Source organism: Pseudomonas sp. LBUM1648, from assembly GCF_059716145.1.
The window spans coordinates 5,136,721-5,193,327 of sequence record NZ_CP166808.1 but is presented as its reverse complement, the minus strand read 5'-3'; the positions used below and the strand labels follow the sequence as shown (position 1 = coordinate 5,193,327).

53 protein-coding genes (1 of these 53 only partly in view) are annotated in these 56,607 nt (G+C 59.5%); 25 read left to right on the top strand and 28 right to left on the bottom strand.

Features of this window, described 5'->3' with window-relative positions; all coding sequences use genetic code 11:
- The first annotated feature begins 72 nt into the window (after positions 1-72).
- Complete coding sequence (locus ACA043_RS23530) at positions 73-675, top strand: peroxiredoxin (RefSeq protein WP_187678173.1); 603 nt, start codon at positions 73-75, stop codon at positions 673-675.
- 73 nt (positions 676-748) lie between these two features.
- On the opposite strand, the gene rnt is transcribed toward ACA043_RS23530, so the two are convergent.
- Together rnt and pyrC are read right to left on the bottom strand one after the other, a co-directional pair.
- Positions 749-1,426, bottom strand: coding sequence for a ribonuclease T (gene rnt, locus ACA043_RS23525; protein ID WP_095190452.1), 678 nt, complete (start codon positions 1,424-1,426; stop codon positions 749-751).
- Entirely contained in the window at positions 1,423-2,469 is a 1,047-nt protein-coding gene (gene pyrC / locus ACA043_RS23520; protein ID WP_095190451.1) for a dihydroorotase, read from the bottom strand. The genes rnt and pyrC overlap by 4 nt, the downstream gene beginning before the upstream one ends.
- A 160-nt stretch (positions 2,470-2,629) precedes the next feature.
- Here pyrC and ACA043_RS23515 point away from each other — a divergent pair, with 160 nt between their 5' ends.
- Positions 2,630-3,538, top strand: a complete 909-nt coding sequence (locus ACA043_RS23515) for a flagellar protein MotY (RefSeq protein ID WP_497658013.1) — start codon at positions 2,630-2,632, stop codon at positions 3,536-3,538.
- A 129-nt stretch (positions 3,539-3,667) separates the two neighbouring features.
- Positions 3,668-4,885 (top strand): argininosuccinate synthase, encoded by a 1,218-nt coding sequence (locus ACA043_RS23510; protein ID WP_095190449.1) that lies wholly within the window; start codon positions 3,668-3,670, stop codon positions 4,883-4,885.
- 132 nt (positions 4,886-5,017) lie between these two features.
- Here ACA043_RS23510 and ACA043_RS23505 read toward each other — a convergent pair whose 3' ends face one another.
- Positions 5,018-5,734 (bottom strand): hypothetical protein, encoded by a 717-nt coding sequence (locus ACA043_RS23505; RefSeq protein ID WP_401272117.1) that lies wholly within the window; start codon positions 5,732-5,734, stop codon positions 5,018-5,020.
- Positions 5,735-6,251: 517 nt separating this feature from the next.
- On the opposite strand from ACA043_RS23505, the gene ACA043_RS23500 reads away from it, so the two are divergent.
- Entirely contained in the window at positions 6,252-6,878 is a 627-nt protein-coding gene (locus tag ACA043_RS23500; RefSeq protein WP_489878828.1) for a response regulator, read from the top strand.
- A gap of 89 nt (positions 6,879-6,967) precedes the next feature.
- On the opposite strand, the gene ACA043_RS23495 is transcribed toward ACA043_RS23500, so the two are convergent.
- The 8 genes from ACA043_RS23495 to metG form a co-directional block, all read right to left on the bottom strand.
- On the bottom strand, positions 6,968-7,147 hold the full coding sequence (locus ACA043_RS23495; protein ID WP_401272110.1) for a PA3496 family putative envelope integrity protein: 180 nt from the start codon (positions 7,145-7,147) through the stop codon (positions 6,968-6,970).
- Positions 7,148-7,253: 106 nt separating this feature from the next.
- On the bottom strand, positions 7,254-7,892 hold the full coding sequence (gene nth / locus ACA043_RS23490) for an endonuclease III (protein WP_187678169.1): 639 nt from the start codon (positions 7,890-7,892) through the stop codon (positions 7,254-7,256).
- Positions 7,889-8,458, bottom strand: coding sequence for an Rnf-Nqr domain containing protein (locus tag ACA043_RS23485; protein WP_497615253.1), 570 nt, complete (start codon positions 8,456-8,458; stop codon positions 7,889-7,891). The genes nth and ACA043_RS23485 overlap by 4 nt, the downstream gene beginning before the upstream one ends.
- The gene (locus ACA043_RS23480) at positions 8,455-9,060 is read right to left on the bottom strand and encodes an RnfABCDGE type electron transport complex subunit G (RefSeq protein WP_497658012.1); all 606 of its coding nucleotides are present in this window, start codon (positions 9,058-9,060) and stop codon (positions 8,455-8,457) included. Before ACA043_RS23480 ends, ACA043_RS23485 begins: the two co-directional genes overlap by 4 nt.
- Entirely contained in the window at positions 9,057-10,040 is a 984-nt protein-coding gene (locus ACA043_RS23475) for an RnfABCDGE type electron transport complex subunit D (RefSeq protein WP_497658011.1), read from the bottom strand. The genes ACA043_RS23480 and ACA043_RS23475 overlap by 4 nt, the downstream gene beginning before the upstream one ends.
- Positions 10,027-11,235 carry an electron transport complex subunit RsxB gene (rsxB, locus tag ACA043_RS23470; protein WP_497658010.1) on the bottom strand — a complete coding sequence of 403 codons (1,209 nt, stop codon included), beginning with the start codon at positions 11,233-11,235 and terminating at the stop codon, positions 10,027-10,029. Before rsxB ends, ACA043_RS23475 begins: the two co-directional genes overlap by 14 nt.
- The gene (locus ACA043_RS23465) at positions 11,232-11,801 is read right to left on the bottom strand and encodes an electron transport complex protein RnfA (protein WP_497658009.1); all 570 of its coding nucleotides are present in this window, start codon (positions 11,799-11,801) and stop codon (positions 11,232-11,234) included. The genes rsxB and ACA043_RS23465 overlap by 4 nt, the downstream gene beginning before the upstream one ends.
- Positions 11,802-11,932: 131 nt before the next feature.
- The gene (gene metG, locus ACA043_RS23460) at positions 11,933-13,984 is read right to left on the bottom strand and encodes a methionine--tRNA ligase (RefSeq protein WP_489878833.1); all 2,052 of its coding nucleotides are present in this window, start codon (positions 13,982-13,984) and stop codon (positions 11,933-11,935) included.
- 155 nt (positions 13,985-14,139) lie between these two features.
- On the opposite strand from metG, the gene apbC reads away from it, so the two are divergent.
- Complete coding sequence (gene apbC, locus ACA043_RS23455; protein WP_187678162.1) at positions 14,140-15,234, top strand: iron-sulfur cluster carrier protein ApbC; 1,095 nt, start codon at positions 14,140-14,142, stop codon at positions 15,232-15,234.
- A 68-nt stretch (positions 15,235-15,302) separates the two neighbouring features.
- Here the strand turns inward: apbC and ACA043_RS23450 are convergent, their stop codons facing one another.
- On the bottom strand, positions 15,303-16,061 hold the full coding sequence (locus ACA043_RS23450; RefSeq protein WP_401218582.1) for an SDR family oxidoreductase: 759 nt from the start codon (positions 16,059-16,061) through the stop codon (positions 15,303-15,305).
- Positions 16,062-16,224: 163 nt separating this feature from the next.
- Here ACA043_RS23450 and ACA043_RS23445 point away from each other — a divergent pair, with 163 nt between their 5' ends.
- The 4 genes from ACA043_RS23445 (at position 16,225) to groL (ending at position 19,747) form a co-directional block, all read left to right on the top strand.
- Positions 16,225-16,956 carry a HugZ family pyridoxamine 5'-phosphate oxidase gene (locus ACA043_RS23445; RefSeq protein ID WP_401271815.1) on the top strand — a complete coding sequence of 244 codons (732 nt, stop codon included), beginning with the start codon at positions 16,225-16,227 and terminating at the stop codon, positions 16,954-16,956.
- 65 nt (positions 16,957-17,021) lie between these two features.
- Positions 17,022-17,498, top strand: a complete 477-nt coding sequence (locus ACA043_RS23440) for an FxsA family protein (protein ID WP_187678159.1) — start codon at positions 17,022-17,024, stop codon at positions 17,496-17,498.
- A gap of 259 nt (positions 17,499-17,757) precedes the next feature.
- On the top strand, positions 17,758-18,051 hold the full coding sequence (locus tag ACA043_RS23435; RefSeq protein ID WP_003227685.1) for a co-chaperone GroES: 294 nt from the start codon (positions 17,758-17,760) through the stop codon (positions 18,049-18,051).
- Positions 18,052-18,100: 49 nt separating this feature from the next.
- Entirely contained in the window at positions 18,101-19,747 is a 1,647-nt protein-coding gene (gene groL / locus ACA043_RS23430) for a chaperonin GroEL (RefSeq protein ID WP_401271817.1), read from the top strand.
- A 101-nt stretch (positions 19,748-19,848) separates the two neighbouring features.
- Here groL and ACA043_RS23425 read toward each other — a convergent pair whose 3' ends face one another.
- A complete protein-coding gene (locus tag ACA043_RS23425) occupies positions 19,849-20,592 on the bottom strand; it encodes a phosphatase PAP2 family protein (RefSeq protein WP_497658008.1) in 744 nt (247 codons plus the stop codon).
- A 219-nt stretch (positions 20,593-20,811) separates the two neighbouring features.
- Here ACA043_RS23425 and colR point away from each other — a divergent pair, with 219 nt between their 5' ends.
- The 5 genes from colR (at position 20,812) to ACA043_RS23400 (ending at position 24,540) form a co-directional block, all read left to right on the top strand.
- Positions 20,812-21,495 (top strand): two-component system response regulator ColR, encoded by a 684-nt coding sequence (gene colR / locus ACA043_RS23420; protein ID WP_187678155.1) that lies wholly within the window; start codon positions 20,812-20,814, stop codon positions 21,493-21,495.
- Positions 21,485-22,759: a sensor histidine kinase gene (locus ACA043_RS23415; protein ID WP_489878837.1), complete on the top strand. Its 1,275-nt coding sequence runs from the start codon at positions 21,485-21,487 to the stop codon at positions 22,757-22,759. Before colR ends, ACA043_RS23415 begins: the two co-directional genes overlap by 11 nt.
- A gap of 161 nt (positions 22,760-22,920) precedes the next feature.
- Positions 22,921-23,589: a class I SAM-dependent methyltransferase gene (locus ACA043_RS23410; protein ID WP_187678153.1), complete on the top strand. Its 669-nt coding sequence runs from the start codon at positions 22,921-22,923 to the stop codon at positions 23,587-23,589.
- A 4-nt stretch (positions 23,590-23,593) separates the two neighbouring features.
- Positions 23,594-24,310 (top strand): lipopolysaccharide kinase InaA family protein, encoded by a 717-nt coding sequence (locus ACA043_RS23405; RefSeq protein WP_497658007.1) that lies wholly within the window; start codon positions 23,594-23,596, stop codon positions 24,308-24,310.
- Between the two features lie 2 nt (positions 24,311-24,312).
- On the top strand, positions 24,313-24,540 hold the full coding sequence (locus ACA043_RS23400) for a hypothetical protein (protein ID WP_497615243.1): 228 nt from the start codon (positions 24,313-24,315) through the stop codon (positions 24,538-24,540).
- An 85-nt stretch (positions 24,541-24,625) separates the two neighbouring features.
- Here ACA043_RS23400 and ACA043_RS23395 read toward each other — a convergent pair whose 3' ends face one another.
- From ACA043_RS23395 to ACA043_RS23350, 10 genes are all read right to left on the bottom strand, one after another.
- Complete coding sequence (locus tag ACA043_RS23395) at positions 24,626-27,661, bottom strand: multidrug efflux RND transporter permease subunit (protein WP_187678150.1); 3,036 nt, start codon at positions 27,659-27,661, stop codon at positions 24,626-24,628.
- 13 nt (positions 27,662-27,674) lie between these two features.
- Entirely contained in the window at positions 27,675-28,823 is a 1,149-nt protein-coding gene (locus tag ACA043_RS23390; protein ID WP_401271822.1) for an efflux RND transporter periplasmic adaptor subunit, read from the bottom strand.
- Between the two features lie 281 nt (positions 28,824-29,104).
- Positions 29,105-30,205, bottom strand: coding sequence for a DUF1513 domain-containing protein (locus ACA043_RS23385; RefSeq protein WP_401271823.1), 1,101 nt, complete (start codon positions 30,203-30,205; stop codon positions 29,105-29,107).
- Between the two features lie 14 nt (positions 30,206-30,219).
- Positions 30,220-31,284, bottom strand: a complete 1,065-nt coding sequence (locus ACA043_RS23380) for an imelysin family protein (protein ID WP_497658006.1) — start codon at positions 31,282-31,284, stop codon at positions 30,220-30,222.
- A 26-nt stretch (positions 31,285-31,310) separates the two neighbouring features.
- Entirely contained in the window at positions 31,311-32,738 is a 1,428-nt protein-coding gene (locus ACA043_RS23375; RefSeq protein ID WP_497658005.1) for a di-heme oxidoreductase family protein, read from the bottom strand.
- A 262-nt stretch (positions 32,739-33,000) separates the two neighbouring features.
- Positions 33,001-34,347: an imelysin family protein gene (locus ACA043_RS23370; RefSeq protein WP_187678146.1), complete on the bottom strand. Its 1,347-nt coding sequence runs from the start codon at positions 34,345-34,347 to the stop codon at positions 33,001-33,003.
- 137 nt (positions 34,348-34,484) lie between these two features.
- Positions 34,485-36,536: a putative bifunctional diguanylate cyclase/phosphodiesterase gene (locus ACA043_RS23365; RefSeq protein ID WP_497658004.1), complete on the bottom strand. Its 2,052-nt coding sequence runs from the start codon at positions 36,534-36,536 to the stop codon at positions 34,485-34,487.
- 342 nt (positions 36,537-36,878) lie between these two features.
- Positions 36,879-37,475, bottom strand: a complete 597-nt coding sequence (locus ACA043_RS23360; protein WP_187678144.1) for a superoxide dismutase — start codon at positions 37,473-37,475, stop codon at positions 36,879-36,881.
- 176 nt (positions 37,476-37,651) lie between these two features.
- Positions 37,652-38,254 (bottom strand): LysE/ArgO family amino acid transporter, encoded by a 603-nt coding sequence (locus ACA043_RS23355; protein ID WP_187678143.1) that lies wholly within the window; start codon positions 38,252-38,254, stop codon positions 37,652-37,654.
- Between the two features lie 5 nt (positions 38,255-38,259).
- On the bottom strand, positions 38,260-38,661 hold the full coding sequence (locus ACA043_RS23350; RefSeq protein ID WP_497615240.1) for an ACT domain-containing protein: 402 nt from the start codon (positions 38,659-38,661) through the stop codon (positions 38,260-38,262).
- A 96-nt stretch (positions 38,662-38,757) separates the two neighbouring features.
- Here ACA043_RS23350 and ACA043_RS23345 point away from each other — a divergent pair, with 96 nt between their 5' ends.
- The 4 genes from ACA043_RS23345 to ACA043_RS23330 all read left to right on the top strand — a co-directional run bounded on the left by ACA043_RS23345 (position 38,758) and on the right by ACA043_RS23330 (position 42,791).
- Entirely contained in the window at positions 38,758-39,651 is an 894-nt protein-coding gene (locus ACA043_RS23345; RefSeq protein WP_187678141.1) for a LysR family transcriptional regulator ArgP, read from the top strand.
- A 54-nt stretch (positions 39,652-39,705) separates the two neighbouring features.
- Positions 39,706-40,698, top strand: coding sequence for an NAD-dependent epimerase/dehydratase family protein (locus ACA043_RS23340; RefSeq protein WP_497658003.1), 993 nt, complete (start codon positions 39,706-39,708; stop codon positions 40,696-40,698).
- Between the two features lie 116 nt (positions 40,699-40,814).
- Positions 40,815-41,669 (top strand): ATPase, encoded by an 855-nt coding sequence (locus ACA043_RS23335; protein WP_497658002.1) that lies wholly within the window; start codon positions 40,815-40,817, stop codon positions 41,667-41,669.
- 273 nt (positions 41,670-41,942) lie between these two features.
- Positions 41,943-42,791, top strand: a complete 849-nt coding sequence (locus tag ACA043_RS23330) for a cache domain-containing protein (RefSeq protein ID WP_187678138.1) — start codon at positions 41,943-41,945, stop codon at positions 42,789-42,791.
- Between the two features lie 122 nt (positions 42,792-42,913).
- Here the strand turns inward: ACA043_RS23330 and ACA043_RS23325 are convergent, their stop codons facing one another.
- A complete protein-coding gene (locus ACA043_RS23325) occupies positions 42,914-44,431 on the bottom strand; it encodes an MDR family MFS transporter (protein WP_497658001.1) in 1,518 nt (505 codons plus the stop codon).
- Between the two features lie 74 nt (positions 44,432-44,505).
- Positions 44,506-45,699, bottom strand: coding sequence for a 4-hydroxybenzoate 3-monooxygenase (pobA, locus tag ACA043_RS23320; RefSeq protein WP_497615237.1), 1,194 nt, complete (start codon positions 45,697-45,699; stop codon positions 44,506-44,508).
- Positions 45,700-45,877: 178 nt separating this feature from the next.
- On the opposite strand from pobA, the gene ACA043_RS23315 reads away from it, so the two are divergent.
- A complete protein-coding gene (locus ACA043_RS23315; protein WP_401272051.1) occupies positions 45,878-46,762 on the top strand; it encodes a helix-turn-helix domain-containing protein in 885 nt (294 codons plus the stop codon).
- A 75-nt stretch (positions 46,763-46,837) separates the two neighbouring features.
- Here the strand turns inward: ACA043_RS23315 and ACA043_RS23310 are convergent, their stop codons facing one another.
- Positions 46,838-47,014, bottom strand: a complete 177-nt coding sequence (locus ACA043_RS23310) for a hypothetical protein (RefSeq protein ID WP_008085463.1) — start codon at positions 47,012-47,014, stop codon at positions 46,838-46,840.
- Positions 47,015-47,134: 120 nt separating this feature from the next.
- Entirely contained in the window at positions 47,135-48,040 is a 906-nt protein-coding gene (locus ACA043_RS23305; RefSeq protein WP_497658000.1) for a LysR family transcriptional regulator, read from the bottom strand.
- 114 nt (positions 48,041-48,154) lie between these two features.
- Here ACA043_RS23305 and ACA043_RS23300 point away from each other — a divergent pair, with 114 nt between their 5' ends.
- A complete protein-coding gene (locus ACA043_RS23300; RefSeq protein ID WP_401272052.1) occupies positions 48,155-49,033 on the top strand; it encodes an MBL fold metallo-hydrolase in 879 nt (292 codons plus the stop codon).
- Between the two features lie 45 nt (positions 49,034-49,078).
- Positions 49,079-49,693, top strand: a complete 615-nt coding sequence (locus tag ACA043_RS23295; protein WP_497657999.1) for an NAD(P)-dependent oxidoreductase — start codon at positions 49,079-49,081, stop codon at positions 49,691-49,693.
- 327 nt (positions 49,694-50,020) lie between these two features.
- On the opposite strand, the gene ACA043_RS23290 is transcribed toward ACA043_RS23295, so the two are convergent.
- Entirely contained in the window at positions 50,021-50,902 is an 882-nt protein-coding gene (locus tag ACA043_RS23290; protein WP_489878846.1) for a LysR substrate-binding domain-containing protein, read from the bottom strand.
- Positions 50,903-51,061: 159 nt separating this feature from the next.
- On the opposite strand from ACA043_RS23290, the gene ACA043_RS23285 reads away from it, so the two are divergent.
- The 4 genes from ACA043_RS23285 to ACA043_RS23270 all read left to right on the top strand — a co-directional run.
- The gene (locus ACA043_RS23285) at positions 51,062-52,699 is read left to right on the top strand and encodes a 5-guanidino-2-oxopentanoate decarboxylase (protein ID WP_497657998.1); all 1,638 of its coding nucleotides are present in this window, start codon (positions 51,062-51,064) and stop codon (positions 52,697-52,699) included.
- On the top strand, positions 52,699-54,147 hold the full coding sequence (locus ACA043_RS23280; RefSeq protein WP_497659673.1) for an aldehyde dehydrogenase family protein: 1,449 nt from the start codon (positions 52,699-52,701) through the stop codon (positions 54,145-54,147). Before ACA043_RS23285 ends, ACA043_RS23280 begins: the two co-directional genes overlap by 1 nt.
- 217 nt (positions 54,148-54,364) lie before the next feature.
- The gene (locus tag ACA043_RS23275) at positions 54,365-55,468 is read left to right on the top strand and encodes an ABC transporter substrate-binding protein (protein WP_187678129.1); all 1,104 of its coding nucleotides are present in this window, start codon (positions 54,365-54,367) and stop codon (positions 55,466-55,468) included.
- A gap of 241 nt (positions 55,469-55,709) precedes the next feature.
- Positions 55,710-56,607 carry the 5' portion of an ABC transporter permease gene (locus ACA043_RS23270; RefSeq protein WP_187678128.1) on the top strand. The gene runs 11 nt beyond the window's last position, so the window shows 898 of its 909 coding nt (coding positions 1-898); its start codon is at positions 55,710-55,712; the stop codon falls past the right edge of the window.

The following is a 56,607-nucleotide window of genomic DNA, read 5'->3' as shown; positions in this document are numbered from 1 at the left end:
ACAGGGCTGTCGCCTCAGGGTGGCAGGCTGGCCCGGACCCTGAACTTCAAGTTTTTACACCAGGAGATATCAATGAGCGTACTCGTAGGCAAACAAGCCCCTGACTTCACCGTCCCGGCCGTACTCGGCAATGGCGAGATCGTTGACAGCTTCACCCTGTCCTCGGCCATCAAAGGCAAATACGGCCTGGTGTTCTTCTACCCACTGGACTTCACCTTCGTCTGCCCGTCCGAGCTGATCGCTCTGGACAACCGCATGGCTGACTTCAAAGCACGCAACGTTGAAGTGATCGCTGTGTCGATCGACTCGCACTTCACCCACAACGCCTGGCGCAACACTCCAGTGAACAATGGCGGCATCGGTCAGGTGAAATACACCATGGCTGCCGACATGAAGCACGAAATCGCCAAGGCCTACGACGTTGAATCCGAAGGCGGCGTGGCTTTCCGTGGCGCGTTCCTGATCGACGACAAGGGCGTTGTCCGCTCGCAGATCATCAACGACCTGCCGCTGGGCCGTAACATGGAAGAGCTGATCCGTCTGGTCGACGCTCTGCAATTCCACGAAGAGCACGGCGAAGTCTGCCCTGCCAACTGGAAGAAAGGCGACAAAGGCATGAACGCTTCGCCAGAAGGCGTTGCTGCATACCTGACCGAGAACGCTGCTGCCCTGTAAGGCATCAACGTCGAGGTACAAAAAAACCGGCCCACGTGGCCGGTTTTTTCATGCGCGGTTGAAACGGCGACTATCAGTCGTCGAAGTCTTCCCAGCCGCCCATCTGTTTCCAGCGGTTGACGATGCCGCAGAACAGCTCAGCGGTTTTCTCGGTGTCGTAACGCGCCGAGTGCGCCTCGCGACCGTCGAAATCGATGTCCGCTGCCTGACAGGCTTTTGCGAGAACGGTTTGACCGTAAGCCAGACCGGCCAGTGTCGCGGTGTCGAAACTGGAGAACGGGTGGAACGGGTTGCGCTTCATGTCCAGTCGCGCGACGGCGGCGTTCAGGAAGCCCAGGTCGAAACTGCTGTTGTGGCCGACCAGAATCGCGCGTTTGCAGCCGTTGGCTTTCAGCGCCTTGCGGATGCCACGGAAGATGTCGGTCAGCGCCGTTTCTTCGCTGACCGCCATGCGCAGCGGGTGATCAAGTTTGATCCCGGTGAACTCCAGCGCCGCTGCTTCAATGTTGGCGCCTTCGAAAGGCTCAACGCGGAAGAAGTAGGTGTGATCCGGATATACAAAACCCTTTTCATCCATGGCGATGGTGGTCGCGGCAATCTCCAGCAATGCATCGGTGGCCGAGTTGAAGCCACCGGTTTCTACGTCGACGACAACCGGCAGGTACCCGCGAAAACGCGCTGCCATCGGATGACGGGAACCGCCGCCGCCACCTTGACCTTCCAGTTCGTCGTCGAAATGGTCTTCACTCACGCGTGTTCCTCCAGCAGGCGCCAGCGCAGTTTTTCACCGGCGCGCAGCGGGATAACGGTCAGCTCGCCAAATGGCAGGCTGGTTGGGGCGGTCCATTCTTCGCGAACCAGGGTGATGCGATCGGTGTTGGCCGGCAAACCGTAGAAACGCGGACCATTGAGGCTGGCGAACGCTTCGAGCTTGTCCAGTGCATTACGCTGTTCGAACGCTTCGGCATACAACTCGATGGCGGCGTACGCGGTGTAGCAGCCGGCGCAGCCGCAAGCGGCTTCCTTGGCGTGCTGGGCGTGGGGGGCCGAATCGGTGCCGAGGAAGAACTTCGCGCTACCGCTGGTGGCGGCGTCGAGCAGGGCTTCCTGGTGCGTGTTGCGCTTGAGAATCGGCAGGCAGTAGAAGTGCGGCCGAATCCCGCCAACCAGCATGTGATTGCGGTTGTAGAGCAGGTGATGCGCAGTGATGGTTGCGCCGACGTTGGCCGATGCCTCGTTGACGAACTGCACGGCGTCGCCGGTGGTGATGTGTTCGAACACCACTTTCAGCGTCGGGAAACGCTCGACCACGCGGCGCATGTGCTCATCGATGAAGATCTTTTCGCGGTCGAAGACATCGACATCGCCACGAGTGACTTCACCGTGAATCAGCAGCGGCATGCCGACTTCGGCCATGGCTTCCAGCGCCGGGAAAATCTTGTCGATGCTGGTCACCCCGGAATCGGAGTTGGTCGTGGCGCCAGCCGGATACAACTTGGCGGCGTGTACGAAACCGCTGGCCTTGGCTTCACGAATTTCTTCGGGTTGGGTGCGGTCGGTGAGGTACAGCACCATCAACGGCTCGAAACGACTGCCGGCCGGGCGGGCAGCGAGAATCCGCTGGCGATAGCCGTCGGCTTCAGCGGCGTTGCGCACCGGAGGTACCAGGTTGGGCATGATGATGGCGCGACCAAAAGTGCGCGCAACATCGGCAACGGTATTGGTCAACACGGCACCATCGCGAAGATGAATGTGCCAGTCGTCGGGACGCAGCAGGGTCAGGCGGTCGGACATGAGGGGATTCCAGGCGGGTCAAACTGAGGCGAATGCTACCGGAAAAGACTCTTGCAGGCACTCGCTATCAAGTTTTGCGGGAAGCTTCCGATATCCCGTAGGTATGCCGTAAACATAGTGTGAATCGGTCTTTGTGTTTCAGAAGCCAATGGAGCCTCCCGTGCGCCAGCGTTATTTAGCCTTGCTCAGTGTGTTTGCCAGCCTTCCCGCGATGGCGCTCACCTACCAGACTCGCCTGGAGAACATTGAGTGGACGGTCGCCGGCGACAAGTTCGAATGCCGCCTGACACAACCGATCACCGACTTCGGCTCGGGTGAATTCGTGCGCAAGGCCGGTGAGCAGGCGATATTCCGTCTGAACGCCTACAACGCCATGTTGGGCGGCGGGTCGGCGACGTTGCTCGCGGCCGCAGCACCATGGCAACCGGGCCGTGGTGACATCAATCTGGGCAGCGTCAAGCTCGGTAGCGGCAATGTCCTGTTTAACAGCTCGCAGTCTCAGGCTGGCGGTCTGATCAGTGGCCTGCTGGACGGTCGCAGTCCTGTCGTGCGCCGTGCTTCGGGTGATGGCCGAGTGTCGGAAGTGCGTTTATTGCCGGTCAAGTTCAGCAAGGCGTTTAACGACTACCAGACCTGTGTGGCGAAATTGCTGCCGCAGAATTTCGACCAGATCAAGCAGTCGCAGATCGGCTTCCCCGGGGAAGGCGTAGACCTCGACACCGCCGCCAAAGCCAAGCTGCAAGTTATGCTCGAATTCATGAAGGCCGATCCTACGGTCAATCACATCGAGCTCGACGGCCATTCCGACAACAGCGGAAATCGCCTGACCAACCGTGAGTTGTCGCGCCGCCGGGCGCTGGCGGTGGTCGACTTTTTCAAGGCCAATGGGATTCAGGAATCGCAGATCACCGTGCGTTTCCACGGCGAGCAATATCCTATTGTGCCGAACACCAATGCGGCCAATCGTGCGAAAAACCGTCGGGTCAATGTCAAACTGGCGCGAGTGGCGCCAACCACCGCTCCGGCGCCGCAAGCGAGCACTCCGGCCAACACCGCAGCGACTTCCTGACCCGCCAGTCATCGTCGCGCTCTCGACAGATTCTGTCGCTTTGTCGTCTTAAGCTGTCGCGCCTCTGTAAATTATCGCGTTTGGGCGGTAGACTCCTCGGCTTTCCGTAGAACCCCGTGGAGTGATGGCATGGCGGACGTAAACAAGGTCGTTCTGGCGTATTCCGGCGGCCTGGACACTTCGGTGATCCTCAAGTGGCTGCAGGATACTTATAACTGTGAAGTGGTGACCTTCACCGCTGACCTGGGTCAGGGCGAAGAGGTCGAGCCGGCCCGCGCCAAGGCTCAGGCCATGGGCGTCAAAGAAATCTACATCGACGACCTGCGCGAAGAATTCGTGCGTGACTTCGTGTTCCCGATGTTCCGCGCCAACACCGTTTACGAAGGCGAGTACCTGCTGGGTACCTCCATCGCACGTCCGCTGATCGCCAAGCGTCTGATCGAAATCGCCAACGAAACCGGCGCTGACGCCATTTCCCATGGCGCCACCGGCAAGGGCAACGACCAGGTACGTTTCGAGCTGGGTGCCTACGCGCTCAAACCAGGCGTGAAAGTGATTGCGCCATGGCGTGAGTGGGACCTGCTGTCCCGCGAGAAGCTGATGGACTACGCCGAGAAGCACGCGATCCCGATCGAGCGCCACGGCAAGAAGAAATCCCCGTACTCGATGGACGCCAACCTGCTGCACATCTCCTATGAAGGCGGCGTGCTGGAAGATACCTGGACCGAGCACGAAGAAGACATGTGGCGCTGGACCGTCTCCCCGGAGAACGCGCCTGACAAGCCGCAATACCTGGAACTGACCTACCGCAACGGCGACATCGTTGCACTGGACGGTGTCGAAATGACCCCGGCCACCGTGCTGGCGACGTTGAACAAGATTGGTGGCGAGCACGGCATTGGCCGTCTGGACATCGTCGAGAACCGTTATGTCGGCATGAAGTCCCGTGGCTGCTACGAAACCCCGGGCGGCACCATCATGCTGCGCGCTCACCGCGCCATCGAATCGATCACTCTGGACCGTGAAGTCGCTCACCTCAAAGACGAGCTGATGCCAAAGTACGCCAGCCTGATCTACACCGGCTACTGGTGGAGCCCTGAGCGTCTGATGCTGCAACAGATGATCGACGCTTCGCAGGTCAACGTGAATGGCGTTGTTCGTTTGAAGCTGTACAAGGGCAATGTGATCGTCACCGGCCGCAAGTCCGACGATTCGCTGTTCGACGCCAACATCGCGACCTTCGAAGAAGACGGCGGTGCCTACAACCAGGCCGACGCGGCGGGCTTCATCAAGCTCAACGCCCTGCGCATGCGTATTGCTGCCAACAAGGGCCGCAAGCTGTTCTGATTTTTACAGACTGACGCGCCAATGAAAGGGCGGCCTTGTCTTCGAGACAAGGCCGCCCTTTTTTTAAATTCTTTGTCTGGCTCTTATCGAACGTTTTTCCGCTGCATCTGCTTCTCGGCAATGCTTCTTTCTTCAGGCCCGCGCCAACAGCGTTACCCCTTGTGAGCACAGGTTGTAAACCACGCAGAGTGTGGTTCCTGAGCCTTTCTTCGCGTGCTTGATGTGCAGCAACACATTTTCCGTCAGCGAAACGTCCGACACGTGATTGGAAAGAAACACGATCACACGGGTGGCTTTTTTGTCGGTGCGTTGGATTTTTTCCACAATCGTGGCGAACTCTCTCGATGCATCAATATCCCGTGCATCGATGATGTGCAGGTTGCTTACGGAAGCGGACAACTGAATATTGTATTGAAGCGTCCGGTGTGACTTCGTAATGATGCCAGGAGGCGGGTCGAGCGTATTATGGATTTTTCCCGTGTTGGCGCATTGGGCCGCAGCGGTTTCGCTGGGCACGACACTACTTGATATGCCGAACGTGCAATGTGCGATTGTGTCCTGCGTCGGCATGTTTCGTTTGTTGTCGCGATCATTGTGGTCGTTGGCCTTTAGAAAACTCTTGTCTTTGCCAAAGTCAGAGGGTGAATAAAGTGAGCGGTGGTTGAAGTTCAGGGTAATAAAAAATAGAAGTAACAAATAAAACGGAAAACTGATCAGAAACCAGACGTATATTTCGCGATCTTCATTGTTGAGAAACGGCAGAGAGATAGCAGCTGATGTCTCGGAGATGGCTGCAAATATAGCGATAACTGTCATGGGGTTGGTGATTTTGTTTTTTATTTTAAACATGGGTGTTTTCTCGTTTTTGATTTTTCTCATTGTTAGTCGCTTTATATGTTCTTGATTGTCGTGAGTGGGTAGTTGGTGTTTCTATTTATAGCAAAACTGTTGTCTTAAGTATAAATAGCTTGTTTCAAGTCTTTATGGTTGGGTGGGGGGTATATTGGCGCTGTAAGAAATTGCGGCTATTTCCTGATGTTTCGGATGTGTAATCTCCGTATGACGTGATGCGGATATTCATTCACTTACCTATGTGAGGAATGCAACGAATAGCTGCTCGGACAGGGAGTCTCCAGAGAAGTCGGTTGCACGCGGTTACAACTTCAAAGCTGAAATATTGCATGGGATTGAAAGGTGGGTTTTGTCAGATGTTTAGAGGGAGACAGATTTTTTGTAGGAATTATCCTCAATGCCCGTAGGGTATGTCTCTCGATGCGAGTGCATCAGAGCCCCGGTATGCCATGGAGCAAGTGACTGGGATATTGTGCGTGCTCTAAAAATTCGAACAGCGAAACTGGACTTGCCCATGAATAAAGTGCTGATCGTGGATGACCACCCCGTCATTCGACTTGCGGTACGTATGCTGATGGAACGTCATGGCTACGAAGTCATTGCAGAAACAGATAACGGTGTGGATGCGTTACAACTTGCTCGCGAACAAATACCGGATATTGTCATTCTGGATATTGGAATACCGAAACTTGATGGGTTGGAAGTTATTGCGCGCCTTACCTCGGTTGCCATGCCTATTAAAGTGCTGGTGTTGACTTCCCAGGCGCCTGGCCATTTTTCAATGCGTTGCATGCAGTCGGGCGCGGCGGGTTATGTATGTAAACAGCAGGATCTGACCGAATTACTCAGCGCGATCAAGGCCGTGCTCTCCGGCTACAGTTATTTCCCCAATCAGGCGTTGCATACAGTGCGCACCAGTCTGGGTAATGCCAGTGAAGCCGACATGGTGGATCGCCTTTCCGGGCGCGAAATGATGGTGTTGCAACAGTTGGCCCGTGGCAAGACCAACAAGGAAATCGCCGATGGCATGTTTTTGAGTAATAAAACCGTGAGCACCTACAAGACCCGCTTGTTGCTCAAACTCAATGCGCGTTCACTGGTGGACTTGATCGAGTTGGCACAGCGTAATGGACTGGTCTGAATGTCTCGGTAGCTGACGGGGTCATGGGCCGATCTGATTCAGTTTGTCGCAGAAAGTGAAAAGCCTCCATTTCGGGAGGCTTTCAAGTGTCAGAGATCAAAGTCGTAATCGGCCAATCGCCTTTGTAGTCGGCGCTCTTCAAGCAGATTGTCGATAGTGCGGCGTTTGCTCAGATTGGTTTTGGCGACTTCGACTACCGGTTCCTCAGCGTCAGCGTCCGCGGTGTCAACGTCGTCTTCTACGTCCAGTTGCTCTTTGTCGCTACTCATAAGGTTAACTCCGGCTAAGACTGCCTTTGGCGCCCCTTATATCGGTAATGCAGCAACGGGTAAAAAAGATTTTTTCAATCGATCAGTTAATAAATCTAATAGCCGGTCAATCGTCCGATGTTTTGGCCTTGTACTCGCACAAGTCTTCGATCCTGCAACTGCCACAGCGTGGCTTGCGCGCCAGGCAAACGTAGCGTCCGTGAAGAATCAGCCAATGGTGGGAGTCGAGCAGGAATTCCTTCGGCACAAATTTCATCAGCTTGTTTTCCACTTCAACCACGTTTTTGCCCGGTGCAATGCCAGTGCGGTTGCTGACCCGGAAAATGTGCGTGTCGACCGCCATGGTCAGTTGACGGAACGCCGTATTCAGCACCACGTTTGCGGTCTTTCGGCCTACGCCGGGCAAGGCCTCCAGCTCTTCACGCGTTTGCGGCACTTCACTGTTGTGGCGTTCGACCAGCATGCGGCAGGTCTCGATGACGTTCTTGGCCTTGCTGTTGTAGAGGCCGATGGTCTTGATGTATTCGGAAAGGCCTTCGACACCCAGCGCATAGATCGCCGCCGGGGTGTTGGCGATCGGGAACAACTTCGCCGTCGCCTTGTTGACGCCGACATCAGTCGACTGCGCCGAGAGAATCACCGCAATCAGCAATTCGAAGGGCGAGGAGTAGGCCAATTCGGTTTTCGGCTCGGGATTGTCTTCATGCAGTCGGCGAAAAATCTCAAGACGTTTTGCGGCATTCATGGGCGATGCGTTTCCTTGGGAATTGAGTTCGAGCGAGTCCACGCCTGACGGGCCGCAAGCAGCAGCCCCAATACGATGAAGGCGCCGGGAACCAGAGTGACCATGTGCAGCCCCTCACTGAATAAAACAAGACCTTGCCAGTGTTCTGATAGTCCGCGACCGAGGCTGCCATGACCGAGCAGTTCACGCATTACAGCGAGTACCAGCATCAATGTGCTGAACAAACCGCAGAGTTTGAGCCGTTCGATCCGCGTCTGGCGGAAAAATCCATGCTGTTCCAGCACCACGCACTGCAAGGCAATCAGGCCAGCATAAAGGCCAAAGTTCTGATGCCAGGGCAGATAAAAGCGTTGCGTAAAAATTTCCACACAACTGGTCAACGTAGCGGCGAGCAACAGGCTTGCCAGCAACGCACTTGAACCGTTAAGGCGCGAACGCAGGGGTGCCATGCAGACGCCATAGACCAGCACGACGGTGGCAAACATCATCAGCGTGCCCAGCGCACCGGCCAACGTTTGTGTGGTACCAAGTAGCAGGACCAGCATCAGAGCATTCGACAGATTCATGTTCCACTTCCCAGCAACGCCGCGCGATGCTCATCGAAGTAACGCAGCGCATCATGGATTGCGTTGATCGCCGCGCGGGACGTGATGGTCGCACCGGCCATTTGATCAAATTGTCCCTGATCCTTTTTCAACGCCCAACCTGAATCCGTCGGCTCGTTGCTCGATTTGCCAACGAATGCCTGGAGCCAGGTATTAGGCCAGTCGCCGATCACGCCACCAAGCGCCGGGGTTTCGATTTGTTTGAGGGTTTTCACGCCCAACAATTTTCCGTTCGCATCAATGGCAATCAGCAGCTCGATGCTCCCGGCATAACCCTGCGATTGACTACGCAGCAGCACTGCGACCGTTCGCCCGGCATTGGTCGCGCGATAACCGCCGCTCAGCGTGCTGTGGCTCAAGGCAATGTCGGCCAATGCCAGCGGCTGCTGCAGCGGTTGATTGTCATAAGTTTCTGAAGCGAGCACATCGAGCAGTTTGCGGCTGTCGAGCAGACGTTGCTCGGCAGCTATTTGCGGCGCATTGCTGCGTTGCACCAGATACGTCGCACCGATGCCGACCCCGGCCAACAGCAGCAGTATGAGTACGCTGGTCGTGCGGTTCATGGGGTCACCTGGGCTTGTCGGTTTGCGGCAAAACGCTCCAGCGCCGGCACGCAGAGATTCATCAGCAACACCGCAAACGCGACACCGTCCGGGTAACCGCCCCAGGTGCGGATCAGGTAAGTCAGCAGCCCGACACCGACACCAAACAGCAGGCGAGCGAGTGCGCTTTTTGCCCCGGATACCGGTTCAGTGATGATGAAAAACGCGCCGAGCATGGTCGCCCCGCTCAGCAGATGAAACAGTGGCGAGCCGTGAGAATCGGAGCCAGAGCCATTCCAGAACAGCAAACTGACCACAAACAGACTGGCAAGCATGCCAACCGGTGCATGCCAGCCGAACACCCGCCGTTGCAGCAAAAACAGCCCGCCGGCGAGAAACGCCAGATTCACCCATTCCACGCCACGTCCGCCGAAGCGCCCGAAGGCTGGATTGGCGGCGAACAGTTCATCGATGGTCAGGCTTTTGTTGATGCGCAGGCTGTCCAGTGCTGTCGCCTGAACCCAGGCGTCAGGAGCCTGACTTGGATTGAACACCTGCTGCACGGTGTCGAGCAGCCCCATGCCTTGGGCCGGCCAGTGGGTCATCGGCTGCGGGAACATCACTATGGCCAGCGCAAAACCGAGCATGGCCGGGTTGAATGGGTTTTTGCCAACACCACCGTACAGGTGTTTTCCAAACAGCAAGCCCGAAGCAATCGCGATCACCGTCAGCCACCACGGGCAATAAGGCGGCAGGGCAGCGGCGAGGAGTGTGGCGCTGACCAGTGCGCTGCCGTCGCTCAGTGTCGGCTGCAAAGGCTGTCGGCGCAGGCGTGTGACGCCTGTCTCGACGATCAATGCGCCGCCGACGGCCAACAACAAGTTGATCAACACCCCCCAACCGTACATCCAGAACAGCGCCAGCAGCCCCGGCAGCATGGCCAACAGCACCAGCTTCATCGCCTGTTGCAGGCGATCGTCCGGCGTGTCAAGGGGCGACATGGTCTTGCACCTGGCGCTCGGCGTCTTGCAGGCGGGCGCGCGCCTTGTCGAGGGTTTCGCCCGGCGTGTCGGCGCGGCGTTCGAGCTTATTGAGGTCGGCGCGGGCGTAGGCCAATTCGGTTTTCAGCTGTCGAAGCTGGCTGTCGATCGGATGTTTTTCCACGCGTACGAGGTCAGGCACGGACTGATCACTGGCGGCTTCGGCAGCGTGCAGTGCCTGCTCGGCGTCACGCAGGGCCTGTTCCAGCGTGGCGATCTGCTGCGCGGGCGCCTCGGCGGTCTGGGCCTTTTTCAGCTCGGCGCGGCGCATGGCCAACTGGATCTTCGCCCGTTTCAGTTCAGCGTCCTTCGCCGGGACTGGCGTGACCGGATCGCCGGGTGCGTTGCTTTCAAGTTTCGCCAGAGCCTCTTCGGCCGCTTCGAATTGCTGCTGCAAGACGATCAATTGCGACTGCTGCTCAAAAGTCGGCGGATGGCCGAAGGCTTTCAGGGATTTATGCAATTGTGCGCGGCTCATCGCCACATCGATCTTGGCTTTTTTCAACGCGGCATCGGCGGTCGCGGTTTTCTGCGCGCGCACACGTTCAAGTGCAGCCTGCACCGGGTCAGTTGCAGTGACTTCAGGTTGCGCCGCTTTTTTCGCTCGAGCCTCTCGCTCAGCCTGCTTCTGTTGTTCTTCGCGCAGCAAGCGATCGTTGCGTCGCTCAAAGCGCTGGCGGGCGTGATCGCGTTTGGCGGCGCGGGCGCGCTGTTCTTCAAGGCTGAAGGCCAGGCCACCGACCACCGGCAGCGTGCCGAGCGGCAGTGGATGCATTTCGATGCAGTCCACCGGGCAAGGCGCCACGCACAAATCGCAACCGGTGCATTCGTCGATGATCACCGTGTGCATCAATTTGGCGGCGCCAACGATCGCGTCGATCGGGCAGGCCTGAATGCACTTGGTGCAGCCGATGCATTCGGCTTCGCGGATGTAGGCGACTTGGGGCGGTGCCGAGCCACGGCTGATATCCAGTTCCAGCACCGGCACTTTCAGCAACTCGGCCAGCGCCGCGACCGTTTCGTCACCGCCCGGCGGGCACTTGTTGATCGGCTCGCCCTCGGCGATGCCTTGTGCGTAGGGTTTGCATCCGGGATGGCCGCATTTGCCGCATTGGGTCTGGGGCAGCAGGGCATCGATGCGTTTAATCAGACTCATGTTTTGATCAGTCCACTGAATCCGAGAAAAATCACAGCCATCAGTCCGGCGCTGATCAGATCGATCGGCAAACCGCGAAAGGGCAGTGGAATATCGTTGTCGGCGCTGCGTTCGCGCAAATCACTGAACAGGCTCAGCACCAGCCAGAAGCCCAACCCGGCACCGAGACTCAGCGCCGTCGCCTGCAACAGGCCCTGATCGTTCTGCGCATTGATCAGCGCCAGGCCGAGCACGCCGGCATTGCCCAGTAACAGCGGCCACAAACCTTCGAACGGCCAGTCGGGCAGTCCGCGCGCCAGCAATTTCAGGATCGGCGCGATCAACAGCACGCTCAGCGGTAGAAACACGAACAGGCGCAGAGCTTCAAGTTGCAGCGGCACCAGCAGCCAGTGCCAGGCCGCGTAACTGAACACGCCGACCACCACCATCAGGCACAGCGTTGCCAGCCCCAGCGCATGCACTTGGCGGCGATTGCCAGCCAGCAGCGGATCGACGCCCAGCGGCCAGTGCAACACGAAGTTGTTGAGCAGCGCAGCACTGAAAAGCGTAAGCACAAGTTCGGTCATGGTTCTGCCGGCGAAACGGGCGGGTGTCTCATAAGGTTAGGCATTATCCGGCTGCCGCGAAGGGTGGGCCAGATATGAAAAATCCCACAGGCATGCGGAGCACGTCTGTGGGATCGATCTAACGCATAGACTTACTTGATGCGCTGACCCGGCTTGGCGCCGCTGTCCGGGCTCAGCAGGTAGATTTCTTCACCGCCAGGACCTGCCGCCATCACCATGCCTTCAGAGATACCGAATTTCATTTTCCGCGGCTTGAGGTTGGCGATCATCATGGTCAGGCGACCGTCGAGCTTGGACGGATCCGGGTAGGCACTCTTGATCCCGGAGAACACGTTGCGTTGCTCGTCACCGATGTCCAGGGTCAGGCGCAGCAGCTTGTCAGCACCTTCCACGTGTTCAGCCTTGACGATCAGTGCGACGCGCAGGTCGACAGCGGCAAAGGTGTCGAAGTCGATTTCCGCCGACAGCGGATCCTTGGCCAGTTCGCCATTGCCCGCAGGGGCGGTAGCACCGGTGTCGGTCTGGCTGGCGGTCAGGTCTTCTTTGGAGGCGTCGCTCATGGCTTGCACTTTTACCGGGTCGATGCGGGTCATCAGCGGCTTGAACTCGTTGAGCTGATGGTTGGCCAGCAGGGTGGTGTGGTCGTTCCAGGTCAGCGGCGCGACGTTGAGGAACGCCTCGGCATCGGCGGCCAGCAGCGGCAGCACCGGTTTGAGGAAGATCACCAGTTGGCGGAACAGGTTGATGCCGGTGGCGCAGATCGCCTGGACTTCATCCTGCTTGCCTTCCTGCTTGTTCAGCGACCATGGAGCCTTGTCGGCGATCCAGGCGTTGGCGCGATCGGCCAGGGCCATGGTTTCACGCATGGCGCGGGCGAAGTCGCGGGCTTCATAGGCGTCGGCAATGCTTGGCGCGGCGGCGAGGAAAGCTTCGGTCAGCTCTGGCGCAGCATTGTTGTCGACCAGCAGGCCGGCGTTGCCTTTCTGAATGAAGCCGGCGCAACGGCTGGCGATGTTGACCACTTTGCCGACGAGGTCAGAGTTGACCTTCTGCACGAAGTCTTCGAGGTTCAGGTCAAGGTCATCGACGCCACGTCCCAGTTTGGCCGCGTAGTAGTAGCGCAGGTATTCCGGCGACAGGTGATCAAGGTAGGTGCGCGCCTTGATGAAGGTGCCGCGGGACTTGGACATCTTCTGACCGTTGACGGTCAGGTAACCATGCACGTTGATGCCGGTTGGCTTGCGGTAACCCGCACCTTCGAGCATCGCTGGCCAGAACAGAGCATGGAAGTTGACGATGTCCTTGCCGATGAAGTGGTACAGCTCGGCGGTGGAGTCCTTGCCCCAGAACGCGTCGAAGTCCAGCTCAGGCGTGCGGTCGCAAAGGTTCTTGAAGCTGGCCATGTAGCCGATCGGCGCATCCAGCCACACGTAGAAATATTTGCCCGGCTCGTCCGGGATCTCGAAACCGAAGTACGGCGCATCGCGGGAGATGTCCCACTGTTGCAGGCCAGCGTCCAGCCACTCGGCGATCTTGTTGGCTACGGCGTCTTGCAGGGTGCCGCTGCGGGTCCATGCCTGCAGCATTTCCTGGAAGTCCGGGAGCTTGAAGAAGAAGTGCTGGGAATCCTTGAGCACCGGGGTGGCGCCGGAGATTGCCGACTTCGGATCCTTCAGGTCGGTTGGTGCGTAGGTCGCACCGCATTTTTCGCAGTTGTCGCCGTACTGGTCTTCGGTGCCGCATTTCGGGCAGGTGCCCTTGATGAAGCGGTCGGCCAGGAACATTTTCTTTTCCGGGTCGAAATACTGGGTGATCGAGCGTTGGGCAATGTGCCCGGCGTCACGCAGCTTGAGGTAGATCTGGCTCGACAGCTCACGGTTTTCTTCGGCGTGAGTGGAGTGGAAGTTGTCGAAGTCGACCAGGAACTCGGCAAAGTCGGCGCTGTGTTCAGCCTGCACGTTGGCGATCAGTTGTTCCGGGGTGATGCCTTCCTTTTCCGCGCGCAGCATGATCGCCGAACCGTGGGCGTCGTCGGCGCAGACATAAATGCATTGATTGCCGCGATGCTTCTGGAAGCGCACCCACATATCGGTCTGGATGTATTCCAGCATGTGGCCAAGGTGAATCGAACCGTTGGCGTAGGGCAGGGCGCTGGTGACGAGGATCTTGCGTGGTTCGGACATGTGGGGCTTCGCTACTTGATGAAACGGAGGTCGGCCACTATAAAGCGCCGGCCAAGATATTTCACCCCTGCAAATCGTTGCCGGGCATGCCGTCTGGAGGATAGAAGGGGTAGGATAGCGGCCATCTTTTCCCAGTCTTGTTATCGGAGTTGCCCATGAGTGCCGTCACTCGCGCAGCGGTGGAAGCCGTCCTCAGCCAATACACTGACCCTTACCTGAACCAGGACCCGGTCAGCGCCGGTTGCGTGAAAAACATCGAGATCATCGGTGACCGCGTCAATGTTCAGTTGGAAATCGGCTATGCCGCCGGTCTGTTCAAGAGCGGCTGGGCGCAATTGCTGCAACTGGCCATCGAAAACATCGACGGCGTGGTGATCGCCAGGGTTGAAGTCAACAGCGTGATCGCCGCGCACAAGGCCCAGGCGCAGATTCCGGGCCTGGCCAACGTCAAGAACGTGGTCGCCGTGGCATCGGGCAAGGGTGGTGTGGGCAAATCGACCACTGCGGCCAACCTCGCACTGGCATTGGCCCGTGAAGGCGCCAAGGTCGGGATTCTCGACGCCGATATCTATGGCCCGAGCCAGGGCATCATGTTCGGTATCCCCGAGCGCACTCGCCCAGAGGTCAAGGATCAGAAATGGTTCGTGCCACTCAAGGCCCATGGCGTTGAAGTCATGTCGATGGCATTCCTGACCGACGACAACACGCCGATGGTCTGGCGCGGGCCGATGGTTTCCGGCGCGCTGCTGCAACTGGTCACGCAAACTGCGTGGGGCGATCTGGATTATCTGGTCATCGACATGCCGCCAGGTACCGGTGACATCCAGCTGACTCTGGCGCAGAAAGTCCCGGTGGCTGGCGCCGTGATCGTCACCACCCCGCAGGATCTGGCGCTGCTCGACGCGCGCAAAGGCGTGGAGATGTTCCGCAAGGTCAACATCCCGGTGCTCGGTGTGGTTGAAAACATGGCTGTGCACATCTGCTCGAACTGCGGCCATGCCGAGCATCTGTTCGGTGAGGGTGGTGGTGAGAAGCTGGCGACTCAATACGGCGTCGAACTGCTGGCTTCGCTACCGTTGTCGATGCTGATCCGCGAGCAGGCCGATGGCGGCAAACCAACGGTAATCGCCGAACCGGACAGCCAGATTGCCATGGTCTATCAGGAACTGGCCCGCCATGTCGGCGCGCGGATTGTGTTGCAGGAAGCGGCAACGCCGGCGATGCCGAATATCACCATCAGCGACGATTGATACGTTCGTAAAGCTGAAAACCTGTGGGAGCGAGCTTGCTCGCTCCCACAGTTGTTTTATGTCGCCAGTTAGATCCGCAACCCGCCATCCATCTCCAGAATCCGCCCGGTGTAGTAGTCGTTCTCGAAGATGTACGCCGCCGAATGGGCGATCTCTTCCGGCTTGCCCATGCGCTTGAGCGGAATGCCTGCGGTCATCTTCTCCAGCGCTTCGGGCTTCATGCCCAGGGTCATCTCGGTTTCGATGAAGCCCGGGGCAATGCCCGCCACACGAATGCCATAACGCGCCAGCTCCTTGGCCCAGGTCACGGTGGCCGCCGCTACGCCAGCCTTGGCGGCTGAGTAATTGGTCTGGCCAACGTTGCCCGCGCGGGAGATCGACGAGATGTTGATGATTGCGCCGCTGTTTTTCAGCTCGACCATTTTTGCTGCCACTTCACGGGTGCACAGGAACACGCCGGTCAGGTTGACGTCGATCACCGCCTGCCACTGGGCCAGGCTCATCTTGGTCATTTCGCCGTCCTTGACCTTGAGCAGCAGTCCGTCTCGCAGAATCCCGGCGTTGTTGATCAAGCCGTGGATCGCACCAAAGTCGGCGGCGACCTGAGCAACCATGTGCTCGACCTGTTCTTCATTGGCGACGTTGCACAGATAGCTGCGCGCCTCGACGCCCTTGGCTTTGCAGGCGGCCACCGCGTCGTCGAGTTTTTCCTGGTTCAGATCGACCAGGGCCAGCTTCGCGCCTTTGCCGGCGAAATACTCGGCCATCGAGCGGCCCAGACCTTGGCAACCGCCAGTGATAATGATTACTTTGTCGTTGAGTTGCATTCGCATGCCCCGATAGCAGGTCAGAGTGGTGGTCCTTTTAGAGAGCCTCTCGATCTGCACCCGACATGGCCTGGCTGCACATGAGAATTGCCCCGAAGGTGACTGGAACGTATCCAAGGCACCTGTCCGTTTTTTCGACGGATTCTAATTAAGGAGTCATAAATTGAGCGTTGAAGCGGCCAAGAATGCCCGAGAATTGCTTCTCAAGGAATACCGGGGCGTGCTGTCGACCCACTCCAAATCGATGCCCGGTTTCCCCTTTGGCTCCGTCGTGCCGTATTGCCTGGACGAGCAGGGCCGGCCGCTGATCCTGATCAGCCGTATCGCCCAGCACACCCACAATCTGCAAAAAGACCCGAAATGCTCGATGTTGGTGGGCGAACGTGAGGCCGACGACGTACAAGCCGTTGGTCGCCTGACGTATCTGGCTGAGGCGCAAAAGCTCGAAGACCCGGCGGCCATCGAAGCGGCGGCGCAGCGTTACTACCGCTATTTCCCGGATTCAAAGAACTACCACAAGGCCCACGACTTCGATTTCTGGGTACTGAACCCGGTGCGCCATCGCTATATCGGCGGTTTTGGTGCGATTCACTGGATTGATCAACTGACCCTGGCCAACCCGTTTGCCGGCAAAGCCGAGATCAGCATGGTCGAGCACATGAACAGCGACCACGCCAAGGCCATCGCGCACTACGTCGATCTGGCCGGGCTGCCGAAAACCGAGCCGGCGCTACTGGCCGGGATCGACAGCGAAGGCATGCACCTGCGCATCGGTCAGGCGCTGTACTGGCTACCGTTTCAAGCGCCATGTCATACGCCGATACAAGTGCGCGAAGCCTTGGTTTCTCTGGCTCACGCAGAGGTTTGGCCAAAAAATGCAGGGGTCGACGCTTGAATTCACGAAAGGGCGACGTCATCTAAGGCTTACTGCAAGGCATTTCTTGCGTTGAGGAATCTTTGATGCGCCCTTTTTTGTTGCTCTTTCTGCTGTTTCCGGTGCTGGAGCTGTTCGTATTCGTCAAAGTGGCAGGGTCTATCGGGTTTTTCCCGGCCCTGCTGCTGATCATTCTCGGCTCGATGTTCGGTGTGTTCGTGCTGCGCGTAGCCGGTCTGGCCACCGCACTGCGTGCCCGTGAAAGCCTGAACCGCGGCGAACTGCCTGCGCAAACCATGCTTGAAGGCCTGATGCTGGCACTGGCCGGTGGCCTGTTGATCCTGCCTGGCTTCATCAGCGACGTGGTCGGTCTGGTGATGCTGCTGCCGTTCACCCGTCGTCTGCTGGCGAACAAAATGCGTCAGCGCGCCGAAGATCAGGCCATGCGTCAGCGTGCCTTTGCTGACGACCTGCAACCCCGTGGCGGTCCTGCACCGCGCGAGCCTATTGGCCGCGAAGGTGATGTGATCGAAGGCGAGTTCGAACACCGCGACACCAAATAACGTCTGCATCGACACGGCACCTTCGGGTGCCGTGCTCGTTTTTGCGCTCCTTTTACGACGAGCAACTGCGAAATTTTTTTAGCTGCGCCCTTGTAATAAGCTTATGCGCCCCTATGTAACGGTCACCGAAAGGTTTCCGACATTCGAGTCGGACAGACTTCCGCGGTTCGCTCGACGAATCGCAACCGGCGCAGGCCGGATTTGTAAACCCGCCGGGACTACACCGGCCGATGAAAACCACAATTAGGAGAGATCGACAATGAAGCTTCGTCCTCTGCATGACCGCGTCGTTATCCGTCGCAGCGAAGAAGAAAAGAAAACCGCTGGCGGTATCGTCCTGCCAGGTTCGGCTGCTGAAAAAGCCAACCACGGTGTGATTGTCGCTGCAGGCCCAGGCAAGACTCTGGAAAACGGTGAAGTACGTGCGCTGGCCGTTAAAGTCGGCGACAAGGTTGTGTTCGGTCCTTACTCCGGCAGCAACACTGTGAAAGTCGACGGCGAAGACCTGCTGGTAATGGCTGAGAACGAGATTCTCGCTGTACTGGAAGGCTGATTTCCCGCTCATTTTCCCGCTACTACAAAGTATTTAAGGAATATCGATCATGGCTGCTAAAGAAGTTCTGTTTGGCGATTCCGCCCGTAAGAAAATGCTCAAGGGCGTCAACATCCTGGCTGACGCAGTAAAAGCGACCCTGGGCCCGAAAGGCCGTAACGTGATCATCGAGAAGAGCTTCGGCGCTCCGACCATCACCAAGGACGGCGTTTCCGTCGCCAAAGAAATCGAACTCGAAGACCGTTTCGAAAACATGGGCGCGCAGCTGGTCAAAGACGTTGCCTCCCGTGCCAACGATGACGCCGGTGACGGTACTACCACCGCTACCGTTCTGGCTCAGTCGATCGTCAACGAAGGCCTGAAAGCCGTCGCTGCCGGCATGAACCCGATGGACCTCAAGCGCGGCATCGACAAGGCGACCATCGCCATTGTCAAAGAGCTGAAAAACCTGTCCAAGCCATGCGCTGACACCAAGGCCATCGCTCAGGTCGGCACCATCTCGGCCAACTCCGACAGCTCCATCGGCGACATCATTGCCGAAGCGATGGAAAAAGTCGGTAAAGAAGGCGTGATCACCGTTGAAGAAGGCACTGGCCTGGAAAACGAACTGTCGGTTGTAGAAGGCATGCAGTTCGACCGTGGCTACCTGTCCCCGTACTTCGTCAACAAGCCGGAAACCATGGTTGCCGAGCTGGACAACCCGCTGATCCTGCTGGTCGACAAAAAGATCTCGAACATCCGCGAAATGCTGCCAGTACTGGAAGCCGTTGCCAAAGCCGGCCGTCCACTGCTGATCGTATCGGAAGACGTTGAAGGCGAAGCCCTGGCGACTCTGGTCGTGAACAACATGCGTGGCATCGTCAAGGTTGCAGCCGTCAAGGCTCCAGGCTTCGGCGACCGTCGCAAGGCCATGCTGCAGGACATCGCCGTTCTGACCGGCGGTACCGTTATCTCCGAAGAAATCGGCCTGAGCCTGGAAAGCGCCACCCTGGAAAACCTGGGTAGCGCCAAGCGCGTGACCATCTCCAAGGAAAACACCATCATCGTTGACGGTGCTGGCGTAGAAGCCGACATCCAGGCGCGTATCGCTCAGATCCGTGCTCAGGTTGGCGAAACTTCGTCCGACTACGACCGTGAAAAACTGCAAGAGCGTCTGGCCAAGCTGTCCGGCGGCGTTGCAGTGATCAAGGTTGGCGCTGGTTCCGAAGTTGAAATGAAAGAGAAGAAAGCCCGCGTTGAAGACGCCCTGCACGCAACTCGCGCAGCCGTTGAAGAAGGCGTGGTACCTGGCGGTGGCGTTGCGCTGATCCGTGCTCTGGAAGCCATCCTGGACCTGAAAGGCGAAAACGCTGATCAGGACGTCGGTATCGCTGTTCTGCGTCGTGCTGTTGAAGCACCGATGCGCCAGATCGCTGCCAACAGCGGTGACGAGCCAAGCGTTGTGGTCAACGAAGTCAAGAACGGCAAAGGTAACTTCGGTTACAACGCCGCGACTGGCGAATACGGCGACATGATCGAAATGGGCATCCTGGACCCAACCAAGGTGACCCGTTCCGCTCTGCAAGCTGCATCGTCGATCGGCGGTCTGATCCTGACCACCGAAGCTGCAATTGCCGACGCACCGAAGAAAGACGGTGGCGCTGGTGGTGGCATGCCAGACATGGGCGGCATGGGTGGCATGGGCGGCATGATGTAAGCCAGCCTTACCCCCGTAACGCAAAAACCCCGCTGGCGAAAGCCAGTGGGGTTTTTTATTGCCTCTGATTTGAGGTTCGGCTTGCCAGCGATGACGTCAGTTCAGACGCTGACCGGTTGTGTTTTGACTGCTGCATCAACCCTCGCCGCCGGGCGATACAGCACCCAGTAATACGAGCCCAGACAAATCAGCCAGCAGAAGATCGCCGTCCACACGTTGTGCGAAAAGAAGTGCGCCCCCTGCATCATCCGGCTGATCGAGAACACCGAACCCAGTGCAAAGGCAAAGATGAACGCTTGTCTGGCCAGACGCGGACGCCGGTCACGCAGCACAAAGAACAGCGCAAACAAAGTGAACCCCGTGGCTGCATGACCGCCGGGCCAGCAACGGCCAGGCTTGTCGGTAGGCGGGCGATGGTCGAGCAGTTTGCTATAGGTTTCATGGCCGCCGAATTGCTCCAGGCTCCATGGGCATTGCACGGCTGTCACCGCTTTGACCGGTGTCACGAATGAAGTGGCCAAACCGAGCGAGAGCACCAGGCAGCCCAACTCTCGTTTGAACGGTTTCAGCCGTTCGATGAAAAACGAACCGATGAAGCCGAGAATGGCAAACACTGAAAAAGCGATCACTACCTGCTTGGCGCGGTCATGCAGGATGTCTTCAAGGAAGAAACTGTGGCGGCCGATGAAGTCGCCCGCGACCGGGTCGTAAAACAGCCGGGCCAGATCCATGTCCAGATCGGTCAGTTCCAGCAGCACCAGAATCAACGCCGCGAAGGCGGGAATGCCCAAGCACAGCCAGAAATTCAGCGGCCTTGAAACAGGGCGGGCAGAGGTCGACACCATGGCAATTCCTTGGTCGGTAAGTGGGTTCGATGAGCGCAATTGCGCGGAGTCTGCGCGTGATGGCGTTGCTGATTTGTTAACCGAAAGTGAAAAAAACGTTGGCTGGCGCAATCCGTATCTTTATCGATAAACAACCCGACACACGCCTAGCCCTGAGCCACACTTGGCCGTAAGCTGCGCGGGCCACGACGGCCGTTACCGTGTACGGAGGAGGTGCCCATGCGAATTCTATTGGTCGAAGACAACCGCGATATCCTGGCCAATCTGGCCGATTACCTTGGGCTCAAGGGCTATACCGTCGATTGCGCCCAGGACGGACTGTCGGGCCTGCATCTGGCAGCCACCGAACATTACGACCTGATCGTGCTCGACATCATGCTGCCGGGCATTGACGGCTACACGCTGTGCAAGCGCCTGCGCGAAGATGCCCGCCGCGACACCCCGGTGATCATGCTCACGGCCCGCGATCAACTGGACGACCGTTTGCAGGGCTTCAAGTCCGGGGCGGACGATTACCTGATCAAGCCATTCGCTTTGTCCGAACTGGCCGCGCGGGTGGAAGCGGTAATGCGTCGTACCCAGGGTGGCGGGCGTCGGGCATTGCAGGTCGGTGATCTGAGCTACGACCTCGACACTCTGGAAGTGACGCGTGAAGGCAAGTTTCTGAAACTCAACCCGGTCGGCCTGAAGTTGCTGGCAGTGTTGATGCAGAAGAGCCCACACGTGCTGCGCCGGGAAATTCTTGAAGAAGCGCTGTGGGGAGATGACTGCCCGGACAGCGACAGCCTGCGCAGTCATGTCCACCAATTGCGTCAGGTGATCGACAAACCGTTCGCCAAGCCACTGCTGCACACCGTGCACGGCGTGGGTTACCGCTTGGCCGAGGGCCGTGATGGAGTTTAAGCAAAGCCTTTCCCAGCGGATCATCATTGCTTTCGCGCTGATGAGCGCACTGGTGGCCGGTGCATTCGCCATGGGTATCGTCGCGACGGTGCATCTGGTAGAGGAAAAACTGATTTCTGCGGGGCTGGGCGGCGATTTGCAGCGTCTGTTGCTGATGGACAATGTCTCGGACTGGAGCCATCGCCCAGAGCCGGACCAGTTGTTCTATTTCAGCGGCGGCCCGGGCGATTTCGACTTGCCCAAGGATCTGCGGCATCTCGATGCGGGGTTCCACGAAGTGTTCCGCGAGCAGCTGTCGTATCACGCGATGGTCGAAATCGTCGATGGTCGGCGTTATGTGCTGCTGCAGGACCAAAGCGATTTCGAAGAACGCGAGCGCGTGTTGTTTGCCGTGGTGCTGGTGGGTTTTGTGCTCAGTCTGGCGTTGGCGGTATTCCTCGGCTGGGTGCTTGCGCGCAAAGTGATGGCGCCGGTGGTGCGGCTGGCTCGGCAGGTTCGCCATCGCGATCAACTGCTGGGGCTGGCACCCCCACTGGCGCCGGACTATGCGGCTGATGAAGTCGGAGAACTGGCCGTGGCGTTCGACGCCACGCTGGGGCGTTTGCGTCAGGCATTGACCCGCGAACGGCTGTTCACCAGCGATGTCAGTCACGAATTGCGCACACCGCTGATGGTGTTGGCCAGCTCTTGCGAGTTGCTGCTGGAAAACCCGGCGATCGATCAACGCGGTCGCTCACAGGTCGAGCGTATTGCCCGGGCCAGTGAGGAGATGCGTGAACTGGTGCAAACCTTCCTGATGCTCGCCCGTGCCCAGCGCGAAGACGCGGGGGCGGCGCCGCAACAGAATCTTGCCCAAGTGGCTGAAAGCCTGCTGTGTGTCTGGCGCGAACCGATCGAAAGCAAAGGTTTGAATTTGCAGTTCGAAGCCGGCAACCCCGCCGCGACCTGCTACAACGCGACGTTGCTGACGGCGGTGATGGGTAACCTGTTGCGCAATGCTTGCCATTACACCGAGCAGGGTTTCATTCGCCTGACGCTCAGCGCCAACGGGTTTGTGGTCGAGGACTCTGGCGTGGGCATTCCCGAGGAGAAACGCGAGGCGATGTTCGAGCCGTTTGTCCGTGGCAGTGAAAAGCGCGGCGAAGGCCTGGGGCTTGGCTTGTCGCTGGTGCAGCGTATCTGCGAAAACCAGGGCTGGATTGTCAGTTTAAGTACGATGGAGCCCAATGGCTGCCGCTTCGAGGTAGATCTCGGCAAAATCTGACGCAAATAGTGGCTCCATGCTACTCCCGCCAACCTGTCCAAATCCTGTATAACGCTGTAATAATTTGCCGGTTTACCTGACAAAATTTTCACAACTGGATGACCTGACGCTGACATGCCGCTCCTTAAGGTGGTGTCATCAGTCATTCAGGAGTCCAGGTGATGACCGGCCCGATCAAACTCGATTTTTCCGAAAAGTACGACGATCAACATGCGCAGAAATATTTGCGCAAGCATAAGGCAAGCCTAGGGCGTCGCCTGTCTCATTTGCGTGACGAACAGCTGGCCCGCAAGGCGCTGGCGCTGGCCGGCGAACCCGGCCTGGTGCTGGATTTGCCGTGCGGCGCCGGACGTTTCTGGCCGTTACTGGCGGAAAAACCTAACCGGGTGATCATCGGTGCGGACAATTCCGAATCGATGATCAAGACGGCGATGGAAGGACAACCGGCAGAAGTGGTGAAACGGGTACAACCTTTGCACACGTCTGCGTTCGACATTGCCTTGCCGGATAACGCCGTCGACAGCATTTTCTGCATGCGTTTGCTTCATCACATCGGTGAGGCCGAGCACCGCCGGGCGATTCTTCGCGAATTCGAACGCGTAACCCGTGACAGCGTCATCGTTTCATTGTGGGTCGACGGCAATTTCAAAGCCTGGAAACGCAAGCGTGCGGAGAAGGATCGTCCCAACCGCGATTACCAGAATCGCTTTTTGTTACCGGCGGCAACAGTCGAAAAAGAATTTGAAGAAGCGGGTTTCCGCATTCAGGAACAACTGGACTTTATTCCGCTCTATGCGATGTGGCGGGTTTACGTATTACGCAAGAGGTAACAGGATGGCAGTGCAATTTGCAGCAGAAACGGAAGTCGCTTCCCAGGATAGCTTCGACTACTACTGGAGTCAGCGCGGCGAGTGGGTCGAAGAGCCCAACGTTCGTCGTGGCGGTGAAAGTGGTGTGCAACGGATCGTGGGCAAGAACGGCCAACTGCTGTATGCCAAGCGCCAGACTGGGCACATCTATCGCAGTTGGTTGCATCCGTTCGGACGTCCGACGGTATTGCGCGAACTCGATGCCCTGACCGGCGTCAGCAAACTCGGGGTGCGAGTCCCGCAAATCGTTTTCTGCGGTGCCCAGCCTGATCCGCAGCACAAGTGGCGCGCGCTGTTGGTGACCAAGTCCCTGGACGGTTTTCAGGAACTGGAGCATTGGCTGGCCGCTGCCGGTGGTCGCGATCAGTGTGGCGATGCGATCTATGAGCGCGTGCTCAAGGATCTCGCCGAAAACCTGGCGCGGATGCACAAGGGCCGCTGGCAGCACAGCTGCATCTACATCAAACACGTGTTTGTGCGAGTGACCGGTGAAGGCGAGTCGGCCAAAGTCGAAGTCGCACTGATCGATCTGGAGAAATGCCGCCAGCGCCTGACCGCCTATCGCGCCGCCTCCCATGACATGAAGCAATTGCGTCGCCACTCGTCGTTCCGCGACGCGGACTGGAAGAAACTCGTCTATTTTTACGAGACGGCGTTTGGCAGCGCTATCAAAGGTTTATAGCGATGAAACTCGAAATTGCACGAGGTTTGTTTTTGGTTGGAGCCTTGGCAGTTGCTTCACTGGCGGTGGCTGCCTGGGAGCAGCCCCGCATGCAGGTGGTTGGCGCGTCGATAGACGATGCTCACTGCGCGGTACCACGGGTGGCGAAAGCCTCCGTGGCGTCCAGGCCCGATCATGATTTGCTGCTGTTCATGTTCGGACTTTCTCAAGGGATGAGGCCACAGAGTTGAACCGATTGAAGCCCACATAAAAGGCCTCGCAAATGCGAGGCCTTTTTTATGCACGAAATTTGCGTCCGGTACCGCGCCCACAGTGTTACGCGGATGGTTTGGGATCAGGTTTCGCCAGCAGGGTGTAGATGCACGGCAACACAAACAACGTAAACAACGTCCCGATCGACATCCCCGTCGCAATCACCGTACCAATATCAAACCGGCTGACTGCCCCCGCGCCCGTTGCCAGAATCAGCGGCACCATGCCGAAGACCATCGCCGCCGTGGTCATCAACACCGGCCGCAGGCGAATCGCCGCCGCTTCTTCCACCGCTTCGCGTGCAGTCAGGCCCTTGTCCTTGCGCAACTGATTGGCGAATTCGACGATCAGGATTCCGTGTTTGCTGATCAGCCCGATCAGCGTCACCAGCCCGACCTGGGTGTAGATGTTCATGCTCGACCAGCCAAGGAACAGCGGAATCAGCGCGCCGCAGATCGACAGCGGTACCGTCACCAGAATCACCAGTGGATCGCGGAAGCTTTCGAACTGCGCCGCCAACACCAGGAAAATGATCGCCAGGGCCAACCCGAACGTCACCCACAACGCACTGCCTTCCTGCACGAACTGGCGCGACGCGCCGCCGTAGTCGAAGGCAAAACCGGCCGGCGCTTCTTCCCGGGCGATCTGTAGCACGGTGTCGATCGCTTCGCCCATGCTCACCAAAGGGAATCCGGAGATCTTGGCCGCATTGAGCTGTTGGAACTGGTTGAGCTGACGCGGTCGCGCGCGATCACTGACCTTGATCAGGGTCGACAGGGGCAGCAGCTCGCCCTGGGTGTTTTTCACGTAGTAATTGTTCAGCCAGTCCGGGTTGTCGCGGTACGGCCGTTCGACCTGAGCGATGACCTTGTAGCTGCGACCTTCAATGGTGAAACGGTTGATTTCCGCCTCGCCAAGCAGCGTTGCCAGGGTGCCGCCAAGGTCCTGCATCGACACGCCCATCTGCGCAGCCTTGGCGCGGTCGATATCGACCACCACCTCCGGCTTGTCGAAGGCCAGATCAAGGTCGACGAAGGCGAATTTGCCCGATTCCATGGCGCGCTTCTTGATCCGGTCGGCCACTTGCAGCAGCAGTTCGTAGTCGTTGGCGGTGTTGATCACGAATTCGAACGGCAAGCCTTCACCGGTGCCGGGCAGGGAGGGCAGGTTGAAGCCGAAGACCTGCAAACCGGGGATGCCTTCCAGTTTGCCTTGCACCTCGGGGAGGATTTCCATCTGGGTGCGACTGCGCTCGTTCCACGGCTTGAGCAGGAAACCGCCGATCCCGGCCTGCACGCCGTTGTAGCCATTGATCTGGAACGAGGAGTAGTACTCCGGGAATTCCTTGAAGATCTTGATGAACTCGTCGGTGTAGGTGTTCAGGTAATCGAGGTTGGTCGGTTGCGGGGCTTTGGCCATCATGAAAATGATGCCCTGGTCTTCGTCCGGCGCCAGTTCCGATTTGGTGAATTTCAGGAATACCGGGATCAGGCACAGCACGATCACCGCGAACACCAGCACCACCGGCCGAGTGTTCAGCGTGCCGTGGAGCATGCTCTGGTAGCGGCGCTTGAGGCTGTCGAAGATGCGGTCGAGGCGATGCGCCAGGCCACTGGGATTTTCCTCGTGGCGCAGCAAGAAGGCGCACATCATCGGCGACAGGGTCAGGGCGACCACCCCGGAAATCACCACGGCCCCGGCCAGGGTCAGGGCGAACTCCTTGAACAGCGCCCCGGTCAGCCCGGTGAGGAAGCCGATCGGTGCGTAAACGGCCGCCAGAGTAATGGTCATCGACACCACCGGCATGGCGATTTCCCTGGCGCCCTCAAGCGCTGCGTCGTAAGGCGTCTTGCCTTCCTCGATGTGTCGGTGAATGTTTTCCACCACGACAATCGCATCGTCGACCACCAGACCGATGGCGAGCACCATCGCCAGCAAGGTCAGCAGGTTGATCGAGTAGCCCATCATCTGCATGAAGAACATCACGCCGATCATCGACAGTGGAATGGTCACCACCGGGATCACCACCGAACGCAGTGCGCCGAGGAACAGGAACACCACCACGATCACGATCAGTACCGCTTCGAAGAGGGTTTTCACCACTTCGTCGATGGAGGCCTGAATGAACAGTGTGGCGTCGTAGGCAATCTCGCTCTTGAGATTGGGCGGTAGCTGGGCTTCCAGCTCCGGCATGATCTTGCGCACTTCCTTGATCACATCCAGCGGGTTGGCCCCCGGCGACGACTTGATGCCGATGTACACCGACGGCGTGCCACCGAACGAGCTGACCGAGTCGTAGTTTTCCGCGCCCATTTCGACCCGCGCCACATCGCTGAGCAGCACACGGCTGTCGCCACTGACCTTGAGCGGAATCGCCGCGAACGCTTCAGCGGATTTCAATTCAGTGTTGGCGTTGATGCTGGTGACCACGTACTCGCCTTTCACTTCGCCCGCAGCGGAGAGGAAGTTGTATTGGCGCACCGCGTTGGTCACGTCGCTGGCGCTGAGGCCGAAACCGGCGAGCTTCACCGGATCGAGCCACAGGCGCATGGCAAACACCTGATTGCCGAGAATCTCCGCTTCGGCCATGCCCGGCAGGGTAGCCAGTTTCGGCTGGATGACCCGCGACAGGTAATCGGTAATCTGCGGGTTGCTCAGATCCTTGCTGAAGAAGCTGATGTACATCAGCGCCGAGGCGTCGGCAGACTCTTTGCTCAGCACCGGATCTTCGGCGTCCTGCGGCAGCTTGTTCTTCACCTCGTTGGCCTTGGCCAGCAGCTCGGTGAACAAGCGGTCGGTGTTGGAGCCGATGCGCGCGTAGATCGAAATCGTCGAGAAGTTCTGCCGACTGACCGACGTCATGTAGTCGATGCCCTCGGCGCTGGCCAGGCTCTGTTGCATTGGCTGGGTGATATAGCCCTGAATGGTTTCGGCGTTGGCCCCGGGATACGCGGTGGTCACCGTGATCAGGGCGTTTTCCATTTGCGGGTATTGGCGCAGCGGCAGCTTGCTCCAGGCCTGGAAGCCCAGCAGCACAATCAGCAGGCTGACCACGGTGGCGAGCACCGGGCGGCGGATGAACGGATCAGTAAAAGCCATGAGGATTCCTTGATCAGTCGGCGCGGCGCGGACTGTTCTGCTCGCCGAGGGTCTTGTCGTCGCTGATGGCAATGTGGGCGCCGTTGTCCAGTTTGATCTGGCCGGCCGTCACCACTTGTTCGCCGCTCTGCACGCCCTTGTTGATCATTACCAGGCCATCGCGGCGCTCACCGGTTTCGATGAAGCGGCGTTCGGCGATCAGCACCGGTTGGCCCTTGTCGTCTTTCTCGACGCTGCCGTCCTCGGCTTTCTTCTGTCCGACCACGTACAGCGAATTGCCATAGAGGGTGTACGTGATCGCACTCTCAGGTACCACGACGTGCTTCTGTGGATTGGGCAGCAGCACTTCGAGGCTGGCGAACATGCCCGGCAGCAATTTGCTGTCGGGGTTGGCGAGGGTGGCGCGCACCAGAATATTGCGGGTGCTGCTTTCGACGATCGGGTTGATTGCGCTGATCTTGCCCGGGAAATTTTGCCCGGGGTAAGCGCCGGCCGAGATATTCACCGGTTGGCCGATGGCCAGTTTCGGCACCGATTGCTCGGGCACATAGAAGTCGGCGTAGAGGCTGCTCAAATCCTGCAGGGTGGCGATTTTGGTGCCGCTGGCGAGGTAGTCGCCGACGTCGACCTGACGGATGCCGATGGTGCCGCTGAAGGGGGCGAGGATGCGTTTCTTCGCCAGCGAGGCATTGAGCTGGTTGACCGTGGCCTTGTTCTTTTGCAGTACCGCCGAGAGCCGGTCGTACTCGCCTTTGGAAATCGCGCGGCTGTCGACCAGTTGGCTGCCACGGCCGAAGTCCAGTTGCGCCAGGCCCAGGTCAGCCCTGGCGGTTTCCAGCAGGGCGGTTTCCACGGCGCTGTCGAGTTGCAGCAGCGGTTGCCCGGCCTTGACCTTCTGCCCGGATTCGAACTTGAGTTCGGTAACGGTGCCGGCGACTTCCAGGCTCAGCTCGACGCCTTGCAGCGCCTTGAGCGTGCCGACGGTGGGCAGGCGCATCTGCCACGGCTGCTCGCTGGCATTGGCCACGGCGACACTGATCGGCGGTTTCGGCTTGGAGAAACCCTGGATCATGGTGTAGATCGAAAAGGCTTTATAACCGCCCAGCACCAGGACGATCAGCAAGACAACACCCAACATGATCAGCATGCGGCGACGCAGCATATTTCCATTTCCTTGGATAAATCAGGCGAGACAGGCGGGAACATTACTCCGAGTACAGGGGGGATTCCAACTGGCAGTTTTTACAGGTTAGAGAGCAGAGGACGGCTGAACACAAAAACCGTGGTGAGGGGATTTATCCCCGACCGGCTGCGCAGCAGTCGTAAACCCGTCGCACGCCGTTAATTTGATAAACCGCGGTTGCTGGTTTGGGGCGGCTTCGCCACCCATCGGGGATAAATCCCCTCACCACAAAGTTCTGTAAACGCAGGGATATTACTGGTTCACGCCATCAGATGAAGATGGTTGTCCCAGAGCCCCGCCGGCAATTCCAGCGGTTTGGCCAGCAGTTCATCTTGACGGCAATCGTAGTAACGGCAGCGCCCTTGACCCGAGGTCACGACAAAACCGTCCTGCACGGCACCGACGCCGGCGCAATCGGGCAACGGTGCGTCGAGGCGCACTTCGCCGGTGTCCAGATCCCAGATGAAGAAGCGATTGCCGCGCGGTGCGGTCAACGCCACCAGACGCAAATCGCTGTGCACTGCGACACTGGCGGTGTAGTGACCCATCGATTGCAACTGATGCTCCGGCACCGGGAACGCCGTGAACGGTTGGCCAGGACGCTTGATCGCCAGCAGCTCCGAACGCTCGTGGGACGCGCCCATGAACTGCTGACCGGCGACGATGGTACCGTCGCTGGCAATCCCCAGATGGCGCACGCTGTTCATCTGTTGGGCGAGGGTTTCCTTGCTCAGCAGGGTGCCGTCGCGCTGCATCAATACCAGGCTTGGCTCCATGGCGTTGAGGTTCATGTCGACGCGGCTTTCCGCCTCGGTACGAATCCCGCCGTTGGCCACTACCAGCGTCTCGCCATCCGGCATCCATGACACCTGATGCGGGCCGAGGCCGTGGGTGGAAATTTCGCCGCTGTGCACCAGCCGCTCGCCTTCGAACTTGTACACCCCGAGCAGGCCACGACCGGGATCAGTGGTGTCGTTTTCGGTGGCGTACAGGTATTCGCCGTCCTTGTGCACCACGGCGTGGCCGTAGAAATGCCGGTTCGGCTGCGACGTCACGGTTTGCAGCAACGTGCCGTCGCGCAGGTCGATCAGATAGCTTTCGGTGCCCGGGCGGCGGGCGACGAACAGCGCAATCGACAGCGTCGGGTGGTTGATGATGTCGTGGCAACGCTGGCCGACTTGCGTGGCGAATACCCGCGTGCCGTCCAGTCGGTAACCGACGGCGTAGTGCTTGCCGTCGGTGTCATCGCGAGCCGACAGCAGCAGCGGGCTCTGATCCTTGCGTTTGAACAGCGTCCAGCCGCCCAGTGTCACTGCTCCCAGCAGCAAACTACCTAAAGTCAGAGCCTGGCGTCGCAGCATGGCACTTGCCCTCATCAGTCACCGTCGTTGGCGTTGAAGCCCAGTTGGATGCCCAGCGCCTTTGCCAGTTCGCCTTCGTGCAGGCGATGGACGACGTTGAGGCTGTCGTAGATGTCGTTCAATTGCTGGCGACCCGCGTCGTCTTCGAGCATTTCGCCGAGCGAACGCTGGGTGCTGTCGAACAGTTTCAGCGACGCGGCGTAGGCAGCATCGATCTTGTCCGCCAGTGGTTTTTGCTCAGCCGGCAGCAGGCCGCGCAGGCCTTTGTTGTCGACGCCTTCCCAGACGGTTTTGGCGGCGGCAAGGCTCGCTTCCAGTGCGGTCAGGGAAGATTGGCTGCGCCAGGCATCGGCCTGGAACGGCTGCGGCACGCCTTTGCTCTGGCGGCCCATCGGCGTGCCGAGTTTTTTCTTCAGGGTGTCGATGGCGGTGACCTGCACACGCAGCAGGTCGGCGATCGCTTCATGAGAGTCGGCGTAGCGCTGGTTCGGGAACTTGCTCATCTGCGCGAGCATGCCGTCGGTGTTGTTCCAGCTTTGCAGAATCTCTTCGGCCAGTTGCTTCTGGCGTTCGCCGATGGCGATCAGCAGTGGGCAGTACTTGGCTTTCTGTTCTTCGTTGGCAACGTCAGGCTTGGCATCGAACAGGATGTACTCGTAAGCCGACAGGCCCTGAACCACCACGCTCGACTTGGCCAGTGCGGCAGCATCGATCTGCGGCTGGGCGACGACCAGTTGCTCGACCTGACGGCCGACGAGGTTTTTCTTGTCCGGCCAGAATTGCACCTGCCACGAACGGTTGCCTTCGGCCAGTGGGCCGATCAGCAGCGGTTGCAACTCGGCCCAGGCTTTCTGCGCGTGCAGGAAGTCGGCGCGGGCGGTTTCCAGGGTTTCTTTGCCCTGGCAGTAGGCGAGGGCGCTGACGGCCAGTTGCTTGTCGGCTTCAACCCAACGGGTGTAGGTCGGCAGAATCACCGATTTGGCGATGGCGGCCGAAGTGACGGCTTGCGGATCCTGCGGCGAGCAAGCGCCGAGGGCGAGCGCGGCAAGGCTGGTGAACAACAACTTGGGACGGAACATGTCGGGCTCCCGATTCTTTTAAGTGTTTAAAGTGAATTCAGAAACGCCAGCAGCGCGGCACGCTGCCCGGCATTGAACGATAAAACCTGTTGCTGGGCCGCTTTCGCTTCGCCGCCGTGCCAGAGCACCGCTTCGAGCAGATTGCGCGCGCGACCGTCATGCAAAAACTGGGTGTGGCCACTGACCGCTTGCGTCAGGCCGATCCCCCACAACGGCGGCGTGCGCCAGTCGCGGCCGGAGGCCTGGAATTCCGTGCGGTTGTCGGCCAGACCGTCGCCCATGTCATGCAGCAGCAGATCGCTGTACGGGCGAATCACTTGATTGGCCAGTTCAGGTTCGGCCGCGTTGGCGGCGGTGGTGTATTTCGGAGTGTGGCAGGACTGGCACCCAGCCTGGAAAAACAGATTCTTGCCGGCCAGCACTTGTTCATCGTTGATGCCACGGCGCGCAGGAACAGCGAGGTTGCGGCTGTAGAACAGCACCAGGCGCAGAATGTTGTCGCTGACTTCCGGCTCGCCGTCCGGGCCATTGCCATTCGGTGCCTGCTTGCAAGCGGTTTGCGCGTCGGTGCAGTCATCGAAGGGTCTCAGGCTGGTCGTGAGGCCCATATCACCTGAAAACGCGTGAACATTCTGTTGATTGAGGTTCGGCTGTCCGGCTTTCCAGCCAAAGCGACCGATCACGGTTTTCTGCAACTCGTCGTCCCAAACCCGGTTTGGCCGACCGTTGATGCCGTTTTTCTCTTTGGCCTGCGCGGTGGCATTGGCGAGGATTGCGTCTTCGGGGATCGCTTCGAGCAGGCCGAGGCCGATCATCGGCGGCGCGATCCGCGCGGAGAAACGCGTATCCGGGTGCATCGGCCCGTAGCCAAGTTGGGTGATCTGCAACACCGGTTTACGCAACTCGACTTCGGTGCCGTCCTTGAAGCGAACAGGCACCGGCGTGTAGTCGACTCGCACTTTGCCTTCCGGAGTGACGCCGGGCACCGCCATGTCCTGGAACTGGCCGCCGTAGACCGGCTCCGGCACCACACCGACCTGCTCGATCAGCTTGGCAAACTCCGGCGAATCGGGAATCGACAGGCGTACCAGCATCGATACCGCGTTGGTCGCGCCGTTCTCCGGCGGATGGCCGCGACCGTCTTTGATGTGGCAGTTCTGGCAGGCGTTGGTGTTGAACAGCGGGCCGAGGCCGTCGCGCGCGGTGGTGGTCGACGGGGCGATCACCCAAGGGCTGCGGAAGAAGCTGTTGCCGACGCTGAAATCCACCCGGCGCGACGGCGGCAGGTTGGCCGAAGGCAGGGAGAACGCGTTCTGATCGGTCTTGCGCACGGTCGCCGCACCACCCGAGCGTGCTTCACCCGGCTCGGCCTGGGTAAAGCGCGGGGCGTCATCGCAGGCACTCAGGCCCAGGGCCAGAAACAGTGCGGACAAGCGAAGAGGCAGCGAGGGCATCAGACATCCTGAAGACGTGCGAAAACAAAGGCGCAAAGTCTAACAGGGCGAGGGAGTTTGAATAAGAGGAATTATCGTTTGCTTGATGTGCCGCAACACCTAAACTCCCTGTAGGAGCTGCCGCAGGCTGCGATCTTTTGATCTTGCTTCTAAAAAGACAGATCAAAAGATCGCAGCCTGCGGCAGCTCCTACAGGGGACTGTGAACAATACATATGAAAAAGGCGACCCGCAGGTCGCCTTTTTCAGTCAGACGCGGTTGATCAGAACTCGTGATCAGCGTTGTCCGGGTTCAGGTCGCTGATGCCCAGTTTGCCGGCAGCGGCTTCGATCGAACCGGTCTGCTTGACCAGCGATGCGATAGCGTCGCGAACGACCTGGTTACCAGCGGTGTTGCCGGCCGCGATCAGTTGGTCGTAGTGCTCACCTTTCTTGGCGTGATCAACCATGACCTGGATCTTGGCTTCGGTAGCGGCCAGATCAGCTTTCAGCGCGGTGTCGGCAGCCGGATCGGCCTTGGCCACCAGCGACGACAGGCTGGCGCCGGTCATCTTGGTGCCGTCTACACGGGTGTACTCGCCCAGGTAAACGTTACGAATGCCTTTGGCATCGTAGAAGTGCGAGTAGTGGGTGTTGTCGCTGAAGCAATCCTGTTCGTCTTCCGGGGAATTGGCTTCCAGGGAAACCTTCATGCGCTCGCCCGCCAGTTCGCCCAGGGACAGACTGCCCATGCCGAAGAGCATTTTGCGCAGACCGGTTTCGCCCGGCTCGGCTTCCAGGGTGGCGCGGTAGTTGTCAGCCACGTTCGGCTTCCAGTTGCCGACCATTTCTTCCAGGTCACTGACCAGCAGTTGGGTCACGGACTTCAGGTAGGCACGACGACGATCGTTGTGACCGCCAGTGGCGCCGGCGCCTTCCAGGTAGTCCGAAGCAGGACGGTTGCCAGCGCCAGGGCCGGTGCCGTTCAAGTCCTGGCCCCAGAGCAGGAATTCGATCGCGTGGTAGCCGGTGGCAACGTTGGCCTCGGAACCACCCAGCTCGTTCAGGCTGGCGAGTTTTTCCGGGGTGATGTCTTTGACATCGACCTTGTCTTCGCCGACCTGTACTTCAGTGTTGGCGATGATATTGGCGGTGGCGCCCGGGTTACCCAGTGCGTGCTCGTAGGATTTGTCGACGTAGTCGATCAGACCCTCGTCCAGTGGCCAGGCGTTAACCTGACCTTCCCAGTCATCGATGATGGTGTTGCCGAAGCGGAACACTTCGCTCTGCAGGTAAGGAACGCGAGCAGCAACCCAGGCAGCCTTGGCGGCTTTCAGGGTGTCGGCGTTCGGCTTGGCGAGGAAAGCGTCAACGGCGGTTTGCAGGGTTTTCGCGGTGGATTCGGCATCGCTGTAAACGGCGAAGACCATGTCGGCGTAGTGCGCGACCACTGCCTTGGCAGCGGCTTCGTCGACTTTACCGGCAGCGGCAGGCGCGGCTGCTGGAGCGGCGGCGGTGGCGGCTGGAGTCGGCGTGGCCGGGGCGGCAGCCTTGTCTTTGCCTTCGCCGCAACCGGCGAGGGAAATAGCGATGGCCAGCAGACTGGCGGTAGCCAGAGGCATACGAATCATGGCGAACATCCTGCTTCGGTAGTTGAGTGGACTCGCGCTGGGGGCGCAAAACTGCGACATAATGCAAATCTTTCGCATTATGTGTAAAGGGTTGTGCTTGGAAATATTTCTTATTTAGCCAACGCTTATGCGCTGTATCAGAGAATCGCCGCGTTACTGCGCTGCGCCTGCTTGAGGTAGGCACTGAGCTCCCGCGCCGGCAGCGGCTTGCTGTAGTGGTAACCCTGACCTTCGTGGCAGCCTTCGGAGATGATGTAGGACTCTTGCTCGGCGGTTTCCACGCCCTCGGCAATCACCTGCATGCCGAGACTCTTGCCCAGTTGAATGATCGCGCGAACGATGGTCGCGTCATCGTCGTCATCCAGCAGATCCTGGACGAAGCTCTTGTCGATCTTGATCTTGTCCAGCGGCAGACTTTTCAGATAGCTCAGTGACGAATACCCGGTGCCAAAGTCGTCGATGGCGATCAACGCCCCGGAGCGACGCAGGCTCAGCAGGTGCTGGGCGGCGGTGCTGATGTCTTCCATCAGGCCGGTTTCGGTGACTTCCAGTTCCAGGCTGCGCGGCGGCAGGCGGTACATCTGCAACAGGTTGTTGACCACCCTCGGCAACTCGGCGTGGTGCAGTTGCACGGTGGACAGGTTGACCGCCATACGGAGATCGGCGAAGCCCTGATCGTGCCATTCGCGCAGCTGCTTGCAGGCCTGATCGAGCACCCATTCGCCGATGGCAATGATCGTGCCGTTCTGTTCGGCCAGCGGAATGAACAAGTCCGGCGGCACCAGACCGTGTTCCGGATGCTGCCAGCGAATCAGCGCCTCGACACCGACCACACGGTGATCGCGGTAGCTAATCTGCGGTTGGTAGACGAGGTAGAACTGATCGCGCAGCAAGGCGTCGCGCAGGTCTTTTTCCAGTTCGCGACGGCGGCGCATCTCGCTGTCGACGCTGGCGATGTAGAACTGATAGCGATTGCGTGAGCGAGTCTTGGCCAGGGTCATGGTCTGCTCGGCTTTCTGCAACAGCTTCTCAGTGCTGTCGCCGTCCTCCGGGAACAGGGTGATGCCGATGGTCGCGCGCAGGCGGATCTCCTGATGATCGAGGGCAAACGCCGCTTCCAGGTCATCGAGAATGCTTTGCGCCAGTTCGGCAGCTTCGTAAGGCTGTTCGATATCGGCCTGCACCAGGGCGAACTGGTCGCCGCCCAAACGGGCGAGGGCGCCTAGGCGGCCGCTGTGGGCGCGCAGGCGATCAGCCAGGGCCAGCAATAATTGGTCGCCGGTCTGGTAGCTGAACTGCTCGTTGATACCTTTGAAATCATCCAGCCCTACACACAACACTGCGACCCGACGCTGCAACTTGCCGGCGTCGACCAGAATCTTGTCCAGTTGCTGCTGCAATTGCTGACGGTTCGGCAGGCCGGTGAGGAAATCGTACTGGGCCATGCGCAGCAGGCTGTTTTCCGCTTCGTGGCGCAGGTGGGTATTGCGTTCGATGGATTCGAGCAACTGGTTGGCGGTGTTGATCCAGAGGCCGAGTTCGTTTTTTTCGTGGCCCTTGAGCTGCGGAATCTTGTGTTCGCTGGGGCGATCCGGATTGATTTCGGTCAGATGCTCGATGATCCGCGACAGCGGTTTGGTCAACAGCCAGTGATAAACCAGATACAGCACCAGACCCATGGCCAGCGCCCGCAGCACACCGGAAATGAAGATGATCACCGAGCTGACGATAAAACCCTCGCCATAAGTGGCGGTGTCGAGGGTGATGCTCAAGTCGCCGTAGTACTCGCTGTACGGTCCACGTCCCACCAGTTGGGTGGTGAACGTGCGTTCTTGCCCAAGAATCAGGTCGGTCAGCCAGCGGCTGTTGGAATGCTGCAACTCACGGGACTTCTGCGCCAGCATCGCTTCGTTGGGGTGGCCAATGGAGGCCTGGCGCACGGCATCGTCCTGAAACAGGCCTTCGATCACCTGCATGCCCATCTCCCGATCCAGGCTATAGACGGCCTGAGTGGAGGGATCACGGAACATGTCGAGGATGCGCTCGGCGTCGCCCGCCACGGCCTGACGGGTTTTATAGGCGTCGAAAACGATCTGCGCGCAGCTCAAGACCACGCCGACGATCAATGCTGACAGGAGCACGACCCGGAGCAACTTCACCGACAAGCTGTTCTTGAGTTCCAGCTTCAAAGGGTTATTCCTTGTTCCGTGCGGGTAGCGTCAGTTTGCCATGAGTATTGGCAATCCCGTGTTTGCAGTCAAAGGGACAATCAGGCCTCAAGTCATTCGCCTGTGGTCTTGGCCGAAATGCTGCTGTCTGGAGTATTAGTCCTATTTGTACTATGTCGGTAGTTTCGGCCCCCAACTTGAGCGGTGCGCAAGAAATTTTCCTCTGTTTGATGTTAGCCCGCTGTGGCTCGGCGACAAGCAGTCAAGGCCAGCTTTCCTCGTGAGAGAAATGCTCTCCCTGTGGACATAAATCACAGGCATGAAAAACCCGGCAAAAGCCGGGTTTTTTGTCTGGCGCGCAGCTTAAGCGGTGAAGGCTTTGCCTTCGAACTGCTCAGCAACGAACTTCCAGTTGACCAGGTTCCAGAACGCTTCGACATACTTAGGACGAACGTTGCGGTAGTCGATGTAGTAAGCGTGTTCCCAGACGTCGCAGGTCAGCAGCGGGGTGTCGCCGCTGGTCAGCGGGTTGCCGGCGCCGATGGTGCTGGCCAGAGCCAGGGAACCGTCAGCCTTTTTCACCAGCCAGCCCCAGCCGGAACCGAAGGTACCGATCGAGGTTTTGCTGAACTCTTCCTTGAACTTGTCGAACGAACCGAACGCAGCGTTGATGGCTTCAGCCAGCGCGCCGGTTGGTTGACCGCCGGCGTTTGGTGCCAGGCAGTTCCAGTAGAAAGTGTGGTTCCAGACCTGAGCGGCGTTGTTGAAGATGCCGCCCGAGGAAGTCTTGACGATTTCTTCCAGGGTTTTGCCTTCGAACTCGGTGCCTGGCACCAGGTTGTTCAGGTTCACGACATAGGTGTTGTGGTGCTTGTCGTGGTGAAATTCCAGGGTTTCCTTGGAAATGTGCGGCTGCAGGGCATCGTGTGCGTAAGGCAGCGGCGGCAATTCGAAAGCCATGATGATTCTCCTAATCAGGTCTGTTGCGGTGAGCGCAAGGCCGATCACGGGCGGCCAGAAATGCACCGGCGAGTTTTTACTCTTTGCGGCGCAGAGTTCGGATCATAGCACCGGGGTTGCGGCTTAACCACGCAACAACTGTGTGGGATAGAGGTTCCAGAGCTGTTTGGAATAAGTCAGGACGCCAATATCAGCTGTCCTGCCACCGTGAACATCATTAACGCCACCAGCAGATCAAGAATCCGCCAGGTACTCGGGCGAGCCAGCCACGGTGCGAGCCACGCGGCACCCAGCGCCAAAGTGAAAAACCACAGCAAAGAAGCGCTTGCCGCGCCGACCACATAAGCCCCCGGCACCGACTGCTGAGCCCCCAGCGAACCAATCAACAGCACGGTATCGAGATAAACGTGCGGGTTGAGCAAGGTCACCGCCAAGGCACTGAGCATCACCGCCCGCAACGAGCGTACGGTCTGGTTTTCACCCTGATTCAGGCTCTGCTTCGAAAACGCCCGGCGCAGGGCTTGGCTGCCGTACCAGATCAGGAACACCGCACCACCCCAGCGCGCGACCGCCAGCAATGTCGGGTTTTGCGCCAACACGGTCGCCAGGCCAAACACCCCGGCGGCCACCAGCAATGCATCGCAGGCGACGCACAGCGCGGCGACGGGCAGGTGATGCTCACGCCGCAGACTCTGCGCCAGCACAAATGCGTTTTGCGTACCGATCGCCATGATCAGCCCCAACGCCACCAGCAATCCGTTCACATAGCTTTGCCACATAAGATTTACTCCGCGTTGGCTGCCAGATCGCGCAGCACTTGCATGGCGCGTTCGGCGTCGGCCTGACCGACAAACAAATGGTCGTGGTAGTAACCGGCGATCACGTTGCAACTAATCCCGGCCTTGCCCAGTGCGGTGGCAAACGCGGCGGTGAGGCCGACGGCTTCCAGCGCCGAATGCACGTTCAGGGTGATCCACGCGGCCACATAGTCGAAGTTGAAACCGGCCTGTTCGGCATCGCGGCGTTGCAGGATCACCGTCAGGCCTTCCTGTTCACGGAAGCTGCCGACAACCTCCAGGCCGCGCGGCAACTGGCCGTCGGGCAGGGTGCAGAACACGTATTCGCCGGCGTTGAGCTGCGGGCTCATGCTGCGCAGCAAGGTCGAGAGTGATGTTTCGCCAGCCATTGACGTTGTCCTTGATAAAGAGTGCTTGCTGGCTATTCTCCGGTCTGACGTTGTATAAGAAAAACCAATAGTGCTGATCGCTCATTAGGAAAACTGATGTTCGACTACAAATTACTCTCCGCTCTGGCCGCCGTGGTCGAGCAGGCTGGATTCGAACGCGCGGCGCAGGTGCTGGGTTTGTCGCAATCGGCGATTTCGCAGCGGATCAAACTGCTTGAGGCGCGGGTCGGTCAGCCGGTGTTGGTGCGCGCTACGCCGCCATCGCCGACCGAGATTGGCCGACGCCTGCTCAACCATGTGCAGCAAGTGCGTCTGCTCGAGCGCGATTTGCAGACGCTTGTGCCCGCGTTGGACGAAGAGGGACTACCGGAACGTCTGCGCATCGCAATCAATGCCGACAGCCTGGCGACCTGGTGGGCTGAGGCGGTGGGGGATTTCTGCGCCGACCAGCATTTGTTGCTGGATCTGGTGGTGGAAGACCAGACCGTCGGCCTCAAACGCATGCGCGCCGGTGAAGTGGCGGCGTGCGTCTGCGCCAGCGAGCGACCGGTGGCTGGCGCGCGCAGCGTGTTGCTCGGGGCGATGCGTTATCGCGCGCTCGCCAGCCCGGCGTTTATCGAACGGCATTTTCCCGATGGCGTGCGCGCCGAACAACTGCCGCGAACCCCGGCGCTGGTGTTTGGCCCGGACGATTTCCTCCAGCATCGCTACCTGGCATCCCTCGGCGTCGATGGCGGTTTCGAGCACCATTTGTGCCCGTCTTCCGAGGGTTTTATCCGCCTGACTGAGGCCGGATTGGGCTGGGGCCTGGTACCGGAACTGCAAGTGCGCGAGCAATTGCAACGCGGGGTGTTGCGCGAACTGTTGCCAGATAAACCGATCGACGTGCCGTTGTACTGGCATCATTGGCGCAATGGCGGTCAGCTGCTGGGCTTGCTGACCGAGCAATTGGTGCGTTCTTCACCCCAATGGTTGGTGCCGTTGAACTGACGGCCAGCGTCAAGACACACGAATCAGGCAAAACGAAAGACATCGGAGCTTTACATGAAAATTCTGGTCACCGGCGCAAGCGGCTTCATTGGCGGGCGCTTTGCGCGTTTCGCTCTGGAGCAGGGCCTTGACGTGCGGGTCAACGGTCGCCGGGCCGAGAGCGTCGAGCATCTGGTGCGCCGTGGCGCCGAGTTTGTCCCCGGCGATCTGACTGACCCGGATCTGGTGCGTGAACTCTGCGCCGACGTCGAAGCCGTGGTGCATTGTTCGGGCGCTGTCGGGCTGTGGGGGCGTTATCAGGACTTTCATCAAGGCAACGTGCAGGTTACTGAAAATGTCGTCGAGGCTTGCCTGAAGCAGCGGGTTCGGCGGCTGGTGCATTTGTCATCGCCGTCGATCTATTTCGATGGCCGTGACCACTTCGACCTGACCGAAGAACACGTGCCCAAGCGCTTCAAACATCACTACGCCGCGACCAAGTATCTGGCCGAGCAAAAGGTCTTCGGCGCGCAGGAATTCGGTCTGGAAACCATCGCGCTGCGTCCGCGTTTTGTTACCGGTGCCGGCGACATGAGCATTTTCCCGCGCCTGTTGAACATGCAGCGCAAGGGCCGTCTGGCGATCATCGGCAACGGTTTGAACAAGGTCGATTTCACCAGCGTGCACAACCTCAACGAAGTCATGCTCAGCAGCTTGCTGGCCGCCGGCTCCGCGCTGGGCAAGGCGTACAACATCAGTAATGGCGCGCCGGTGCCTCTGTGGGATGTGGTCAATTACGTCATGCGCAAAATGGAAGTCCCACAGGTCACCAAGTACCGTTCGTACGGGCTGGCCTACAGCGTCGCGGCGCTCAACGAAGGCGCGTGCAAACTCTGGCCGGGACGTCCGGAGCCGACGCTGTCGCGCTTGGGCATGCAGGTAATGAACAAAAATTTCACCCTCGACATCAGCCGCGCCCGGCATTATCTGGATTACGATCCGAAAGTCAGCCTGTGGACGGCCCTCGACGAGTTCTGCGGCTGGTGGAAAGCCCAGGACATTCGTTGAAACGATTCGGCCGGGCGGCAATGAACCGCACTGCAGGTTGAGGGTCAATCCCTGCGGCTGCGGGGTTTATACTTCGCCGCAATCTGCCATCACCGCGTTTCACAAAGGTTGCCTCAATGTCCATGCGTAATGATGCCCACGACGATTTCGATGATGTACCGAGCCTGCGTGCCGACACCTTCGACGACGATGACATTCCGACCACTGCCCGCACCGCCGTGCACTCGCGCACGCCGCCGGTGGTCAAGGTCAAGGCGGCCAGCACCGGGCCGTTGTGGGCGCTGGTCGGCGCCTTGTTTTTTGCCTTCATCGGTCTGGCCTGGTGGAGCTTTCAGCAGATTTCGTTGATGGAGCAGCAACTGGTGGCGACCCAGGAAAGTTTCGCGCGTATCAGTGAGGAAGCGGCCGGGCGCCTGCAGGATATTTCCGGCAAGGTCGTGGCCAGCCAGAGCAACGTCAGCAGCGACAGCGAAGCCTTGAAGCTGCAGATCAAACAGCTGGAAGGCAAACTGCTGGATCAGAGCAAGCAGCAGCAGGGCGTGGCCGGTCAGGCCAGCGATCTGGACAAACGTCTGGCGCAGATGACCGCGCAGACCACTGAACAGCAGAACGCCAATACCCAGTTGCAGGCGCAGGTCAAAGCCCTCAGCGCCGAACTGGCGAGCGTGAAAAGCACCCCGGCCGATACCAGCAAGGTCGACGCCCAGCTCAAGGCCTTCGATGCCCAGTTCAAGAGCCTTGGCGCCGACATCGCAGCACTGAAGAAACAGGGCAATCCGAGCGCGGCGATTGATCGTCTGGAACAGGAAATCGTCGTCCTCAAAAGCGAGCAGGACAACCGTCCGGCATCCCCTCAGGGTGGCGGCAACACGGCCGAGTTCGATGCGTTCCGTGGGCAGATGACCCGCAACATCAATACGCTGTCGGCGCAGATCCAGAATTTGCAGCAGCAAATCAACGCCCGCCCATAGCCAAAAGCAGGGTTCTTTGTGTCGACAGAGAACCCTGTGGCGAGGGGATTTATCCCCGATGGAGGGCGAAGCGCTCCCCGGCATTTTTCCAGTGATATCGAGTTCTCAGGTTTTGGGGCTGCTTCGCAACCCATCGGGGATAAATCCCCTCGCCACAGGAATCTCCTTTGTCACAGGGGGGGGCTCTGTAATCACCTGCATCATTCTGAATACTCGTACATGCCCCCAAGCCGTCTACGCTCTTGAAACACCAACAAGAACGAGGGATGCGCTATGGGTTTTTTGCATAAAGTGGCCTGGCTCGGCGTGATGTTACTGGCGGGGTTCGGCCAGGCCAGCGCCGCAACCACCGCCAAGGATGACAGCCAGGCCGCCATCGCCTTGCTGGAAAAGGCCCTGGCCTATTACCACGACAACGGCGACAAGGCGTTCGCCGCATTCAGTCGTCAGGGCGAGTTTGTCGACAAGGATCGCTACGTGTTCGTGGTCGACACCAAAGGCGTGATGCTCGCCAGCGGCGGGCCATCGTCAGCGTTGATCGGTCGTGATGTGAGCGATGTGCTCGGCCCGGATCTGCAAAAAACCTTCAAGGACGCCTTGAAAGTGCCGGAGGGCAACGGCATCCAGCAAGCCGAGTACCGCTGGCAGAACTGGGCTGACGGCAAGGTCGAGCGCAAGCATGTGTTCTATCAGCGCGTCGGTCAGCGGATTTTGGCGGTCGGTTATTACTTGCCCCGGGCGTCGGCCGAGCAGGCGATGGCATTGCTGAACAAGGCAGCGACGGATCTGGGCAAAGACGAGAAGGGCACGCTGATGGCGATCAACTCGCTCAAGGGCGGCTATTTGCAGGATGACCTGTACGTGTTCGTGGTCGATCTGGATACCCAGCGCTATGTCGCACATGGCACCAATCTGCGGCTGATCAATACCGACTTCAGCAAGATCAAGGACCCGGAAGGCAAACCGGTGGGCGAGCCGATTCTGGCGCTGATCGCCAAGCAGGATTATGGCGACTACCAATACCGCTGGAAAAACCCGGTGACCGGCAAGGTCGAGGACAAGCATGCCTACCTGAAGAAGGTCGGGCACTTTCTGGTGGCGGTGGGTTACTACAGCCCTTGAAACGCATCCTCCCTTGTGGGAGCGAGCCTGCTCGCGAAGGCAGAATATCAGTCGATACATTCTTCGACTGATTCACCGTCTTCGCGAGCAGGCTCGCTCCCACATGTTTTGGGGTGTTGCTGCTATTTGGCGCCGTGCTCGCGCCCACGCAGCAAGTGGTTCGGCATCGCAATCGCCGCCGCCAGCCCCAGCAGCGACACCGCCGCACTGACCCACAGCAAATGCCGGAAGGTCACCGAAAGCTCCGCGCGCAAGGCGTTCTGCGCATCACCCGGTGCAGCGTTCAGACCATCGAGCAGTACGTTGCCCGAGTGCCCCTCGCTCATCAGCGAGCTGCTTGTCAGATGGACAAAGTTTGAGTCCTGTAAAAATGCCAGCAACAGCGCGGACATCAACGCCACACCCACCGCGCCGCCCAGCGAGCGGAACAGGTTGGTGGTGCTGGTGGCCACACCGATGTCGCGTTGCTCCACCGAGTTCTGCGTGCCGACCAGTGACGTCGGGAACTGCATGCCACCGGCAATCCCGCTGAGCAACATGAACAGACCACTCATGACTGTGGCCTCCGGCGGACTGAACGCCATGCCGAGAATCGAGATCGGCATCAGGATCGCGCCGGTCAGAATTTGCGGTTTGTAGCGCCCGGTCACCGAGGTGCGACGCCCGGCAAAGAAGGCGCCGATCGGCAGGCCCATGGCCAATGGCAGCAAGTGCAACGCGGCGCTGTCGGCCCCGGCCCCGGTGACCGTTTGAAAGCGCAGCGGCATCAGCACGATCAGCGAAATCGCCTGGAAACTGGTGAAGAAAATCGTGCACCAGCACAGCAGGGCGTTGCGATTGGCGAACAGGTGCATCGGCAGCAACGGCTCACGCGCACGCCGCTCATGCCAGACAAAAATCGCCAACACCACGACCGCACAAGCGAACAGCCCAAGCACTTCGCTGCTGCGCCATGAATGGCCCTGACCGACCTGAGTGATACCGAGCAGCAGGGCCGTCAGGCCGATGATCATCAGCACTGTGCCGAGGTAATCGATGATCGGCTTGCGTTGTGGAATCGGTAGCCCGCGCAAGTTGCGATTGGCCACCCACCAGGCGCCGAGGCCCAGCGGCAGGTTGATCAGAAACACCCAGCGCCACGACAGGTACTCGGTCATGTAGCCGCCGAGCACCGGGCCGGCGACGCTCGCGACCGCGTACATGCTGCTGAAATACCCCTGATAGCGCCCGCGTTCGCGCGGCGGCACGATGTCGCCGATGATCGCCTGGCTCACCGAAATCATCCCGCCGGCACCGATGCCTTGGAGAATCCGCGCGAGCACCAGTTGTTCCATGCTTTGGGCCATGCCGCAAAACAGCGAAGCCAGCGTGAAAAGGCCCATGCCGAACAGCATCAGTTTGCGCCGCCCGTACAAATCGCCGAGCTTGCCGTAGATTGGCACCGCGACGGTCATCGCCACCATGTACCCGGAAATCACCCAGGCCAGCAGGCTGACGTCCTTGAATTGCGCGGAGATGGCCGGCATCGACACGGCGACGATGGTCTGGTCCAGCGCGCCAAGGAAGATTGCCATCATCAGCGCGACCAGCACGCTGCGAATGGCCGGTTTGGGCGTTTCAGGCTGGTTGAGATTGGACACGGGCAGGACCTGCGGGCAGAGATGAACCCGCTGGCGAGCGGGGTGGATGCTCGCCAGTGTAAGTCGATAGCAGGCTATTCGATAGCCTCGTATGGAAGCCCGACGTAATTTTCTGCAATGGTTTTTCGGCCCGCTTCCGAGCTGACAAAATAGTCCAGCTCCGAGGCGCAAATGCGTTGGCTGAAGTCATCGTGATCGTCGAAGCGATGCAGCATTGACGTCATCCACCAGGAAAATCGCTCGGCCTTCCAGACCCGACGCAGGCAGATCTCGGAGTATTTCTCCAGCAGATCGATGCGACCGTTGCGGTACACCTTCAACAGAATATTGAACAATGTGCTGACATCGCTGGCGGCCAGGTTCAAGCCCTTGGCGCCGGTGGGCGGGACGATGTGCGCCGCGTCGCCGACCAGAAACATCCGGCCGTATTGCATCGGCTCCACCACGAAACTGCGCAGCGGCGCGATGCTCTTTTCAATCGACGGGCCAGTGACCAGTTTCTCTGCCAGCTCCGACGGCAGGCGCTTTTTCAGCTCATCCCAGAAGCGCTGATCGCTCCAGTTGTCGACGTTTTCATCCGCTGGCACTTGCAGGTAGTAACGGGTGCGAACCGCTGACCGCATGCTGCACAAGGCAAACCCGCGTTCGTGGCGGGCGTAGACCAGTTCGTCTTGCACTGGCGGGGTGTCGGCGAGAATGCCTAGCCAGCCGAAAGGGTAAACCCGTTCGAACACCTTCAGGCAATCCGCAGGAATTGACTGCCGGGCGACACCGTGGAAACCATCACAACCGGCGATGTAATCGCAATCGACGCGCCAGGTTTCGCCGTCCTTTTCGAAGGTGACGAAGGCTTCGTCGCTTTTCATGCCGTGAGGAACGACATTGCTCACTTGATAAATCGTCGTTGCCCCGGCCTCCCGACGAGCGGCCATCAGGTCGCGGGTGACTTCGGTCTGGCCGTAGATCATTACGGTCTTGCCGCCGGTCAAGGCGTGCAGATCGATGTGTACCTGACGCCCATCCAGCGCCAGATCGAAACCGCCGTGAACCAGACCTTCAGCGTCCATCCGCTGACTCACGCCGGCCTGACGCAACAGCTCTACCATGCCTTGTTCAAGCACACCGGCACGGATGCGCCCGAGCACATAATCGGGTGCCTGGCGTTCGAGGATGAGGGTGTCGATGCCGGCGTTGTGCAGCAACTGACCGAGGAGCAATCCGGATGGACCGGCGCCGATGATGGCGACTTGGGTTTTCAGCGTTTTCATTGTTTTTATGGCTCGCAAGCTTCACGCGGCCAAGGCCGGTGAATGATTTTTATGGATCGAGTGCTTGCATTTTTCCCTTGCGGGTCTGTCAATTGAAGGTGAAAACTGAGCCGATACCTGTACATTCTGCCAATCGGTGCGATTATCGCCCGTAACCCTAGAGGCCTGGATTGAAGTGATGAACAAGCCTGAGCTGCCTTCGATTCCGGTGTTCAAGCTCTACGGTGAAAGCCTGGACTGGCCGACCCCGGACTTGCTGCACTGTGAAACCATTTCCTCACGCAGTCGCGAACATCAATGGGAAATCAAACCCCACCGCCACGCCGATTTGTGCCAGCTGCTCTTCGTCTTCAAAGGTCAGGCAGAGCTTGAGATCGAAGGTCAGCGCACTCAGCTTCAAACGCCTGCCATTCAAGTACTGCCACCGCTATCGGTACATGGCTTCCGTTTTTCCGAGGACATCGAAGGATTCGTCGTCACGCTCGCCACGCCGCTGATCAATCACTTGCAGGCGCAGCTGGGCAACGCGGTTCACGCGCTTGCCCAGGCCGATAGCTATCCGGCGGGCAATGACGGCGATTACCTGAATAGCTTGTTTACGGCGTTGCAGGCCGAGTACAACGGCCATCAACCCGCGCGGGAAATGCTCATGCATTCGCTGGTCAGCGTGATCATGGTCTGGGTCAGCCGCCAGGCGATCGTGCGCCATAACGCCAGCCAGCGGCCGCAACGCCAGCGCGAATACCTCGCCGGGTTTATTCAATTGGTGGAGGAAACTTACCGCCAGCATGTGAAGGTCGAGGACCTGGCCCATCGACTGGGCATTTCGGTCTCTCACCTCAACGGCACGTGCCGTGAACTGGCGGGGCAACCGGCGTTGCAGATCATGCACGAACGCCAGTTACTGGAAGCCAAGCGCCTGCTGACCTATACCAGCATGACAATTTACGATATGTCGGAATTGTTGGGGTTTTCCGATCCGACCAACTTCACGCGCCTGTTCCGGCGTCGGGTGGGGATTTCGCCCAAGGCTTTTCGTGACAGGCTGAAGGCCGAGCAGTAATTCTGTAACCACCACAAATCCCTGTGGGAGCGAGCTTGCTCGCTCCCACAGGGATTTTATTCCAGCCTGATTCAATCAGCGCAGTGCATTCAGCGTGGCGTTGTGCGGAATACAGCGCTCGAAGTTACAACTCGCGTATTCGCGGGGCAGTTGTCGCAGTTGCTCGACCCGCCAGGCCGCGGTGCCGTACAACGCCAGCGTGGCAGCGCAGGTGATGAAAATCGCGAAGTATCTTCTTGTTTTGATGTTCATGGTGTTCGACCTCTGAACGAATACCCTTGGGTACTGCTTTCAGCATAGGTCAGCCATGAAGACTTGCCAGCACCAGCGGTTGCACATTTAACGCGACATTCAGAACACTGATGACCGGGTTTACAGGTCGATATCCCACGCCGGGTTTTCCGGGAATCTGAGCACCAGAAAATCCAGCATGCTGCGCAATGCCGCCGGCATGTGCTTGCGCGAGGCATAGACCGCGTAGATGTTCATCTGCCGGGGTTCGGCGTCGGGCAGCAAGCGAATCAACTCACCTGCGTGAATGTGCACCCCGGCCTGATAGGTCGGCAGCATCGCCACCCCCGCACCGGCCAACGTCGCTCGCAACAGCGTGCTTGCTTCGTTGGCGCTGATATTGCCCTGAACCGGCACCGAGACCGGCTCGCCGTTCTCTTCGAAATGCCACAGGCTTTTGCCGAAGTAGGAGTGAGTGAGGCAGTTGTGTCGACTCAGCTCTTCAACCCGCTGTGGCGCCGGATGCGCTTGCAGATAATCCGGGGCCGCGCAGACCACCGAGCGGCAAACGGTCAGGCGCCGGGCGATCAGGTTCGGATCGAGGTCATTGCTGGTGCGGATCGCCAGATCGATGCGCTCATCCACCAGATTCACCGTGCGATCGAGCATCTGCATATCGATGCTGACGCCGGGGTAGCGCTTGACGTACGCCGCCATCGCATCGGCCAGTTGCGCCTGGCCGAACGAGGTGCTGACGCTGATCCGCAGCAGTCCGCGCGGGGCGTCGTGGGGTTCGCTGACGGCGGCCTGCATATCGCTCGACAGTTCAATCATCTGCCGGCAGCGCGGCAGGATTTCACTGCCGGCGGCGGTCAGGCTCAATTTGCGCGTGGTGCGGTGCATCAGGCGTGCGCCGACCCAGTCTTCCAGCTCGGCCAGATAACGCGATACCACCGGGCGTGAAAGGTCCAGGTGATCGGCCGCTGCCGACTGACTGCCCAGGTCCACCACCGTGACAAACACCCGCATTGCTTGGAGACGATCCATGATTTGCCCGCTTTCAGAAACAAACTATGTCCAAGCATCGCATTTTTTGTACTGACTCAGGCAACTAAGCTCTGTCCCATCGCCAGACATGGCATTCGGACACCGGAGCAACAGATGATCGGTTTCACTGTAATCAAACGCGTACTCCTCGCAACCGCTTCCCTCGGTTTTGCTGCCCACGCAGCGGCTGCCAACCTGACCCTCGATGTCTACAACCCGGGCACCAACGCCATTTTTCCGGTGACCTCGGTGCTGGTCAGCGGCGCAAAAGACGCGATCCTGGTCGATGCACAATTCGGTAAATCCCAGGCCGAGCAAGTGGTGGAAAAGATCCGCGCCAGCGGCAAGCATCTGACCACTATTTACATCAGCCACGGTGATCCGGATTACTACTTCGGCCTCGACACCCTGACCAAAGCCTTCCCCGATGCAAAGGTGCTGGCTTCGCAGCCGACCGTTGATCACATCAACAAAACCGTCGAAGGCAAACTGGCGTTCTGGGGCCCGAAAATGGGCGCCGACGTACCGGCGAAAACCATCGTGCCGGGCGTGCTCAAGGGCGACAGCCTGATGCTCGAAGGGCAGAAGTTGCAGGTGATCGGTCTTGCGGGCAAACAACCGGATCGCAGCTTTGTATGGATTCCTTCGCTCAAAGCCGTGGTTGGTGGCGTTGTCGTTGCCGAGAACATCCACGTGTGGATGGCCGACACCCAGACCGCACAATCCCACGCCGACTGGCTGGAAACCCTGCACTCGATCGAAACCCTGAAGCCGAACACCGTGGTGCCGGGTCATTACCTGGGTAACAGCAGCCGTTCGCTGGCCAGCGTGAAATTCACCGCCGATTACATCAAGGCGTTCGATGCAGAAACCGCCAAGGCCAAGGATTCCGCCGCCCTGATCGCGGCAATGAAAAAACGCTACCCGAAGCTGGGCGAGGAAAGCTCGCTGGAGCTGAGCGCCAAAGTCGCCAAAGGCGAAATGCAGTGGTAACCCGATTCTGAAAACGCAGCACTCTCAAGCCAACTGGAGAATGTCATGAGCAAAATCGCAATCATCGGTGCCACCGGTCGTGCCGGTAGCCAACTGCTGGAAGAAGCCCTGCGTCGCGGCCACAGCGTTACCGCCATCGCCCGGGACACCTCGAAGATCGGCGGCCGTGCTGGTGTGGTCAGCCAGAATGTCGATGTGCTGGATTCGGTGGCGCTGCAAGATGCCGTCGCCGGTCATGATGTGGTGATCACCGCCGCGCATTTCGCGACGGTGCCGGCCAGCGCAATTGTCGGGCCAGTGAAGCAGGCGGGTGTGAAACGCCTGTTGGTGGTCGGCGGTGCCGGTTCGCTGTTGTTGCCGGACGACACTCGGGTTATCGACAGCGCAGGTTTCCCGGCCGAGTACAAAACCGAGGCCAGCGCCGGTGCGGCGTTTCTTGAGGCGTTGCGTCAGGAAAAGGAATTGGACTGGTGTTTTCTGTCGCCGTCGGCGGAGTTTGTCGAAGGTGAGCGCAGCGGTACGTTCCGTGTCGGCAAGGATCATTTGCTGGTGAGTGGAGAAGGGCGCAGCTGGATCACTTTTGCCGATTACGCGATTGCGTTGATCGACGAAGTGGAAGCGCCGAAACATTCGCGGCAGCGGTTTACGGTCGGGTACTGACAGCCCCCCTCACCCCAGCCCTCTCCCGGAGGGAGAGGGAGCCGACCGAGGTGTCTTGCGGGATACATCGACCTGAAAGATCGAGTCGATTATGGATTCGGGAGAGGGAGCCGACCGAGGTGTCTTGCGGGATACATCGACCTGAAAGATCGAGTCGATTATGGATTCGGGAGAGGGAGCCGACCGAGGTGTCTTGCGGGATACATCGACCTGAGGGATCGAGTCGATTATGGATTCGGCAGAGCACGTTCAGGTCGGCGTACTTCTTGAGCATCCCCCGATCGGTCCCCTCTCCTTCGGGAGAGGGCTAGGGTGAGGGGAAAGGCCTCAACGCAAATGCGCCTGCTCCACCAGCCAGATCATCAACTCCTCCAGCAGCGGCGAGGGTTCTCCGCCCTGCGGCACCACCACGTAATACGCCAATCCCGTCTTCACCTTCAGCTCGAACGGCATCACCAGTCTTTCGGCGCGCAGGTCGTCGCCGATCAGCGACCAGTCACCGATCGCCACCCCCGTCCCGTGCGACGCCATCGACATTGCCTGATCCAGCGTCTCGAAATGCTGGCCCGTGTTGACGTTGTTCAATTGCTGCTCGGCGGCGGTCAGCCACGCCGTCCAGTCCTGGGTATCGCGGGTCGGATGCAGCAGCAGATGGTGTTGCAGATCCGCCGGTGTGGTTAACGCCGGTGGGCCTTGCAATAGCGCGGGCGAACAGACCGGTGTCAGTTGCTCATCGAACAGATGCAGGGCGGTCGATGAGTTGTCCGGTGGCGTGCCATAAATGACGGCGGCATCGAATGGCTCGCGCGCAAAATCCACGCCGTGGGCCAGGGTGGTGGTCAGTTTGACCGGTACATCCGGGCGCTCTTTCTGCCATTGCAACAGGCGCGGCACCAGCCAGCGCATCACACAGCTTGGGGCCTTGATTTGCAGGGTTTCACGCTTGAGGCCGATCTGCTCGGTGGCTTCGCTGATCAAGCCGAACACCTTTTCCACGCGCGGCAGCCATTCGCGACCCTCGGCCGTCAGTTCCAGACCACGGGCCTGGCGGATAAACAATTCATAACCCAGATGATCCTCAAGCCCGGCGATCTGCCGGCTCACCGCACCCTGGGTGATGTGCAACTGCTCGGCCGCCCGGGTGAAGTTGCAGCACTGCGCGGTAATCAGAAAGGTATGCAGCGCGGGCAAGGGTGGCATTCGTTTCATGGCGATCCGAGGTATGACGTGAGGACATGGCTAGTATGATTTTTTATCCATTGTTGCGGCTAGGTGTCGCCCGTTCCAATGAGGCCATCCCTGGGCTTGCCCGCGCATCATAAACACAGCGCAGGCCCGGCGTCTCAAACGAACAAGAAGGGCAATGACATGGCGACGTGTGGCGAAGTACTGGTCAAGTTACTCGAAGGTTACGGGGTCGAGCAGGTGTTCGGCATTCCCGGGGTGCATACCGTGGAGCTGTATCGCGGGCTGGCCCGTTCGAGCATCAACCATGTCACGCCACGGCATGAGCAGGGCGCCGGGTTCATGGCTGACGGCTACGCGCGCACCAGTGGCAAGCCGGGCGTGTGCTTCATCATTACCGGCCCGGGCATGACCAACATCACCACGGCGATGGGCCAGGCTTACGCCGACTCGATCCCGATGCTGGTGATCTCCAGCGTGCAGTCGCGCAGTCAGTTGGGCGGCGGTCGCGGCAAGCTCCACGAATTGCCGAACCAGAGCGCGCTGGTCGCTGGCGTCGCGGCGTTCTCCCATACCTTGATGTCGGCGGCGGAATTGCCGGTTGTGTTGGCTCGCGCCTTCGCCCTGTTCCAGGCCGGTCGTCCGCGTCCGGTGCACATTGAAATTCCGCTGGACGTGCTGGTGGAAAACGCCGATGAGCTGCTCGCCAGCATCCCGGTCAATATCGATCGTGCCGGTGCCGCTCCAGCCGCTGTGAGCCGCATGACCGAGCTGCTCGCCGGCGCACAGCGTCCGCTGATCCTCGCCGGTGGCGGTGCTATCGATGCCGCCGCCGAGCTGACTGAACTGGCCGAACTGCTCGACGCACCTGTCGCGCTGACCATCAACGCCAAAGGCATGTTGCCGTCCAGCCATCCGCTGTTGATCGGCTCGACGCAGAGTCTGGTTGCGACCCGCGCACTGGTCGCCGATGCCGACGTAGTGTTGGCGATCGGCACCGAACTGGCCGAGACCGATTACGACGTCACTTTCGCCGGCGGTTTCGAGATTCCCGGCAAGCTGCTGCGCATCGACATCGACGCCGATCAGACCGTGCGCAACTATCCGCCGCATGTGGCGCTGGTCGCCGATTCGCGCAACGCCGCACAAGCGCTGCTCAGCGCGTTGTCGCACAAGTCCTTGGCCGAGCGGCGCAACGATTGGGGGCAGGTGCGTGCTGCGCGTCTGCGCGATGATCTGGCCGCCACTTGGGATGCGCCGACGCTGGCCCAGACCCGGTTCCTCGAAACCGTTCTGCACGAATTGCCGGACGCCGTGTTCGTCGGCGATTCCACGCAACCGGTGTACACCGGCAACCTCACCTTCAACCCGGAGCGCCCGCGCCGCTGGTTCAACTCGTCCACCGGTTACGGCACCCTCGGCTACGCCTTGCCGGCGGCGATTGGTGCATGGCTCGGCGGCCAATCCGACAAAGGTGCGCGCCCGCCAGTGGTGTGCCTGATCGGCGACGGTGGTTTGCAATTCACCCTGCCGGAACTGGCCAGCGCCGTCGAAGCGCGCACGCCGGTGATCGTCCTGCTGTGGAATAACCAGGGTTACGAAGAGATCAAGAAGTACATGGTTAACCGCGCCATTGAACCGGTCGGTGTCGACATCTACACACCGGACTTCATCGGTGTGGCCAAGGCCCTGGGTTGCGCGGCTGAAGCGATCAGCTCGGTAGAACAACTGCGCGCTGCGCTGCGTGCCGCAACCGACCGCCAAGGCCCGACCGTGATTGAAATCGATCAGAACCACTGGATGCAGGCGGTGGCCAAATGATCAATTTCCCTACCACACTCGACGGCCTCTACATCAACGGCCAATGGTCCGCCGGCCGCGAGCATTTGCGGGTGATCAACCCGGCCACTGAAGCGCTGCTGACCACGGTCAATGGCGGTGATGAGCTGGCGGTCGAACACGCGGTGACCGCCGCCGTCGAAGCGTTCAAGGATTGGTCGAAAACCACCGGTGCCGAGCGTGGCGCGATCCTGCGCAACATCGCCAATGGCGTGCGCAACGGTCGTGACCAACTGATGAAATTGCAGTCGAGCAACAACGGTAAACCGCAATTCGAAGCGGCCATCGACGTCGACGATGTGATCGCCACGTTCGAGTATTACGCCGAGTTGGCCGAAGGCCTCGATGGCAAACAGGACAGCAATGTGCCGCTGCCCAGCGATGATTTCAGCGCACGCCTGCGTCGCGAGCCGTGCGGCGTGGTCGGTCTGATCGTGCCGTGGAATTTCCCGATGGTCACCACTGCCTGGAAGCTCGCGCCAGCCCTGGCTGCCGGTTGCTGCGTGGTGCTCAAGCCGTCGGAAGTCACGCCGCTGCCGGAGCTGGAACTGGCGGCGATCATTGCTGAATCCGGCCTGCCCAAAGGCGTGTTCAACGTGGTCTGCGGTACCGGGCTGGCGGTCGGTGCGCCGCTGTCGGCGGATCCGCGTATCGCCAAGATTTCCTTCACCGGCAGTAACGCCGTCGGTGTGCAGGTGATGCAGCGCGCCGCCGAAACCGTGAAAGGCGTGAGCCTGGAGCTGGGCGGTAAATCCTCGCTGTTGGTGCTCGAAGATGCCGATCTCGATCTGGCGGTGGAGCTGGCGTGCGGTGGCGGGTTCTTCAACGCCGGGCAGATGTGTTCAGCCACCAGCCGCGTATTGGTCGCCGATGAACTGGCGGATGAGTTCCTCCTGCGTCTGAAGGCCCGTGCGGAAAAAATCCGTGTGGCCGAACCGTTTGATCCGGACGTGGAAATGGGCGCTTTGGTCAATCAGGCGCAGTACCAGCGCGTGCTGGGCCACATCGACCGTGGGTTGAGTGCCGGGGCAAAGCTGATTTGCGGCGGCAATCGTCCCGCCGATCTACCGCGCGGATATTTTTTGCAGCCGACGATCTTCACCGACGTGCCCCTCGACAGTGCGTTGTGGTGTGAAGAGATTTTCGGCCCGGTGTTGTGCGTGCGCAGTTTCAGCAGTGAAGCCGAGGCCATCGCGCTGGCCAACGACAGTCAGTTCGGTCTGGTCGCCAGTGTGGTAACGCGTAACACCGAGACCGCTGACCGTGTCGCCAACGCCCTGCAGGCGGGGCTGGTGTGGCTCAACGCGCCGCAAGTGATCTTCCCGCAAACGGCGTGGGGCGGTTACAAGCAGAGCAGCATCGGCCGCGAATTGGGCCCATGGGGGCTGGCGGCGTTTCAGGAAATCAAACACGTGATCCGGGCGCTCTGAACGCCCGAAAAAGGTGAGCGCATGCCTCGCAACGAGGCATGCGTCGGCGTCATGGCTTCAATGAGTTTTTATCGATAGTCAGGTGTTTTGCACGACCTCAGGATGAACCCGTCGGCAGCGCTCAAGCCCTTTGAAAACGGGGCTTTGAGCCGAACCGGCCGCGCGGATGCAACGGTTGCGACCAACCTCATACTTAAAAGAACAAAGGGAGTCCTTCATGGGCGAGCACGATCTGAACAGGCGTCAATTCATTAAAACCGTCGGCGTGGCGTCCGTGGCCGCAGCGGCCATGAGCATGCCCTTCATCCGGGCCAGCGCCAGCGACACGCGTTTTGCCGGCAAGACCCTGCGTTTGCTGACCTGGTCGGATGACACCGGCCTCGCCGCACTGCGCAATATAGCCGCGACCTTCGAGGCCAAGACCGGCGCCAAGGTGATCGCCGACCGCACCGGCAGCACCTCGGAAATGGTCGCCAAACTCAAGGCCGGTGGTGACCGTCCGCAATACGACATCATCACCTTGGCCGGCGTCGGCGCCGAAGGCCTGGCCGCCGCCGGGCTGCTGGAAAAACCCGACCTCAACCGCATTCCCAATCTGGTCGACGTACCGGAAAAATACCGCACCGGGGCCAACGGTCACGGCATCGGTTATCTGCTGTGGTGCAACAGTCTGGTCTATAGCACCCGCACGTTGAAAGAAGCGCCGGACAGTTACGCTGCGTTGTGGGACGCCGATCTGGCGCCTAATATTTTCCTCCCGCCACCGAACTGGACCGAGGCGATGGACCTGATCATCATCGCCGCCAAACTGGCCGGTGGTGACGAGCACAACATCGAGCCGGGCTTCAAGAAACTCGCCGAACTCAAGGACCGCGTGATCACCTTGGGCGAGAACCCTAACCAGATTGCCGAGCTGTTCCGTACCGGTTCGCTGGACATGGGCGGCCTCTACGCCCCGGCGTTTTTCCCCAAGCAGATCCGCGATCCGAACTATGGTCTGGGCGCCACGTTCGGCATGAAGGAAGGTTTCTACACCGACCTGATGCTCTCGGTGATGCCGAAGAATCGTCCGGGCGATACCGATCTGGCTTACGCCTTTATCAACCACTCTCTCGACCCGCTGGTGCAGGGCAAGATGGCCGAAGACATCTTCAACGGCCCGGTCAACGCCAAGGCGATCATCTCTGCCGAAGCGCGCAAGAGCCCGTACATCCTGACGCCGGAGCAGATTGCCGAGAAGGCGATCATGCACGACAACGCCTTCCTGGCCACCGTGCATGACCAATGGATTCGTCGCTATACGGAAATCTTTTCTTCCTGACGCCGTCCTCCCAAACACCGCAATCTCTGTGGGAGCGAGCCCTGTGGCGAGGGGATTTATCCCCGATGGGTAGCTCAGCTGCCCCAAGATCAGCAAATACGGTGCATCAAATGTCCGCATACGGTGGTTTTGCGACTGCTTCGCAGCCGGTCGGGGATAAATCCCCTCACCACAGAAGCTCGCTCCCACAGGGAAATGGTGGAGCTTGGGATATTCGCTTTCCATTGACGAGATCATTGCTATGGAACATCAATCCCTGACCCAACCGGTTGGCGCCGGCGACGTGCGTCCGGCGCGCGGTATTTCGCCGACTGCCCGGGCGTGGTTTTTCCTCACCCCGTCGATGCTGTTTCTTGGTGTGCTGATTGCCGCGAGCCTGCTGGTGCTGCGCATGAGCGTTGGCACCAAAGGCGCGGAGTGGTCGGGTTTCAGCCTGGCCAGTTACGCGCAATTGCTCGAACCCTATTACCTCAAATCCTTGCTGCTGACCCTGCGGCTGGCGCTGATCAGCGCGGTGATCGCCGTGGTGTTGGCGATCCCGGTGGCGTACACCATGTCGCGGCTGACTTCGCCCTTTCTGCGGCGGATTTTTCTCGCGGCGGTGCTGCTGCCATTGCTGGTCAATCTGTTGCTGCAAAGCTATGGCTGGCTGGTGATTCTCGGCCCCGGCGGCATGTTGAACCAGGCGCTGATGGGCCTGGGTCTGATCAAACGGCCGATCATGCTGCTGTACAACCAGAACGGTGTGTTGATGGGCCTGGTGCAGACCGCGTTTCCCCTCGCGGTGTTGCCGATTGCCAGCGCCATGCGCGGCGTCGCCCGCAGCTACGAAGAGGCCGCCGCCACCCTCGGTGCCAGCCGCTTCCAGGTGTTCCGCCAAGTGGTGTTGCCGATGAGCCTGCCGGGCATCATCACCGGCGCGACACTGGTGTTCGCCTACAACGCCAGCAGCTTTGTCGTGCCGTTACTGCTCGGTGGTCGGCGCGTGCCGATGCTCGCGGTGATGGTGCATGACCAGATCGCCCCGCTGATGAACTGGCCTGCCGCCTCCGCCGCCGGGGTGGTGCTGATCATCACCACACTGGCGATCATGACCCTGTCCGAATACATCACCGGCCGTCGTCGGCGTTTGCTGGAGG

What these genes read in the sequence shown, in the direction of transcription:
- ACA043_RS23530 (WP_187678173.1), top strand. Translation starts at nt 73, where the DNA reads ATGAGCGTACTCGTAGGCAAACAAGCCCCTGACTTCACCGTCCCGGCC.
- ACA043_RS23390 (WP_401271822.1), bottom strand. Translation starts at nt 28,823, where the DNA reads ATGCTGCGTCGCCGCATGCTGATCATGTTGGGTGTTGTCTTGCTGATC.
- rsxB (WP_497658010.1), bottom strand. Translation starts at nt 11,235, where the DNA reads ATGAGTCTGATTAAACGCATCGATGCCCTGCTGCCCCAGACCCAATGC.
- ACA043_RS23500 (WP_489878828.1), top strand. Translation starts at nt 6,252, where the DNA reads ATGAATAAAGTGCTGATCGTGGATGACCACCCCGTCATTCGACTTGCG.
- ACA043_RS23435 (WP_003227685.1), top strand. Translation starts at nt 17,758, where the DNA reads ATGAAGCTTCGTCCTCTGCATGACCGCGTCGTTATCCGTCGCAGCGAA.
- ACA043_RS23480 (WP_497658012.1), bottom strand. Translation starts at nt 9,060, where the DNA reads ATGAACCGCACGACCAGCGTACTCATACTGCTGCTGTTGGCCGGGGTC.
- ACA043_RS23315 (WP_401272051.1), top strand. Translation starts at nt 45,878, where the DNA reads ATGAACAAGCCTGAGCTGCCTTCGATTCCGGTGTTCAAGCTCTACGGT.
- ACA043_RS23275 (WP_187678129.1), top strand. Translation starts at nt 54,365, where the DNA reads ATGGGCGAGCACGATCTGAACAGGCGTCAATTCATTAAAACCGTCGGC.
- ACA043_RS23305 (WP_497658000.1), bottom strand. Translation starts at nt 48,040, where the DNA reads ATGGATCGTCTCCAAGCAATGCGGGTGTTTGTCACGGTGGTGGACCTG.
- ACA043_RS23395 (WP_187678150.1), bottom strand. Translation starts at nt 27,661, where the DNA reads ATGGCTTTTACTGATCCGTTCATCCGCCGCCCGGTGCTCGCCACCGTG.
- ACA043_RS23300 (WP_401272052.1), top strand. Translation starts at nt 48,155, where the DNA reads ATGATCGGTTTCACTGTAATCAAACGCGTACTCCTCGCAACCGCTTCC.
- ACA043_RS23370 (WP_187678146.1), bottom strand. Translation starts at nt 34,347, where the DNA reads ATGATTCGTATGCCTCTGGCTACCGCCAGTCTGCTGGCCATCGCTATT.
- ACA043_RS23360 (WP_187678144.1), bottom strand. Translation starts at nt 37,475, where the DNA reads ATGGCTTTCGAATTGCCGCCGCTGCCTTACGCACACGATGCCCTGCAG.
- ACA043_RS23340 (WP_497658003.1), top strand. Translation starts at nt 39,706, where the DNA reads ATGAAAATTCTGGTCACCGGCGCAAGCGGCTTCATTGGCGGGCGCTTT.
- ACA043_RS23400 (WP_497615243.1), top strand. Translation starts at nt 24,313, where the DNA reads ATGAAACTCGAAATTGCACGAGGTTTGTTTTTGGTTGGAGCCTTGGCA.
- ACA043_RS23295 (WP_497657999.1), top strand. Translation starts at nt 49,079, where the DNA reads ATGAGCAAAATCGCAATCATCGGTGCCACCGGTCGTGCCGGTAGCCAA.
- ACA043_RS23510 (WP_095190449.1), top strand. Translation starts at nt 3,668, where the DNA reads ATGGCGGACGTAAACAAGGTCGTTCTGGCGTATTCCGGCGGCCTGGAC.
- ACA043_RS23335 (WP_497658002.1), top strand. Translation starts at nt 40,815, where the DNA reads ATGTCCATGCGTAATGATGCCCACGACGATTTCGATGATGTACCGAGC.
- apbC (WP_187678162.1), top strand. Translation starts at nt 14,140, where the DNA reads ATGAGTGCCGTCACTCGCGCAGCGGTGGAAGCCGTCCTCAGCCAATAC.
- ACA043_RS23375 (WP_497658005.1), bottom strand. Translation starts at nt 32,738, where the DNA reads ATGCCCTCGCTGCCTCTTCGCTTGTCCGCACTGTTTCTGGCCCTGGGC.
- ACA043_RS23465 (WP_497658009.1), bottom strand. Translation starts at nt 11,801, where the DNA reads ATGACCGAACTTGTGCTTACGCTTTTCAGTGCTGCGCTGCTCAACAAC.
- ACA043_RS23505 (WP_401272117.1), bottom strand. Translation starts at nt 5,734, where the DNA reads ATGTTTAAAATAAAAAACAAAATCACCAACCCCATGACAGTTATCGCT.
- ACA043_RS23290 (WP_489878846.1), bottom strand. Translation starts at nt 50,902, where the DNA reads ATGAAACGAATGCCACCCTTGCCCGCGCTGCATACCTTTCTGATTACC.
- ACA043_RS23495 (WP_401272110.1), bottom strand. Translation starts at nt 7,147, where the DNA reads ATGAGTAGCGACAAAGAGCAACTGGACGTAGAAGACGACGTTGACACC.
- pyrC (WP_095190451.1), bottom strand. Translation starts at nt 2,469, where the DNA reads ATGTCCGACCGCCTGACCCTGCTGCGTCCCGACGACTGGCACATTCAT.
- ACA043_RS23285 (WP_497657998.1), top strand. Translation starts at nt 51,062, where the DNA reads ATGGCGACGTGTGGCGAAGTACTGGTCAAGTTACTCGAAGGTTACGGG.
- groL (WP_401271817.1), top strand. Translation starts at nt 18,101, where the DNA reads ATGGCTGCTAAAGAAGTTCTGTTTGGCGATTCCGCCCGTAAGAAAATG.
- ACA043_RS23485 (WP_497615253.1), bottom strand. Translation starts at nt 8,458, where the DNA reads ATGAATCTGTCGAATGCTCTGATGCTGGTCCTGCTACTTGGTACCACA.
- ACA043_RS23385 (WP_401271823.1), bottom strand. Translation starts at nt 30,205, where the DNA reads ATGCTGCGACGCCAGGCTCTGACTTTAGGTAGTTTGCTGCTGGGAGCA.
- ACA043_RS23310 (WP_008085463.1), bottom strand. Translation starts at nt 47,014, where the DNA reads ATGAACATCAAAACAAGAAGATACTTCGCGATTTTCATCACCTGCGCT.
- ACA043_RS23450 (WP_401218582.1), bottom strand. Translation starts at nt 16,061, where the DNA reads ATGCAACTCAACGACAAAGTAATCATTATCACTGGCGGTTGCCAAGGT.
- ACA043_RS23410 (WP_187678153.1), top strand. Translation starts at nt 22,921, where the DNA reads ATGACCGGCCCGATCAAACTCGATTTTTCCGAAAAGTACGACGATCAA.
- ACA043_RS23415 (WP_489878837.1), top strand. Translation starts at nt 21,485, where the DNA reads ATGGAGTTTAAGCAAAGCCTTTCCCAGCGGATCATCATTGCTTTCGCG.
- colR (WP_187678155.1), top strand. Translation starts at nt 20,812, where the DNA reads ATGCGAATTCTATTGGTCGAAGACAACCGCGATATCCTGGCCAATCTG.
- ACA043_RS23345 (WP_187678141.1), top strand. Translation starts at nt 38,758, where the DNA reads ATGTTCGACTACAAATTACTCTCCGCTCTGGCCGCCGTGGTCGAGCAG.
- ACA043_RS23355 (WP_187678143.1), bottom strand. Translation starts at nt 38,254, where the DNA reads ATGTGGCAAAGCTATGTGAACGGATTGCTGGTGGCGTTGGGGCTGATC.
- ACA043_RS23350 (WP_497615240.1), bottom strand. Translation starts at nt 38,661, where the DNA reads ATGGCTGGCGAAACATCACTCTCGACCTTGCTGCGCAGCATGAGCCCG.
- ACA043_RS23330 (WP_187678138.1), top strand. Translation starts at nt 41,943, where the DNA reads ATGGGTTTTTTGCATAAAGTGGCCTGGCTCGGCGTGATGTTACTGGCG.
- ACA043_RS23405 (WP_497658007.1), top strand. Translation starts at nt 23,594, where the DNA reads ATGGCAGTGCAATTTGCAGCAGAAACGGAAGTCGCTTCCCAGGATAGC.
- pobA (WP_497615237.1), bottom strand. Translation starts at nt 45,699, where the DNA reads ATGAAAACGCTGAAAACCCAAGTCGCCATCATCGGCGCCGGTCCATCC.
- nth (WP_187678169.1), bottom strand. Translation starts at nt 7,892, where the DNA reads ATGAATGCCGCAAAACGTCTTGAGATTTTTCGCCGACTGCATGAAGAC.
- ACA043_RS23475 (WP_497658011.1), bottom strand. Translation starts at nt 10,040, where the DNA reads ATGTCGCCCCTTGACACGCCGGACGATCGCCTGCAACAGGCGATGAAG.
- metG (WP_489878833.1), bottom strand. Translation starts at nt 13,984, where the DNA reads ATGTCCGAACCACGCAAGATCCTCGTCACCAGCGCCCTGCCCTACGCC.
- ACA043_RS23380 (WP_497658006.1), bottom strand. Translation starts at nt 31,284, where the DNA reads ATGTTCCGTCCCAAGTTGTTGTTCACCAGCCTTGCCGCGCTCGCCCTC.
- ACA043_RS23440 (WP_187678159.1), top strand. Translation starts at nt 17,022, where the DNA reads ATGCGCCCTTTTTTGTTGCTCTTTCTGCTGTTTCCGGTGCTGGAGCTG.
- ACA043_RS23425 (WP_497658008.1), bottom strand. Translation starts at nt 20,592, where the DNA reads ATGGTGTCGACCTCTGCCCGCCCTGTTTCAAGGCCGCTGAATTTCTGG.